The organism is Thermobacillus xylanilyticus, assembly GCF_907165215.1.
Classification (GTDB): domain Bacteria; phylum Bacillota; class Bacilli; order Paenibacillales; family Paenibacillaceae; genus Thermobacillus; species Thermobacillus xylanilyticus.
On sequence record NZ_CAJRAY010000079.1, the window covers coordinates 1 to 42,623 of the forward strand.

At 60.2% G+C, this 42,623-nt stretch carries 30 protein-coding genes; 5 read left to right on the forward strand and 25 right to left on the reverse strand.

Annotated features, from left to right (window positions below; translation table 11 throughout):
- Window positions 1–96: 96 nt before the first annotated feature.
- Window positions 97–954: an NAD-dependent epimerase/dehydratase family protein gene (locus KJQ12_RS14475; RefSeq protein WP_213485388.1), complete on the forward strand. Its 858-nt coding sequence runs from the start codon at window positions 97–99 to the stop codon at window positions 952–954.
- Window positions 955–958: 4 nt separating this feature from the next.
- Entirely contained in the window at window positions 959–2,305 is a 1,347-nt protein-coding gene (locus KJQ12_RS14480; RefSeq protein ID WP_213485390.1) for an MFS transporter, read from the forward strand.
- 40 nt (window positions 2,306–2,345) lie between these two features.
- On the opposite strand, the gene KJQ12_RS14485 is transcribed toward KJQ12_RS14480, so the two are convergent.
- From KJQ12_RS14485 to KJQ12_RS14585, 21 genes are all read right to left on the reverse strand, one after another.
- Window positions 2,346–2,594, reverse strand: a complete 249-nt coding sequence (locus KJQ12_RS14485) for a VOC family protein (RefSeq protein ID WP_015255668.1) — start codon at window positions 2,592–2,594, stop codon at window positions 2,346–2,348.
- Window positions 2,595–2,648: 54 nt separating this feature from the next.
- A complete protein-coding gene (locus KJQ12_RS14490) occupies window positions 2,649–3,575 on the reverse strand; it encodes a MerR family transcriptional regulator (protein WP_015255669.1) in 927 nt (308 codons plus the stop codon).
- Between the two features lie 95 nt (window positions 3,576–3,670).
- A complete protein-coding gene (locus KJQ12_RS14495; protein ID WP_213485392.1) occupies window positions 3,671–4,024 on the reverse strand; it encodes a c-type cytochrome in 354 nt (117 codons plus the stop codon).
- A 142-nt stretch (window positions 4,025–4,166) separates the two neighbouring features.
- Complete coding sequence (locus tag KJQ12_RS14500; protein ID WP_213485394.1) at window positions 4,167–7,661, reverse strand: family 43 glycosylhydrolase; 3,495 nt, start codon at window positions 7,659–7,661, stop codon at window positions 4,167–4,169.
- Between the two features lie 109 nt (window positions 7,662–7,770).
- On the reverse strand, window positions 7,771–9,402 hold the full coding sequence (locus tag KJQ12_RS14505) for a helix-turn-helix domain-containing protein (RefSeq protein ID WP_213485396.1): 1,632 nt from the start codon (window positions 9,400–9,402) through the stop codon (window positions 7,771–7,773).
- Window positions 9,377–11,143, reverse strand: a complete 1,767-nt coding sequence (locus KJQ12_RS14510; protein ID WP_213485398.1) for a sensor histidine kinase — start codon at window positions 11,141–11,143, stop codon at window positions 9,377–9,379. The genes KJQ12_RS14505 and KJQ12_RS14510 overlap by 26 nt, the downstream gene beginning before the upstream one ends.
- 78 nt (window positions 11,144–11,221) lie before the next feature.
- Window positions 11,222–12,871: an extracellular solute-binding protein gene (locus KJQ12_RS14515; protein WP_244860627.1), complete on the reverse strand. Its 1,650-nt coding sequence runs from the start codon at window positions 12,869–12,871 to the stop codon at window positions 11,222–11,224.
- Window positions 12,872–13,098: 227 nt separating this feature from the next.
- Window positions 13,099–14,964 (reverse strand): beta-L-arabinofuranosidase domain-containing protein, encoded by a 1,866-nt coding sequence (locus KJQ12_RS14520; RefSeq protein WP_213485399.1) that lies wholly within the window; start codon window positions 14,962–14,964, stop codon window positions 13,099–13,101.
- Between the two features lie 38 nt (window positions 14,965–15,002).
- A complete protein-coding gene (locus KJQ12_RS14525) occupies window positions 15,003–16,514 on the reverse strand; it encodes a glycoside hydrolase family 43 protein (protein ID WP_213485401.1) in 1,512 nt (503 codons plus the stop codon).
- Window positions 16,515–16,556: 42 nt separating this feature from the next.
- Window positions 16,557–17,894 (reverse strand): endo-1,4-beta-xylanase, encoded by a 1,338-nt coding sequence (locus tag KJQ12_RS14530; RefSeq protein ID WP_213485404.1) that lies wholly within the window; start codon window positions 17,892–17,894, stop codon window positions 16,557–16,559.
- A gap of 3 nt (window positions 17,895–17,897) precedes the next feature.
- Window positions 17,898–20,771, reverse strand: a complete 2,874-nt coding sequence (locus KJQ12_RS14535) for an ABC transporter permease (protein WP_213485405.1) — start codon at window positions 20,769–20,771, stop codon at window positions 17,898–17,900.
- A gap of 46 nt (window positions 20,772–20,817) precedes the next feature.
- Window positions 20,818–21,846 (reverse strand): efflux RND transporter periplasmic adaptor subunit, encoded by a 1,029-nt coding sequence (locus KJQ12_RS14540; RefSeq protein WP_015255679.1) that lies wholly within the window; start codon window positions 21,844–21,846, stop codon window positions 20,818–20,820.
- Window positions 21,847–21,865: 19 nt separating this feature from the next.
- Window positions 21,866–22,813, reverse strand: coding sequence for a carbohydrate ABC transporter permease (locus tag KJQ12_RS14545; protein ID WP_213485406.1), 948 nt, complete (start codon window positions 22,811–22,813; stop codon window positions 21,866–21,868).
- Between the two features lie 16 nt (window positions 22,814–22,829).
- Entirely contained in the window at window positions 22,830–23,744 is a 915-nt protein-coding gene (locus KJQ12_RS14550; RefSeq protein WP_015255681.1) for a carbohydrate ABC transporter permease, read from the reverse strand.
- Window positions 23,741–26,302 (reverse strand): DUF5696 domain-containing protein, encoded by a 2,562-nt coding sequence (locus KJQ12_RS14555; RefSeq protein WP_425315981.1) that lies wholly within the window; start codon window positions 26,300–26,302, stop codon window positions 23,741–23,743. The genes KJQ12_RS14550 and KJQ12_RS14555 overlap by 4 nt, the downstream gene beginning before the upstream one ends.
- 12 nt (window positions 26,303–26,314) lie before the next feature.
- Window positions 26,315–26,941 (reverse strand): YIP1 family protein, encoded by a 627-nt coding sequence (locus tag KJQ12_RS14560; protein ID WP_015255683.1) that lies wholly within the window; start codon window positions 26,939–26,941, stop codon window positions 26,315–26,317.
- Entirely contained in the window at window positions 26,934–28,397 is a 1,464-nt protein-coding gene (locus KJQ12_RS14565; protein ID WP_213485409.1) for a hypothetical protein, read from the reverse strand. Before KJQ12_RS14565 ends, KJQ12_RS14560 begins: the two co-directional genes overlap by 8 nt.
- Window positions 28,398–28,411: 14 nt before the next feature.
- Entirely contained in the window at window positions 28,412–29,287 is an 876-nt protein-coding gene (locus tag KJQ12_RS14570) for a carbohydrate ABC transporter permease (RefSeq protein ID WP_213485410.1), read from the reverse strand.
- Window position 29,288: 1 nt separating this feature from the next.
- Window positions 29,289–30,245, reverse strand: coding sequence for a carbohydrate ABC transporter permease (locus KJQ12_RS14575; protein ID WP_015255686.1), 957 nt, complete (start codon window positions 30,243–30,245; stop codon window positions 29,289–29,291).
- Window positions 30,246–30,263: 18 nt separating this feature from the next.
- Window positions 30,264–33,164, reverse strand: a complete 2,901-nt coding sequence (locus KJQ12_RS14580) for an extracellular solute-binding protein (protein WP_213485413.1) — start codon at window positions 33,162–33,164, stop codon at window positions 30,264–30,266.
- A gap of 97 nt (window positions 33,165–33,261) precedes the next feature.
- Window positions 33,262–34,653 (reverse strand): ABC transporter substrate-binding protein, encoded by a 1,392-nt coding sequence (locus tag KJQ12_RS14585; protein WP_213485415.1) that lies wholly within the window; start codon window positions 34,651–34,653, stop codon window positions 33,262–33,264.
- A 294-nt stretch (window positions 34,654–34,947) separates the two neighbouring features.
- Here KJQ12_RS14585 and KJQ12_RS14590 point away from each other — a divergent pair, with 294 nt between their 5' ends.
- Complete coding sequence (locus KJQ12_RS14590; RefSeq protein ID WP_015255689.1) at window positions 34,948–35,703, forward strand: response regulator transcription factor; 756 nt, start codon at window positions 34,948–34,950, stop codon at window positions 35,701–35,703.
- A gap of 120 nt (window positions 35,704–35,823) precedes the next feature.
- The gene (locus tag KJQ12_RS14595; protein ID WP_213485416.1) at window positions 35,824–37,230 is read left to right on the forward strand and encodes an MATE family efflux transporter; all 1,407 of its coding nucleotides are present in this window, start codon (window positions 35,824–35,826) and stop codon (window positions 37,228–37,230) included.
- 62 nt (window positions 37,231–37,292) lie between these two features.
- Here the strand turns inward: KJQ12_RS14595 and KJQ12_RS14600 are convergent, their stop codons facing one another.
- From KJQ12_RS14600 to KJQ12_RS14615, 4 genes are read right to left on the reverse strand one after another with little or no spacing between them, the layout of a single operon-like run.
- A complete protein-coding gene (locus KJQ12_RS14600; RefSeq protein ID WP_213485418.1) occupies window positions 37,293–38,465 on the reverse strand; it encodes a serine hydrolase domain-containing protein in 1,173 nt (390 codons plus the stop codon).
- A complete protein-coding gene (gene sigJ, locus KJQ12_RS14605) occupies window positions 38,462–39,400 on the reverse strand; it encodes an RNA polymerase sigma factor SigJ (protein WP_015255692.1) in 939 nt (312 codons plus the stop codon). The genes KJQ12_RS14600 and sigJ overlap by 4 nt, the downstream gene beginning before the upstream one ends.
- A 46-nt stretch (window positions 39,401–39,446) precedes the next feature.
- The gene (locus tag KJQ12_RS14610) at window positions 39,447–40,757 is read right to left on the reverse strand and encodes a phytoene desaturase family protein (protein WP_213485420.1); all 1,311 of its coding nucleotides are present in this window, start codon (window positions 40,755–40,757) and stop codon (window positions 39,447–39,449) included.
- Window positions 40,758–40,787: 30 nt separating this feature from the next.
- Window positions 40,788–41,537 (reverse strand): MerR family transcriptional regulator, encoded by a 750-nt coding sequence (locus KJQ12_RS14615; protein WP_213485422.1) that lies wholly within the window; start codon window positions 41,535–41,537, stop codon window positions 40,788–40,790.
- A 100-nt stretch (window positions 41,538–41,637) separates the two neighbouring features.
- On the opposite strand from KJQ12_RS14615, the gene KJQ12_RS14620 reads away from it, so the two are divergent.
- Complete coding sequence (locus KJQ12_RS14620) at window positions 41,638–42,549, forward strand: Hsp33 family molecular chaperone HslO (protein WP_213485424.1); 912 nt, start codon at window positions 41,638–41,640, stop codon at window positions 42,547–42,549.
- Window positions 42,550–42,623: the final 74 nt, after the last annotated feature.

Sequence of the window (42,623 nt, forward strand, 5' to 3'; positions counted from 1 at the left end):
TTGCCCAGCTACATCAAGGCTTGTTTGCCCATTTCATACTGCGAAAGTTGAGTTCAAAAGAATTTCCGCGCATATTTGTCTGAGGAGGTTGATGTCATGCGTATCTTTGTGGCGGGCGCGAGCGGCGTGATCGGACGGCGGCTGCTGCCGAAATTGGCCGCGGCCGGACACGACGTGACCGGCCTGACGCACCGCGCGGAGAACATGCCGCACATCGAAGCCGCCGGAGCGCGCGCGGTCGTGGCGGATATTTTCGATCGCGATAGCGTGATGCGCGCGCTGGAAGCGGCCCGGCCGGATGTCGTCATCCATCAGCTCACGGCGCTGAAGGAATGGAACCTCGAAGACAACGCGAACATTCGCAAGACGGGAACGCGGCATCTGGTCGACGCCGCCCTCGCCGCCGGAGCGAAGCGCATGACCGCGCAGAGCATCGCCTGGGCGTACGAGCCGGGCGAATCGCCCGCTTCGGAGACGGACGGGCTGGACCTCCGCGCGGCGCCGCCCCGCAGCACGACGATCGAAGGCGTCGCCGCGCTGGAGCAAGCCGTCCAAGAGATGCCGTCTTCTGTGATCCTGCGATACGGCATGCTGTACGGCCCGGACACCTGGTACGCTCCGGACGGGCTGATCGCGGACCGGGTGCGCCGGCGCGAGATGCCGGCCACGGACGGCGTCACCTCGTTCCTCCATGTGGAGGACGCGGCGCAGGCGGCGGTGCTGGCCCTCGATTGGCCCGACGGCATCGTGAACATCGTCGACGATGAACCGGCCGCCGGCACGGAATGGCTGCCGCATTACGCCGCCCTGCTCGGCGCTCCCGCGCCGGAGCTGAAGCCCGGCCGCGGCGGATGGGAGCGCGGCGCATCGAACGCGAAGGCGCGCCGGGAGTACGGTTGGACGCCCAAATACGGAAGCTGGAGGACCGGATTCGAACAAAGCCTTGCGAGGTGATGCCATGGAAGCAAGCGAAGCATCGAAGGGAGGCGGGCGTTCGGCAGGGAGCGGGCAGGCATCGAACGACAAGCATTCGGCCGGCGGCGGGTTCTTGACGCACGGCGGGCATACTGCTGACGGAGGGCATGCGGCGGCCGCCGGACCGGAGAAGGCCGAAGCGCCGGCGGCGGGCAGGACGTACCGGATGTCGACGAGCATCCTCGTCTGGTGCGCCCTCGCCGTGGTGTCGAGCCTGTACATCACCATCCCCCTTACGCCGCTTTTCGCCCGGCAATTCGATGCGCCCCTGCAAGCGGCAGCGTGGACGGGAAGCGCGTTCTCGCTGGCCTACGCCGTCGGCCTGCTGCTCTGGGGCACGCTGTCCGATCGTGCGGGACGCAAGCCGGTCATCGTATTCGGCCTGCTCGCCCTCGCCGTCATTTCCCCGCTGATCGGACTGGCCGGCACCCTGCCCGCGCTGATCGCGCTCCGGGCGGTTCAAGGGCTCGCGGCGGCGAGCTTCGCGCCTTCCGCGCTGGCGTATGCGGCGGAGATGTATCCCCCCGGCAGAAGCGTCACCGTCGTCGGGCTGATCACCACCGGTTTCATGTCGGCCGGGGTGGCGGGGCAGATCTACGGCAGCTCCGTGGGCGAATCCTGGGGATGGACATACGTCTTTTATTGGCTCGGCGGAATTTATCTGTTGTCGGCGGTTTGGCTCGGAGGGTGGCTTCCCGGGGGTACGAGACCGCGCAGGAACGAACGGTTGCCGGATCTTCTCCGCCAATTCGGCTCCCTGCTGAAACAAAAAAAGCTCCAGGCGTGCTACCTGATCGCGGCGACCTTCCTGCTGGCCTTCGTGGGGATGTATACGGGGCTTGAAGCGGTGCTGACCCGGCAGCCCTTCGCGCTCGGGTCCGATCAGATGCTGCTCGTCCGGGCAGCGGGCTTGCCGGGGGTGCTCCTGTCTCCGCTCGCGGGCCGGCTGGCTGCCAGATTCGGCCTGCGCAAAGTGCTGCAGGCAGGACTCGCGATGGCGGTCATCGGGCTGGCGTCCATCGCCGGCGGCTTGATGCTGCCCGCCTTCACCCTGCCGATCGTCATCCCGATGAGCCTCATGCTGGCGGCGGGCATCGCGATCGCCATCCCTGCGCTCATCGCCATCATCGGCACGCTCGGCGGAGAAGCCCGGGCCATCGCCGTAACGCTTTATACGTTCATCCTGTTCATCGGCGCGACGCTCGGCCCGCTCGCGGTCCTGTGGACGCTCCAGACGACCGGCCGGGATTACGCGGCGTTCGTCCTGCTCACGGCCCTGATGCTCGCCGGCTGGGCGGTTTCCCGGCGCCTTCCGGCTCCGGACCGCTGACGGCGGACGTGACGGCCGGTCTCTTTTTCCGCAGATTGCTTCAGGATGCGACCAGCGTCTGCGCCAGTTCGAAGCAGTGGCCGTCCGGATCCTTGAACGCCGCCAGCTTCACGAAATCGGGAATCGTCTGGATCTCGCCCGTAAAGGTTACGCCCCGGGCCGAAAGCGTCCTGACCGCCTGTTCCACATTCTCGACCTCGAATACGGTCGACGTCGTGATCGGCACGACCTCTTCGGCCTCCATGAAGCCGATGGTGCAATCCTTCGTGTTCGTCGTGATGATGGCCATCCTGTTTCTAGCAAAATGCGCGGACACCGGTTTCTTGCAAATTGCGATTTTGAGTCAGAATACCAAAGCGCCGTGGTCCTCGTACCGGATGCCCGTATCGCGCTGCAGCCGGTCCAGCGTCTCCAGATAGCTCGTGTATTCGGGGCTCAGCACGCGCATCTGCCCGATGAAAACCGTGAAAAACCCCGCGCGATCCAGACTTTCCTTGAGCTGCCGGGCGTTCTCCGCCTGCATCCGGCCGTCGGGCCACGAACGGAAAAATTCCGCTTGCTGCTTAAGCTCCTCCTTCAGCTTTTCGTACTCCGCCTCCGTCGGCGCAATGTAGCGCTGCTGCATCTCCCGGTAGGCGGCCGCGATCTCTTCGAATTCGCTGTCGTCGAGTTGATTGATCTGCCCGGCCATCGGCTCCGGGATTTCGAACGACTCCATGCTGTCAACATAGTCGACCAGCCGATCCCAGGCCGCCTCCTTGTCGGCTCCCTCAAGCGGCCCGTCCAGGAACGCGCCGAAATGCAGCGCCATGAACTTGCCCATCGCGCCGGGGAACAGCTCCAGCAGCTTGCGCCGCATGTAGTCGCCCCGGCGTTTCCGCTCCTCTTCCGCCGCGGCGACGAACCGGCCCGCCTCGTCCAGACGCGACTTGCCCCCGTCATCCGGGGACTGCTCGGCCGCCTCGATCAGAACGAGCAGCGCGCTGCGGCGCTGATTGAGCTCGGCCGCCTCCGTTTCGGTCTCCGCCAGCCGCTTGCGCAGAAGCCCGGCCGCCCGGTCCGGATGCCGGATCAGGTCCCGGATGTCCGGGATCGGCATGCCGAGGCTCCGGAGCAGCCGGATGTACCGCAGCCGTTCGACATCTTCCCGGCTGTACGTCCGGTACTGGTTGTCCGGATCGACGGCCGGCGCGATCAGTCCGGCTTCTTCGTAATAGTAGATGGCTTTGCGCGTCAGGCCCGTGAGCCGCATCACGTCCTTGATTCGCATCGTTCCATCGCCTCCCTGACCCCACGATACACGTTTCCCCGAGGGAAAAGTCAAGGGGCGGATGCGAATCCGGCCCCTGAATCGGTGAACCTGCTCTATTGCGCGTTTATCCATTCCACGAGGGCCTGGATTTCCTCGTCGGACAGACTGCCGCCGAACGCGGGCATCTGTCCGCGACCCTCCTTGATGACCGTGAACAGTTCATCCGCGCTCAAACGCTGGTCGACGTTCTTCAGTTCGGGTCCGAAGCCTCCTCCGAGGTCGGCGCCGTGACAGGACACGCAATTGGCTTTGTAGACCGCTTCCGCCTGCGCTGCCGTACTGTCCGCCGGCGCCGTATTGTCCGGCTCCCGCGTGTCCGCGCCGTCATTGCCGCCGCCGCATGCCGACACGCCGAGTCCAAGCGCGGCAAGCAAGACGGCAGCGAGCCAAACCTTTCGTTTCACCATTCGTTCAACCCCCACGAAGATGATCGGCAGCCGGCGGAAGGCCTGGCTGCCCGATTCTTATTATGGTACATCTTGCCGGTCGTTTATGACGGCACCGGGGGCTGATCCCGATGGCGATGATGCCGATGCGCGAACGGATGCCTTACGGGCTGAACCGCCAACTGTCGAACTTGAACAGCATCCGATCATCCGGCTTTCCTCTGAAGACGAAATATACATCGTGCACGCCTTCTGCGCCCGCAATGTCCGTCGTCACTTCGATCCATTGATCTTCGCCGCTTCCCGCGGGCACTTCAAGCGTCCCGATCAACTTGCCGTCCGGACGGTCCAGACGCACTTCGATCGTACCGCCGCCGCTTCCGCTCGATACCGTTGCCGCGAAAGCGGAAGCCCCGCTGCCGAAATCCACATTGGCGACCGCCGTCCAGTCTCCGTTGTGGATGTCGGTGACCGCCATGTTCGGGGAGGACGATCCGGAAGCATCCTCCAAATCCGCGGGCTCCACCGCGATGCCCGCGCTCCATGCCATCGTCTCCGCTTCCACGCGGACGAACGGGTCAAGATGCCGGACCGGCTCCACCCCTTTCAGATCGGCGATGATCTCCCGTATGGCCCCGTCATCGTCCAGGAACACCCGGTTCAGATGGGTCGAGCGATAGCCCATCGCAACCCCCATCGCCTTGGCCAATGTCTGGGCATGATAGGCGATGTACCAATCCCCGTGAAACTGGAACAGGACATGGTGGTTGTTGCCGCCGACGCCGAAGAAATGCCCGGGATTTTTCAGAATCGTCCCCTTGTATTCCCAGGGGCCCATCGGATGATCGCTGACCATGTAGGCGATCTCCCCTGGCGGCGGGCTGCCGGGAGGGCGGACGCCGCCGGCGAAGTTCGAGCAATACGTGTAGTAATACTTCCCTCCGATCTTGTTGATGCCGGAGTCTTCGAACATGTAGGGCGCGGGTATGGTGACCGCTTCCCCGACCACGCTGATCATGTCGTCGCCGAGCTGCATGACGCGCGCGGTGTTCGGCATCGCTTCCTTCCCTTCCGGGATGCCTCCGCCGAAGTAAATATAGGCTTTGCCGTCGTCATCGATCAGCACGGCGGGATCGAAGAGCCAGGTAACATCCCGGACGCCGGGCGTCGCCCTGGTAATGAGCGGCTTTCCGATCGGGTCCCGCCAAGGTCCGGTCGGACTGTCCGCGGTCAACACGCCGATTCCGCTGGCGTTGTTGGCAAAGTAGAGGAAGAATTTGTCTTCGCCGTCCACCACTTTATGCGCAATGGCAGGCGCCCACGACTGCGTCGCCCACTTCGCCGCGCCGTTCGGGCCGGCCGCGTGAATATAGCCGTGATCGGTCCAGTTCACCAGATCGTCGGATGAGATGACCGACAGCTTGTTGATGGAGCCGTAACTGTTCTCCTTCACGTTCCCGTCCGCATCGTATTCCAGCACATCGCCCGTCATATACAGATAGACGCGATCCCGGTACACCAGTGCGTACGGGTCGGCGCCGAACTTGTGAGCGACGAGCGGGTTGCCGTTCGGCGGAACTTTGCCGACCGCTTCGGCCGGCGGCGTGAAGCTTGCCTTGGCCGCGGCGCCGCTGACATCGTACGGCTCCGTCCGCTGATCGGCGCGGACAACCTCCAGGCGGCTTACGTTGATTTCCTCATTCACCCGGGTCGTCAACTCCTTTCTCAACCTCAATTGAATGGTCAGCAATGTCTTGCCGGCATCCCGGTTCATGAACGAAACGGCCGAGCCGTCGGAGTTTTCGACCAGAACCTGCAGTCCGTCTTCCGTCGATTGCCAGGCGACCTCCCCGGCCGTCAAATTGCTTCGGTTCGGCACGACTTGCACGACCTCGAACAATTCCGGAATCCGGACCGTCGCGCGAATCTGCAGAACATCCGCCCCTGCCGGAACCTCGTCCATCACCAGCCGCACGTCATAGACCGCGTCCTTGCCGCCGCTCAGCTCGATGGCATCCTCTTTCAGATAGGCCGCCGGCACGGCCGGTGTCGTCGTACCTTCCGCGTCGCTGCTGAACCGGAAATAATCAATGTCCACGTATCCTCCCGCAGTCCGGGTGGCGAAATTGAACAGGGCAAACCGATACCCCATGAAATGCGGAATCGTGTACCGCATCTTAAGTTCGCTTCCGAACTCGGTCCAATCGGCGCCGTTCAGGCTGTAGTAAAATTTCGCCCTGTCCGTCACGAAGTCGAAATCGATCTTCAGATAGACCTGTTCCTGCTCCAGTTCGGTCCGCGCTTTCTCGACGCCCTTCTCGACCATGACAATGTAGCGCCGGCCTTCATCCCGGGTGACGCCGATGAATCCGTATTCCTGCTGGAAGGCGGCCAGTCCCGCATAGTCGCCGTCCAGCATGCCGCCGGTGTCCATCGCGATCCAGCCCGAGCTTCGGGGACCGTAACTTCTTTGCGTCAGCGTATTCCGCGCCTGCAGCAGATCATCGGCAACATGCCCTGTCCTCAGCCGCAGAAATCCTCTGCGCTCGGTCAGCGACCACATCGTATGGTCGGGCAGATGATTCCATTGCCAGTGCAGCCCGAGTTTCGACCCGTTCGGGCGGTCCTCCGCATCTGACTCCTGGTCAAATTCGTCGCTCCTGGTGAGCGGCTCTGCCGGACGGCCTCGGCCCGGCTTTTCGAATTCAAGCGGAACTCTCCCTTCCTCATCGCCGTAAACGGGCCAGCCGTCTTCCCAACGGACCGGGACCAATACGGGGACGCGCCCCACGGCATCCCGATCCTGGAACAGCATGGCGTACCATCTTCCGTCGGGCGTATCCACCAGCCCGCCCTGGGCAACGCCGCTTTGCTTGTACCCCATCGTATCGCTCAGCACGAGCTTCCCTTCATAGGGGCCGTCAAGCCGATCGGACCGGTAAACATACTGCCTGCGAATCTTCCCCTGTTCCCACCAGATGAAGGTCAGGTAATACTTGCCGTTGATCTTGTAAGCATGCGCGCCTTCCATCCCCGGTTTTCCCGAAGACAGAATGACCTTGTTCAGCCCCGAGGGCCGGATCGCCTTGTAGTCCGGGGTCAACTCCTTGATCGAAATATTTTCGGCACCGTAGATGATATACGCTTTATCGTCATCATCGAAGAACAGGGCCGGGTCGTGCATATAGCCCCCGAATTCCGTCCGCTCCCAGGTTCCGGCCGGATCGTCCGTGCTGAAGAGATACGTCTTGCCCGTATCCAGCGACGCCGTCAGCACGTAGAATTTGCCTTTGTGATATTTCAGACTGTTCGCCCAGGTGCCCTTCCCGTAGGCGTTCAAACCGCCCTTCAGCTTGTAGGCGTCATTGTCTTCGATGCTTTCATACGGATAGCCGACGATCTCCCAATTCACCAGATCGGTCGACCGCATGATCGGCGATCCGGGCAGCATGTGCATGCTGGTGGTGACCATGTAATAGGTGTCCCCGACGCGGATGACGTCCGGATCGGGGAAATCGGCGTAGATCACCGGATTGGAGGCCATCTCGACCGGGCCGTCAACATGCCGGGAGTCAGAATCAAGCGACAGAAGCAAAAAAAAGAGGGCCGTCAGCACGAGAACTGCAGTGGGCCACAAGAAGAACGATTTCTTTCGCATGCATCATCCTCCCCCGTGGTCGCTTACCAGTGTATCGCCGGCAAGCGGGAGGAACAACCGGATGATCGATTCATCATCACCCGTCGAAGGCTGGGTTTTACAGGCCTTCTCAACTGGCCGACAGCGTATCCCGGTATTCCTGCGGTGTCATGCCGGTCACCTTCTTGAAGAACCGGGTGAAGGAATGCGCCGCTTCGTAGCCGACCGATGCGGCCACGTCCCGTATTTTCAGATCGCCGTCCCGAAGCAGCTCCTTGGCTCTCCGAACCCGGCATTGATCGATATATTCGGACAAATTGATGCCGCGCTCCTGTTTGAAGAAACGGGACAAATACGACGGGTTGAAATAATGGATCTCCGCCAGCCGGACCAGGGAGATGTCCTCGTCCAGATGATCCTCGATATATCGGCAGATGCGGTCGATCACCTGGGCGGCCCGGTTCCGCTCATCGAGCTGCTTGTACCGGAAGATCGCGTGCGAAATTTGCTTCAAGTACTGAAATCCCTCTTTCATGGACGCATGATCGTCCAGGCGCAGCAGCTTCCGGTAATCCCCGATTTGGCCGTGCAGCCCGAACCGGTTGATGCAGCCGTACAGCACGACCGCCACCGAATAATACGCCTGGATCGCCCGCTGCACGCCGGCTTCCGACTGCAGCGCCTCGTTCGACAGCTCCTCCAGATCTTCGAAGAACGACTCCGCCCGCCCGGCTTCAAGATGGGCTGCCAGCATTTCCGCCTTGCGCACGGGAAGGACCGCTTCCCTGCCGGAGCATGCGGCGGCCGGATCGGCGCAATCCCGAAGGATCATGAAGGTGCCGTCGCCGAACATGAGCTGCTGCAGCTCCCGCAGCCTCTCGTATTGCCGGGTGATCGCTTTCCATTCGCAGCAGCTGCCGCTGATCGCAAAACCGATCTTGAGCCCGAGGGATGAGAGGCAGGATTCCTGGACAAGCTCCAACGTTCCTTCCAGATAGCGGATCAGATGGCCGTAGAATTTCTCCCCCGCATCCCGGGACGGCTGGAGAAACCACAGAATGTCGCCGTGCCGGTCCGTGATGTCGACGCTTCGCGTCTGTTCCGCCAGATACGAATCCCAGATCGATCGGGCCGAAGCGAGAATCGCGCTCCTCTCGGTGTACGTCTTCCCTTCGGGGAACGACAGCCGGCCGAGGACGAGCACGACCGGATGCTCCGGGTCCAGGTCGATGTTCAACTTGCGGAACTCCCGGACCAGCACTTCCGTGTCCGCGCAATGCTTCTCGCTGTCCTGAAGCAAGTACCGCATATAGTCCCCTTGCGCCATGATTTCGAATGCGAGCGCTTTTTCGCGGGACTGTTCCAGCATCCGGCTTTCGATCTGGCTGCGGTGAATCTCTTGGACAATCTCCCGCACCAATTCCTGCAGCTTCGCATACCCTTCCGTTTTCAGTAAATAGCGGACATTCTTCAATTGAAATGCCCGATAGGCATAATCGAATTCACTGTGTCCCGTCAGGAAAATCACATGGCATCTCGGCCAATAAAGCTGAATCTCCCGGGCCAGGTCCAGGCCGCTCAACCCGGGCATGGCGATATCGGCCATGACAATGTCGATTCTTGTTCTCGCCATCCATTCCAGCGCCTCTTGTCCGGAATAGGCTTTGCAGACATCGAGATGCTCCGGCATGAACCGGCTGAACACTTCGTACAGTCCGTCCGTAATGATCTCCTCATCATCCACGACCAGCAGTCTGTACATGTCTGTTCTCCTCCCCGAACCGGATTCGAATCGCCACTTTCAGGCCGTTCAGTTCACTTCTGGACGGGAACAATCCGCTGCCTTCACCGTACGTCAGCACAATGCGCCGATGGATGTTCATCATGCCCGTCATTTCCTGGGAATCGTCCATGCTCGCGAGCCGGTTCTTCAGGTCTTCAATGCCGGCGTCGCTGATGCCGTTCCCGTTGTCCTCGACGATAATCTGCGCATGGCCGGAATCCATTTCGAAGGTGATGCGGAGGAAGCCTTCGTCCGGCTTCTTCTCGAGGCTGTGTTCGTACGCGTTCTCAATGATCGGTTGGACGATCAGCCGCGGAACCCGGATGTGCTCCATTTCCTTCGGCAGATCGTCGAACTGCACGTTGATGCGGCGCGAGAACCGCAGTTTCTGAATATCGGTGTACATTCTCGCGTGCCGGATTTCTTCCGACAAGCACACGTTGTCGGCGCCGTCGCGGGTGATGAACCGGAAGTATTCGCCAAGCATGTTCGTGAACAGCTCGATCCGCTCGGTATCCCCGGTCCTGGCCAGTGAATTCAGAATGAAGAAACTGTTGTACAGAAAATGGGGGTTGATCTGCGATTGCAGCTGTTTCAGCTCCGCCTTCTGCATCATCAGCTTCTGTTTGAAGTCCTGGTCGATGAGCGTCTGCAGCTTGATGAGCATCTGGTTGAACCGATTGTACAAATAGCCGAATTCGTCATTGCGCAGGTGATGAATCCGGATGTCCAGATCGCCTCCCTCGACTTTCCGGAAACTTTGCACGAGCAGGAGCAGCGGCCGGTGGACGACCCGGTACGTGGAGACGGAATAGACGATGATGGCGATGGACGACGCGAGCGCGAACAGCCACGCCCACATGGTGAACTTGCTGAGCGGCCGCTTGACCGCTTCTTCGGGCAGGAGCGCCACGACGGACAACCTCAGCTCACCGGTATGCGCTTTGTCGACGTGATATTTCCGGCCTTCCATTTCGAGCTGCAGCGAGTTTCCGGTCGCGCCTTCCGCGGCCGCCAGATAATGCTGCATAATGTGGTCCGTCCGATCGTCGCTGGCCAGCATGAACCCCGCTTCCTCATCGAGCAGGAACGAGCCGCTCTCGGGATAGACGTTGATCTGCCGCAGCGATTCCCGCAGTTTGTCGGCATCAAGTTCAATCTCGATCAGCACGGCGGGCTTCTCTCCCGTCATGCCTCCGGCCCGGTAAACGCCCAGATGAAGGGCGCCGTTCCGTTTGATCAACCGGCTTTCGCCGGCGTTCAATGCGGATCGCATGTCATCGTATCGTTCACGGTCAAAGTCGTAGACGCCGTTTTCGGCCGAAATCGTTTTGCCGATGGAACGGATGTGCACATAAATGTCCTTGATGTACGCGCTGCTGCCCTTGATGGAAGTCAGCCGATGGAGCATGTAGTTGATGCTTTCCCTGCGCTCGTTATTGTCCATCTTGTCCCATATCATGGAAATCTTGTGGAGCTGTCCTTCCTGCAGCAGATCGTACTGCTGGATTTCCAGCCATTCGATCTCACGGTTCAAATCCTGCAGATAGGAAGCGAGCTGCGCCAGCGTGTTTCTCGAGATCTCCTCGCCGGCGTTCTTGTAGCTCCAGTTGTACAAATAAATGCCGAGCAGAATGATGGGCAAGACCACGACGAGGTGCATGATCACCAGTCTGACGAAAATGGTGTTGCACCGCAAATTTGCCGGTATTCTGATCAAGTCCAATCCCCCGATGCCGCCGTTCTTCCGCAGCCGGACATCCGCTGCGCCCCGGGCTCCGCGACTTGTCCGGGTCTGTCATCTTCTCGCAGCATGCCACCGGTTCACTTCCTCGGTGATCTCCCTTCCGCCCAGGCGGTGCCATTCCTCCACGAAGCGGTCGAATTCGTCGATCGGACTGCCGAGAATGATGCTGATGAACGTATCGTTTTTCAAATTTTCCAGAATGCTCAGACGCTCGATCATCGTCTCCGTCGGGGCGCCGTAAAACCGTTCGTACAGCAGTTGGCCGTTCTTCTCGTACTGGTCAAGGATCGCGAACGCCCCGTCCGGGCCGTACGTCTTCTCCCAGCCCCAGCCCGTCTCATCGTTTTGTTGCAGATAGGCCTCGATTTTCCTGTAAATCGATCGGGCTTCGTCCTTGAGCACGGACTTGTCGCCCGTGCGCCGCGCTTCTTCCAGTTGACGATAGGCTTCCAGGTTTTTATGCGCCGGGAACGGCGTAACCGGTGAGAGCTGCCATGCGGGGTAGGGTGTGCTGTAGTAGGTTTCGTATTCGGCGGTCTCCCCCCAGTTCTTTTCCAGATGCAGGTTGAACAGCTTCACGACCGCCTCGGGATGTTCATACCCTTTCCGGACGGCCAGGAACTGATAAGTCGGGAATCGAAGCGGGACTTTCACTTCCGTTCCGGCGACCGCCACAATCGGGAACGCCCCCCATTCCGCTTCCGGGTCGTTGGTGTAGCTCGCCTGCACATCGAACGAAGCCCATTGCTGGCCGTACGTCATGCCGATCTTCCCGGCGGCAATCTGATCCCTGACTTTGATGCCGTCCTTGAATACGAATTCGCTGTCGATCTGACCATCCCGGTACATCTCCTGGAGCACTTGCAAGGCCGTCTTCACTTCCGGCTGCACCGCGCCGTACACAAGCCTGCCCGCATCGTCCTCGATCCACAGGTTCGGATAGGCGTGGAAACCGGCCATGAACCCCGTCAACCCCTTGACGGGGTCCCATAAATACTGGGTGACGGCCAAGCCGTACGTGTCGTGCTCGCCGTTTCCGTCGGGATCGTTTTCTGTAAACGCTTTCGAAATGGTCAACAAATCCTCCATCGTCCGCGGAGGTTTCAAACCGAGCCGCTTGAGCCAGTCGGTTCGTATCCACAGAAATTCGGCGCCTTCAATGGACGAGAGCGTTTCCGGAATTCCCATCAATTTGCCGTCGATCGTTGCCGCTTCGAAAGGGCCCGGCCCTTCCTGACCGAGAATCTCCTTCGTGAACGGCGTGGCGTATTGCTCATACACGTCGGTCAGTTCCTGGATCAGACCGGCTTCGCTGAGCTGCCGAAGCTGCTGGGCATCGACCTTGACGACGTCGGGAATGTCTCCCGAAGCAAGCGCAGCCCCCAGTTTCTGACGGTAGAGATCGCCCTTGGCCGTCCATTCGTACGTGATCCGGACGCCCAGCACCCGTTCATACAGCCGGGTCCACCGGTTGTCCTCCAGCGTCTCGCCCGGAAGATGGTCAAGCAATCCGTACAGATTGTCGCCGGTTTCCCGCACGAATGACAGTTCCACCGGAGGATCGTAGCGGCTCAGTCCGGGATGCGCATAGGCCGTCTCTTCGATCCCGGAAGGCGGAGGCGCTTCCCTGACGTCTCCGTCACCCCGGCATGCCGTCAGAAGCAGGACAAAGCTCGCTGCAGCCGTTGCCAGTCCGACCATTCGCTTGAACGGCATCCGCAATTCGGGCAACCTCTTTTCCCATTCGTTTTCGAAGCAAAATTGCGTGTATTTTTTATTATTTCGGCATTCCGCAGATCAGGCAACGTCCATATCTTGATTTTCTTACCCGTTTTTTACGAAATTATAGCGTATGAACGAAAAAAAGGAGCCGAAATCGTCGGGATTGCGGATTCCGGCTCCTGAAACCATGAGTCGCCCGGGCTGGGTTACGTTCTTCTTTTTATACTAAAATAAATCTGATAAGGTTCATAGCCAATATCCCGGATTCGCTTGAATGAAATGGCGGGATCCTGATTGGCCGTCTTGAAGAAATACCGCCAGCTCCCCCACTCGCGTTCATTCTCCATTACAATTTCGGAAGCGATGTCCTCACTCTCCACGTAGAGGATCCGTTCCGCGTCGCATATGCCCGCCAACACTTCGGGGCCGTAACGAAAAGCGCCCGTATTTTCGTCATCGGGGAGCGGAACGAAACGAATGCCGATCGGCAGCAACACGCTGATCTTGTCGCCGTCCCGCCAGACCCGCCGAATCGGGTAGAATCGGGTGCTGTCCGACGTTTTTCCGTGAAACTCATCGTTCACATACAGGACAGCGTCCGACATGATCCATTCCGGAATTCGAAAATGGATTGCGAACGGCTGCTGCACGGATGTGCGGATCACGAAATCGTACTTTCGGTATGGCGGCAGGTTTTCATGAATTGCCGCAACTTCGTTGATCGACTGATAACCCGCAGTGTTGGAAGAAGTCATGCTGTTTCCGTTCATAGGATCCTGGGTCTGAATGATCCGGAGTTCCCCTCCGTTGATTTCCGTTGTCATCTCGGAATTGAAATATTGGCAAATGTAAATGTCGTCCCGGTCTTGATAATAAATGCCCCTGTTCCAGGCGGCATTCGCCTGAACCATGGTTCCGTGGCAGCAGAAGAAACTGCTCGTTTCCGTGCTCCAGTCCTTGCGCAATCCGGCCTTCATCGGAAGAAAGTACGTGAGCAGCCCGGTGCCGGGATGGTCGTGCGGATTGCCATTCAATGCATACTCCCGGTAATAGGTCTGCGCCATTACCCCGTTATAAAGATTGTATTCCCTGTATTGCGCATAGCCGGGGTCACCGGTATGCCTGAACAGAAATTCCGCCAACCGCATCATGTTGTACACCGTGCAATGCTCCTGATTCTTGTCCCCGAGGCGGGCTTTCATCTTCATCTTCGGCATCCAGACTTCCCCGGAAGTCTGGCCGCCCGTGGCAAGGAAACCTCTTTCCGTCACCGCACAATTCCAGTAAGCTTTGACAACGTCCATCCAACGGCTGTCGCCGGTTACTTCATACGCTCTGGCACAACCGAGCACTTCCGGGATCGTCGTGTTGGCATGCATGTTCGTGAGCGGATCTTTTCCTTCCAGCAAGGGCTGAAAAAGCCTGCCGCGGTAATAGCGTTCAAGCAGCGTCTTGTACTTCCCGTTGCCGGTAATGTGCAGGAGATCGGCCCATACCTCCAGCATGCCGCCCGTCTCGACATCCAGAATGTCATCGAATTGGTCGCGGGTAAACCGGCCGCTCCATTCCACGAACCAGTCCGCGAAACGGTCCGCGATGTCCAGCGCCTTCTGATTCCCCGCGTACTGAAACGAATCCACCAGGCCCATGAAGAGCTTGTGAAGATTGTACTGCGGCGCCCAGATCGCTTTACCGGCAGCGATCCAGTGCAAATATTTCTCGGGAATCGGACCCGCCCATTGTCCGCCGTTGTCCTTCTGGCATTCGGCCAGTTCATCGATGATGCCATCCGCCTTGGCTTTCAGTTCCGCATCTCCGGTCGCATGATAATGAATCGCCGCCGCCGACAGCCAATGTCCCAGGAAATGGCCCCGAAGCTGACAGACCGGCGACTCCCAGCCTCCGTGCGCCCACGGCGGAATCTCTCTGCCCGAATACCGGCCGGCCTCCAACCGATAATTGAACAGCAGGCTGTCGCTGTTCAGCTTCATCAAGTACGCCCGGTTGGCTTGTTCCCGGCGCCGCAATTCGTGGTCGCGAATGATGACGTTTTTTCCTCTCAATTCATACATGAAAGGCCCTCCATTCATGAATGCTCATCGCCGGAACGTCAGCCTCGCTTCTCGTAACGGAAATAATCGAAGTCGACATAGCCGCCGGTTTCCCGGGTGGCGTAATGGAACAATCCGAACCTGCAGCCCATGAAGTGATCCAATGTATATTTCAATTGCAGCGGACGGCCGACGGCATGCCACTCGCCGCCGTCCGCAGAGTAGAAGAAACGGGCAAGATCCGCGCTGTCACGGAAGTCGAAGTCGATTTTCAAATGAATGCTGTCGCCGTCGTACCGGATTTTCTCGACCACCTCTTCCCCGCCGTCTTCCCCTCTGACGCACATGGCAACATAACGCGCACCGTCTTCCGCAACGTGAATGCCGACGGTGCCGTAGAAATGCTGCAAGGCGACCAGGCCGGCGCGGTCTCCCGGTTTCATATGTGCAAACTCCATCAACGTCATGCCGCTGCACGCCGGGCCTTCCGTCCGCTGCGTCAGCGTATTGCGGGCATATTCCACGCTGCGTGCCGGACTTCCGGTTGCCAGCCTGAGCCAGCCCGGCCGCTCCGTCACGGACCACAGGCTGTTATCCGGATTGTGATTCCATTGCCAGTTCAGCGCCAGCCGGTTTTCGCTGTAGTCGAACTCATCGCTGATGACGAGCGGCCCCGCCGCCGCGTCCGGCAGCTGCAGCTCAAAAGATTGCGGCACCTTGCCATCCGTACCGAACACGGGCCAGCCGTCTTCCCATCGAACCGGAACGACGCAGGGCACCCGGCCGACGGCATCGTGGTCCTGGAACAGCACAGCCGCCCATTCGCCCGCGGGCGTATCGACAATGCCGCCCTGCGCAACGCCGTGGTTGCGGTAGCCCATGTCGTCATCGAGCACCACCCGCCTCTCGAAGGGCCCGAGCAGGTTGCGCGACCGGTAACAGATCTGTCTGCGGCGCTTGTTGCCGACCTTCGGCCATTCGATGAAGAACAAATAATAGTAGCCGTTCAACCGATAGGCATGGCAGCCTTCGCACCTCAGCCCGATGCCTTCCCGTTCCCCGACGAGCAGCAGTCCGTTGATGCCGCCCGGCTTGACGGCCGTCAAGTCTTCCGTCAGCTCCGTAATCCGGATGTCGCCGTTGCCGTGGATGACATAGACGCGGCCTTCGTCGAACAGCAGGCTCGGATCATGATAGACGCCGTCGATGACGGAACGTTCCCACGGCCCGTTCTCGATGTCCTTCGTCCGGTAGATATAGAACCGCTTCATGTCCAGACTCGAGAAGCACACGTAGAACGTGCCGTCATGACAGCGAAGATTGGGGGCCCATGAACCTTTGCCGTAGATCCCCTTGCCGTCCGACAACTTGTGGGCGTCATGATCCTCGAGCGTCTCGAACACATAGTTCACGATTTCCCAGTTCTTCAGGTTCACGGACTTCATGATCGGGCATCCCGGCATCGAATGCATGCTCGTGCTGACCATATAGAAAACGGATCCGACCCGAATGACGCTCGGATCGGGAACATCGGCCCAGATGACCGGATTGGTGATAAGCGTGCCGCCCACTGTGATCGCTCCTTCCGATTGGCGTGTGGCTGCTTGCCGGCATCATGCGTCTTGCGGCTCCTGCCCGGCGGAATCGATGACCGCCCAGAACGCCGGTTTCGCATGCAGCTGCCGGTCGAACAGCAGCGGCGCATCCGTGCGGTTCTGCACGGGGAAGTTGTTCAGCCACGTATGATCGTCCGCAATTCCCCAGAACACGACGCCGCCGATAATGTCCTTGTTCTCCCTGAACGCTTCGAACAGCTCGCGGTACCGGTCGGCCTGCTTCCGGAGAATGTCCTCCGGAATATCGCTTCCGTAAGCTCGCCGGTCGTTCCAGGCATAGAGGCTCATGTCCAGCTCGGTGACCAGGTTATCCAGGCCGAGTTCGCTGAATTTCTTCATCGATTCGATGATCTGGCTGACGGAAGGCCCGTGGATGCTGATATGCGTCTGATGTCCGACGCCGTCGATCGGCACGCCCTTGTCCAGCAGTTCCTTCACCAGCTCATAGATCCGGTCGCGCTTGGCGGGACTGTCCGTACCGTAGTCGTTGATGTACAGCTTGATGTCCGGTCCGCCCGCTTCGCGCGCGGCGCGAAAAGCCGTCTCGATGTAATCGATGCCCGCGATCCGGTACCACGGGCTTGCCCGCATGCCGTCCGGATCGCCGGGTTCGACGACCTCGTTCACCACATCCCACGACCGGATATCGTCTTTATACCGCTCCACGACCGTGCGGACATGCCGCTCCAGACGTTCCAGCAGCAGCTTCTTGTTCGCTTCGCGTTTCTCCGGGTCGGTCTCGTCGACCATCGGTTTGCCTTCGGGATCCAGGAAGAACCAGTCCCCAACCTGATTATGCCAGACCAGCGTGTGGAAACGAAGCTCCATGCCGTTCGCTTTGGCAAATTCGACAATCCGGTCCGCCGGCTCCCAGTTGAACCGCCCTTCGGCCGGCTGGAGCGAAGCCGGTTTCATCGCATTCTCCGCAACGATCATGTTCACATGCTTCTTGAGCAGCTCTGCCCGGAGTCCCGATGTATGGGCCGGCTCAATGGCCGCGCCGATCGGGAACAGACCGGCATACGCCTCGGCCAGCGACGGAATGTCCGGTTCCACGGAAGGCGCTGGCGCCGCTGCGGCGGGTTCGGGCTCCGCCGGTGACGGATCGGTTTCCCCGCCGGCCGCTCCGTCGCCGGCTGACTCGGCCGAATCGTCCGTTATCCCGGAATCGCTTGTATCCGGATCTTCCATGACCGCCGCCGCCTCGTTCACCTCGTTTGCATCCTGACTGCCGTCCTTGCCGCTCAGCACCAGCCAGGCCGCAATGCCCGCAATGGCGATCAACACCACAATGAGACCAACCTTCAAGATCTGCGTTCCCCCGAAATCCATCATGTTTTACTCCTCTCCCAGCTTCAGCGCCTGCGCAATGCGGATTCGCGTCAAGCGAACCGCGAGGATGAGCAGGCCGACGGCCAGCGTAAATCCGACGATGGCGTAAAGCTGCACGTAATCGCTCAACTGCCGAACGATTTCGAACGGCGGCACCTGCTCCGCGGCGGCGAAGGACATCTCGAACAGCGGAACGAACAGATCGCTGGTCAGATTGCCGATCCAGACGCCGATGACGACGGCCGCGGCGGAGGTGAGCGCCTGCTCGCTGACGAGCATGCCGATCATCTGCGGATACGGAATACCCATGGCCCTCAGCACCCCATACTGGAGCGTCCTTCCGGACAACGTCAGCATCCAGAAGATCAGAAAGCCGAAGAAGCTGATCAGCATGGAAATGACGAAGCCCAGCGTCATGACGCCGTTGATCGCCAGCCGGAACGGCTCGTTCCGGGAAAGGATCAGCTCCTGCTTCGCATCGCGGAGGCTGACGATCTTGATCGATTTCTGCATCAACTGGTCATAGATCTGCTGGCTGGAAACGCCGTCCGCAAGCTTCAGCCACACTTCGTACGGTTCGAGCGCCAGCCGCTTCTGGATGGTGCCGAGATGGCCCACGATCAGCTGCGGTTTGGCGAGCCGCTCGTCTCCGGTGCCTTCGCGCTGCGGCAGCGGGTTCCAGGTCGGCCAGTAATCGATGATGCCGTAGACGGTGAACTGGACCTGGCTGACGCCTTCCCAATAGATGCGGATCGGATCGCCCGGCTTGAGTCCGGCCGCGTCGGCGATCGACCGGGAAATCAGCACCGCCCGCGGATTGGGCGCGATCAGATTCAGATAACGGTTGATGGGGTGATCGAGCAGCCCGTCCTTCATCCAGGCGGTCTCGCCGAATGCCTTCGTGTCGATGCCGAGCAGCGTAATCTTTCCGGTCTCGCCGCCCTTGCTGACAAACATGGCGCCCTCTTTCCGGAACACCTTCGCGACCGACTCCACGCCCTCCAGTTCCCTGAACGGTTCAAAAGGCGGCTCGGCATATTGGATGCGTCTCGGACCGGCAAGTCCGGCCCCGGACTGTCCCTGCTGAGGAACCATCTGACCGGAAAACGCCGGCGCGTCGTTCTCCCAGCGCGTCATGAGGACCATGTCAGCCCCGATGGCATAGCGGATTTTGCTTTCCATGTTGTCATTGATCGTCCGGGCCGCATTGGCGCTGAACAGGCCGGTCGCCACACTCATGACCAGAAACATTTTGATCGTCAGGTACTGTCCGGATGAGCGGCTGATCTGGACGAGCGAGTAGTAGAGCGCCGGCGGCCACCATCTGCGGCCTGCCATGTAGACGAGGCGGATGACCCACGGGTAGATCCGCAGCACGAGCAGCCCGGCGCCCAATGCGAACACCGCCGGCATCAGGAACAGAAGCGGATCGATCTGCAGATCAGCCGCATCGAGCGCCAGCCGCTTCACATCTTCCTGCCGCCGGGTGAAGTTGTACAGCAGGTAGACGGCTGCGCCGACGAGCATGAAATCAAGACCGGTCTTGTGCCAGAAAGGCATCTTCGTCATCCGGGCCATTTCCTGCTTGCGGCCCACGATGCTGACTCTTGTCGCCAGCAATGCGGGAATGAGAATCAGCAGAACCGCTCCGCCCGTTGCGAGCGCCGCAACCTTGTACGTGCCGACGTCCAGCGCAACCTCCAGCGCGGAGCGCTGCACGAAGGACAGAAAGACGTTCGTCGCTCCGAGTATTTTCGTGAACAGGACGCCGAGGGGCGGTCCAGCAGCCAGCGCGCCGAGTCCGAGCAGGAGGCTTTCGAACGCATAGATGCCCGTGATCTGCAGCCGGCTGGCCCCGCGGCTGCGCAGCACGGCGATTTCCGTCTTCTGCCGCTCGATGATGAGATCGGCAACCATATACAGATAGAACACGAGCATGATCATGACGGGCGCGTAAAGCGCCAGCATCATGATGTCCAGCTTCGACTGCTTGCCTTGATAGGCTGCTGCCGTCGCGGTCGCCGGGATGTTGACCTCGGCCACGCCGAACCTGCCTTTGAAGTAGCGGCGGATGTCCCGGTCGGCCGCAACGAACGCATCGATCTTGTCGACGGAGAGCTGTTCGATATCCAGGGCGTAGCGCCATTCGAGCGCGGAAATGGCCAGCTTGCCGCCCTTCGTGAACTCGCGTTCGAACTGTTCAAACGGAATCAGAAAGCCGTCGGAAATCTCGTCGGTCAAATACGGCAGATAAGGATCGGCTTCCGGCGCCGTCTCCATGATGCCGACCGGGATGACGCGGAAGCGGATCCGTTCGTCCTGCATCGATTGCGCGATCAGCTCTTCCCCGAGATCGCGCTTCACCGCAAGCAGGAACTTCTGCGTCACCAGCGCTTCGAAGACGCCGTCCGTACGGTCCGCCGGCATCCGTCCGTCGATCAGCCGCACGCGCTTCTCCATGTCCGACAGCGCCTTGAAGCCGCCGGCCGTGTTCTGCGCCCGGATCTCCTGTTCCGACGCGTCCGCCCCGTAAACCTTCAGCCTCTGCGTGAACCTCTGCTGGTAGAAGGACAGCGCCTCAAGTCCCGTCCGTTCCGGAATCGATCGGACGAAGCGGTCGGCCTGGGCGATGCGTTTCGCCGTCTCTTCGTCCGCCTTCGCCGAAGCGACGGTCGTACTGATCCGGATGAAGCCGGGATAGACGGATTCCCTGCTCTGCAAGAGCTGAAGTTCTTTGTACAGCGTTCTTTGCAGAATGGCGTGGGAGTACAGCGGCATGGAGCTGAACAGCGCGACGCACACCGTAAGACCGAACCACAGGTTCAGCTGCAGCCATTTGTTCTTGGCCATCTTGCGGAGAATCATCATCAACAAGGCCATACGCACACCCATCCCGCGCCCGGCGGTCCGGGCACTTGTTGTTCGGTCAGTTGTTCAGCACAACCATCTGGCCTTCTTCGAGCCCTTTGACAATCTCGACTTCGGTCGGCGTCGTCAATCCCGTCTCGACGTCCACCTCTTTGATCCGTTCGCCCTCCACAACCTGCACATAATTGCGGCCCATGTATGAGCGGATCGCCGAGCGCGGCAGGACGATGACGTTCTCCCGTTTCTGGAGCGGGATCGTCAAGTCGGCGCTGTGGCCGATCTGTACGTCTCCCGGCGGGTCGTCGATGCCGACAACGATCGTCACCCCGTTGCGCTCCGCCCCCGCGGGATCGGCAGTCAACGGAGCGCTGGAAGGCGTCTGCAGCACCTTGCCCGTGTACTCCACGCCTTTGTACTTCAGAAAGGCGGGCATCCCGACTTCCAGTCCGAACAGTTCGCGCGATTCCGCCGCCACATAAGTCAGCTGCACGCTGTCCGGGTCCGCGATGGTCACGATCGGCTGGTATGCGCTCACCGTGTCGCCCTCTTTCATCGACGCGACGAAGATGACCGTACCCGAGATCGGCGCGTGCAGCCGCGCCTTGCCGAGCCGCGTCTCCATCGCCTCGAGCATCTTCTGCTCCCGTTCCAGATCGATTTCCCGCAAGCGAAGGTCGACGCCGCTTGCACCGGAAGTGCGCGCTTCTTTGTAAAGCAGCCGGGCGCGCTCCACGTTCAGCCGCTGCAGCTCCGCCTGGAGCTCCAGATCTCCCACTTCCAGTTCCGCCACCGGCTCGCCGGCCTCCACATGGTCGCCGAGCGCAACATTGATGGATTTCAGACGTCCGCCCGATTCCTTGAACGAGAGCGTCTCCACACGGGACGAAACGAAATGCGCCGTGCCCCTCAGGTACGTCTCGATCGTCCCCCTGGACACCACCGTGTAATCGAGCGGTTCCCTGGCGGGTTCGACGAGCGGCGGCTGAAGCGCCTCGTCCTCGACGGGGAGAAACGAGCATCCGGAGAGAACAAGCGATGCGGCCGTAAGTACGGCCAACACCGCAGCCAGCCCTCTTGCGCGGAACATCCGGTTACGCCCCCTCTTCTTACCCGACAAGTCCGGTCCGTTCGATGCTTTCCACGAAGTAACGCTGCACGAACAGATAAATGATGATCAGCGGCAGGATGGCCAGCAGAATGCCCGTGTCCTGAACCATGCTCTGGTAGAACGGATCCTTGTTGGTCGCGACGCCGCCTTCAAGGAAGATCGACAGATTGTACGGCAATGACGCGAGCTGCGTTGACATGACTTTGCTCGACGTCAGATAGGTGGTCGTGAAGAAGCTGTCGTTCCATTGCCAGACGAACGAGAAGAGCAGCACGGTGACGATGGCCGGCACCGCGTTCGGCAGCATGATGCGCGCGAACGTCGCGCCGACGCCGGCGCCGTCGATGTAGGCGGCCTCCTCGATCTCCCTGGGAATGCCCCGGAAAAATTGCCTGAAGATAAAAATGAACAGCCCCGCCTTGAGCGAGTTCGCCGTTACGGAAGTCAGGATGAACGGCCAGTACGTATTCAGCAGATTGACGGTTTTTCCGGTCAGCAGCGGAATGAGTCCCATCAGACTGAAATCCTTCAGGTTCATGTAAATCGGAATGAGTATCGTCGTGGGCGGGACGAGAATCGTCAGCACGACCCCCGCAAAAAGCAGATTGCTGCCTCTGAACTTCAGCCGGGCGAACGCGTATCCCGCGACCGCGCTGGAAGCGGCGGTCAGCAGCGTGGTCGTCCCGGCCAGCGCGAACGTGTTCACAAGCGTCTCCCAATAATCCATGATCGAGATGGCCTGCCTGAAATTGTCCATGGTGAAATGTTCGGGTATCCAGACCACGATCGGCGAATAGAGATCCGTCTTGTCCTTGATCGCCGTCGATATTTTCCGCAGAATCGGGTACAGGATGACATACGACAATCCCGTGATCAGCACGAGCCGGATCAGCGACCACAGCCATCGCTTCCAGCTCTCCGGCGACAACAAGCGCGCGATCGTCAACTTGAGCGCCCCCCCTCTATTCCTGATAGAAAACTCTTTTGGATACGAAATACGTGGTAATCAGCAAGATCAACATTACGACCGCGAAATAGATCCAGGCCATCGCCGAACTGAGTCCGAAATCGAAGTTGTCGAATCCGGTCGAGATGATCAGATCCGTCATCGCATTCCGGGAGAACGAGTCGATGATCGTATAGACGACGTTGACCAGGATGAGCGGGCTGACCATCGGGAACGTGATCTTCCAGAACGCCTCGTATCCGGTCGCTCCTTCGATCTTGGACGCTTCATAGAGCTGGGGGGAGATCGTCTGGATGCCGGCCAGGAAAATGAGAATCTGCACGCCCGACTCGCTGATGATTTGATAGATGCGGTCGACGGCCCCGGTCAGATACAGGACGATCGTCTCGCTCACGCCGACTTCCAGCATCATCCGCTCCAGTTCGAAGGATCGCAGCACATTGATCGGGCCGCCGGAAGCCGCGTTCTGATTCATGATGGTCTGCACGAGGCTGGAGGACTCCAGATTCGCGATGATGCCGGAAGCGAGAATGACCGGCAGGAAGAAGATCGCCCGGGCCAACGCTCTGCCGACGAATTTCTGGTTGAGCAGAACGGCGAGAAACAGACTGAAAATGATGATGAGCGGCACGTTCACCACCATGTTGACGACCGACTCGGTGAGCGTGCGGTTGAAATTCGGATTGACCGTCAAGGCTTCCACGTAGTTCGCCATGCCGACGAACCGGATCGTCATCCCCTTCGAATCGGCATCGATCGCGCTGAGGCTGTACCGCAGGGACAGGATGAGCGGTACGGCGAAGAAGAAGACGAACCCGAGCAGCCATGGCAGGACGTACAGGAATCCCCAGATTGCTTTCTGCTGCGCATAGGTCAACGGTTTGCCGCCGAATCGCATGAACCGTTTCATGACCGCTCGCCTCCCGTCACATAGCTCTCGGCTTCAATCGTCCGGCCTTCCGCCGTCACCGGGTGTCCGTTGTAGTTCACGATGACCGACATGCCGCTTTCGTAGACCGTCTTGAATACGCCTTCGTCCAGTTTCTCATGGGCAACGATCCGCTCGTGCCGGACGTCTTTCAGCACCTCGTTCACTTCCCGGTAGATGTCGGCCGCCTTATCCATCCACAGCGCATAATGGACGGCATACAAATCATGGTGATCCGTATCTTTCACCTTGTAGTTCGGCTCATGGATCCAGGTGAAGGATACGCCGGATCCGTACTCCAGACAGCGGAGCACATATTGCCGCTCGTTCGAATAGTGCGAGAGATTGAACGGCGCTCCCGTATAGTCGATGTATCCGCGGATCACCATCTGGTAGAACGGAATCGTCTCGTCTTCGATCTTGAATCCGCTGCTCGCCAGCGGGGCGTTCGTAATGTCCGTCACATAAGGCAGCGCGTACGCGTTGCCCCCCTCGGCCATGATGTTCAGATCCGCCTCGTGAATGCGCTGCAGCGCGCGGACGGATATGCTCTCAGACTCGGCGCGGTCGATCGTCCGGCGTTTCCGGTAATCGCTGTTCAGACGGTCGGCGAGATCCCGCAGCGAGATGCCGCCCGTCTCGTACGCGGCTATGCCGTCGAGCATGCCCTCGACGTAGGAACCGACCAGCCTCGGGGATACGACATAGGACGGCGATCTGCCGACATCCCGCCGGCCCAGCGCCGGATCCAGCGGATAGATCGCGGCGGGCACGCCCCGCAGCGTCCGGGCGGCATCCTTGGATTCCCTGAAACTTTTGCCCGAATGGGCCATCACGACGGCGACATCCGGGAAGAACGAAATCCCCTGCTCCCGGACGAACGCCGTGAATTCCCGCAATCCCCGGCTCCCGCCGACCGCCCGGTCAACCGCGATGCGTTCGGGAACGCTGTGATCGAGTCCGCCGTTGAACCAGCCGGCGTACTTCAGGTTGATCCGATGGACGCCGCGTTCCTGCAGCCGGCGGATGATGGTCTTCGCCTGCTCGAACGTCGTCAACGGTTCGAGCGCACGGTACGGAATGCCGACGACATGCTTCTTCTTGTCGATGCTTCCGATCAGCTGCAGATAGAACGGCATGTCCGTTTCCCCATCCGTCTCCCGGTCCGTCTGCCGCCGGGGCAGTCCGCCCGTGCGCTCCAGATATTGCTGATAATATTGGGCCATTCCCGCATACGACGCCTCCCGGCCGCTCAGGAACGCGTAGCGGATCGTAAAATCCGTCCGCACCGGACGCTCCTGAAACTTCGGCAGCGTGCGGTGCTGATCGTCCGCCTGCAGCGTCACTTCATCCTTGTTGATCATCTGAAAGCTCGGGTACACATAGTTGTAGCTGTTCAGCCGGCCGGCGACGTCGGCGTTGATGGACGCGACGGAAGCTCCCTGCTCGATGATCGCGAGGAAGGCGCTTTCTCCCTCCCGGATGATGCCGAACACCGGCAGCCTGACCGCCTGCTCCCGGATCGCATCCTCGGTCCTTTCCATCGTCAGATCGGTTCCGTACACCGTTTGCCGGTAGGCCGGAACCATCGTTTTCCCGTTGTTGAAATGAATGAGCGCGCCGGAACCGTCCGGAACGAAGATCGAGCCTCTGTCATCCTGTCCTCCCGCCCCGAAGAAGCTGAGGACGGAAACCTCGCCTACGGGAAAGCCTTCGGGATACCGGATATCGGCGACCGGAACGTTGACCAAGAGATTGTCGCCGTCCAGGGTGTATTCGATCGCCGCCAGGAAGATCCGCGCCTCGGGTTTCTCCTGCGTGAACCCGAGCTCCTCCATGTCCTGCTGCAGGTCTTCTTCCGTATAGCCGGCGTCTTCGAACGCTTTGAACGTGCGGGCAAGCTGCAGTCCGCTCAGCGCGCTGTCGTTCCGCACATAGACCGGTTTGTCGGGGTCTTTCTTGTATGCAATGGTCAACGCGCGCTGCCCCGTCCGGTCCAGCTTGCCCGACAGTTCCTTGAAGCGGGCTTCGCTCAGCATCAGCGGCAGATCGGCGGCCGTCCGTTCGGCGGTGCCGAATTGCCAGGTCACCCGGACACCGTCCGGGATCGGTTCGAACGCGATCTGCTTGTGGGCGACGCTGTCCGTATAGGTATTGATCGATTGAAGCTGTCCGAATCGGTTGTAATAGTCCAGTTTCAGCTGCGCCGACAGCAAGTCTTTGTTGACTCCGGAAGCGATCGGATCCTGATCGCGGTCGGGCGGGTTGCTGTGCCAGATGTCCCCGCTCCGCTTGTCGCGGACGGCGATGGCGCCCGTCTGGTCGTCCACGAACAATTGCAGATATTCGTTCTCGGCGATGCCTTTCATCCCGGACAGCTGCGCATCCGTAAAGGAAGCGGCAAGCGGCGCTCCCGGCGTGAACGCATCCGATGTCCCCGCGGTTTCGTCCGCCGCTCCCGGATGGGAACCTGAGCAGCCCGCCAGACCGATCATGGCCGCGAGGCACGCGATCAGCAGCGGTTTTCTCACCATGCGCATTCCGCCCCCTCTTCAATACCGTAAGGAAATCTCCTGATAAATGACGGTGACGAACGAGACGATCTGCTGAAGCAGGCTGAAGAAGAGCAGACAGATAAACGCCAGGAAGCCGATTGCCACCACGGTCAGCAGCATCGTCCCGACCGTCTTGGCGGGCGTATATTGATGCACCGTCATATTTCCGACGAACAGCAGATACAGCGACCAGAGGACGGCGACGCTTTCCGAGAAATAATAGAAAGCCGCTTCCTGCAGCGTGATCGCGTTGCTCAGCCAAATCCAGGGAAAACGGATGATGATCATCGGGATGAGCGCGAAACAGGTGGACGCAAAGATCTCGACGAACTTCCCTTCACCATCCATCAGCGTCGTGAGCGACCAGTTGGCCACGCACCAGAACAGGACGGGCACGGCCACATAGACGATCTCCATCAGGCTGTTCATGTCGTCCGGGTTGTACAGATGAACGACAAAGCCGCTGTACTGGCTGCTCAGGATGTTGGTGGCGGCCATCAGGACCAGAATGGCAAACGAAACGATCAGATTGGCTTTCCTGCTTTGTTCGTACTTGAGTTCCCAGTAACCCGCGAACGGATGGAAAATGAGATAGAACGGGAACCGGACAAGCGCTTTACTCAAGGGTTGCGGCCCCCTTCCTTCTCAGCATCTTCCTCAGTTTCTTCAGCAGCAGCAGACCGGCGGTCACCGCCATGGCCGCCGACAAGACCGCGGGCAGATACTCCCGGAGCACTTCCTTGCGGCGGAGCTGGAACGCCTTCGAATAGTTGCGCTGATCCATGCTCAGCTTGAAATACTGCATCGCTTCGGCATATTTGCCCTGGCGCAGCAGCGCCTTCCCGATGCCGGAGTAGGCGAATTCCAGGTTCGCGTTCATGTCGACCGCCTTGCGGAACAGTTCGACGGCCCGCTCCTCGTCCCCGCGGTAGTAGCTTCTGACCGCTTCATTGAGCGTGCTGCCGTATTCCGTCACCTGGAACAGCGTAATTTCGCCGAGCGCCTTGTCCAGAACAAGGAAGTCGTCCCCCAGCCGTTCAATGGCGACCGGCGTGTTGAATTCGCCCCGTTTGTTCCCCAGCCCGCCGAAAACGTACATCAGATGTCCGTCGCCGTTGTACGTGAAGATGCGGCCCCGCTTGGCATCGAGCACGGAGTAGATCTCGCTGTCCGCCACGTCGATGTCCACCAGCCGGGAAGGGCCGGCGCTTGCCGTGTAGCGAATGTCTCCCCGCGGGCTGAAATAGCCTTCCCTGCGCAAAATGTCGTTTCCGTGCGCGTTCAGCTTTTTGATCGTTTCCCCCCATTGATCGCCGTTCGTCGCGTAGATGAATCCTTCTTCATTCATGTCCAGGCTCGTAAATTCCGTCGGCACGAACAGCACCATCCGGCTTCGCTGCTCGCGCGTCGAGATCCGTTTCCAGAACAGTTCGACCGGATCGACCCGGACGCGATTGGCGCCGATGAAGGAGGTGAACGTTCCGTCGGCGTTAAATTCCATGAAGCCGTCAAACACCCCGACCGCCAGCACGTACAGCCGCTGCGCCTTGTCGGCGGCAATCCTGACGGGCTGGAATACGAAGTTGGCCGGAAGCAGTTCGGATTCGGGCGACTCGATCACCTTCACCAGATGGAGCTGACGGTCCAGATGGACGATGCGCCTGTTCCCGGTATCGGCGATCAGCACTTCCTTGTCATCCGTCACGAAGATCCCCTGGGGGTTCGCGAACGTATCCTCATGTCCGTCCCGGACGAAGGAATCAATGACCGACGCCGGCTGCAGCTGCCGGTCCAATACGACAATCCGGTTGTTGCCGGAATCCAGCACATAGATGTCACCGTCCGCCGTAACGAACAGATCGTTCGGTTCCTTGAACGGCCCGACGCCGAGATCCCGGCCGTTCAGCAGCGCGGCCGGCAAATACGGCGCGGGCGAACTGACCGTATCCCCCCAGAAGGAGTAGTTGTAGGCCACGGGGACGCCGTCGGCCCGGGCGGCCGCTGTGCCCATGCCCGCGCCGAGCAGACCGGCCATCGCCAGGAGGACGACGACGTGTTTGATCCGCATGCTCATCCGCATCCTGCGCCCCCTTCCTAATCTTTCATCCCGGATGAGGCCATCGTCTGAATGACGTTGCTCTGGGAGATGACGAAGAGCGTGATCGGCACGATCATCAGAATGAGCGCGACCGCCGCCCCGACGCCCGCCCGGGCGATGCCGCCGAGCGAAATTTGCCCCAGCGCGTAATGAAGCGTCTTCAGGTTTTCGCTGTAAATGAAGCTGCCGCCGTCGCTTCCCCACAGCATCGGGAACTGCAGAATCATCAGCGTCAGCCACGCCGGTTTTACGTTCGGCATGACGATGCTCCAGTAAATCCGGTATTCGCTCGCGCCGTCGATCTTGGCCGCTTCCAGCAGGGCGTCCGGAATCTGCTCCATGAACTGCTTCATCAGGAAGAGGCCGAGCGAGAAGGCGAGCGACGGCACGATGATCGACGCGTGCGTGTTGATCCATCCGAGCCAGGACATGACCATGTAGTTGGGAATGGCGGTGACATGACCCGAGAACATGAGCGACAGCACCACAATCGAGAACAGCGTCCGGGAACCCGGAAAACGGTACTTCGCCAGCGGGTAGGCCGCCATGGAGGCCAGCAGAATATGTCCGGCCGTCCCGATGATCGTAATGAGCAGTGTGTTGGCGATGTACCGCGACAGCGGCACCCAGGAGTTCCCCATCAGGGCCACCAGGTCGTAGAAGTTGTCCAACGTCGGATTGCGCACGAAAATCCGCGGCGGAAAAATAAACAGTTCGTCCAGCGGCTTGAACGCGTTGTTCACCGCGTAGATGAGCGGGATGGCCGAGAAACAGCCGAATACGCCGAGAAACGCGAACAGAATGAAACTGACGGTGAACGAGCGGTTCAACCTTCTGCGGATGCGAAAGGCCGACCACAGTTTGTAGGTCATGTCATTCCCCCACCTTCCGCAGCAGCTTCTGCGTCATCAGGTTCGTCCCGATCATGATGAGGAACAGAACCGTCGCAATGGCGGACGCATAGCCCATCTCGAAGCGGATCGTGCCGTAGTCCATGAGATGGGTGACCACGGTGTGCGCCGCATAGTTGACGCTCGGGAACCCCGCCAGCGCGATCGAGATATCGGCGACGGCGAAGGAGGCGGTGATCTGCATGACAGCGCCGAACATGAGTTGCGGCCGCATGGACGGCAGCGTGATGTACCACAGTTCCTGCCAGCGGTTCTTGATGCCGTCCACCGCTCCCGCTTCGATCAGCGTCTTGTCGATCGTCTGAAATCCGGCGATGAAGGCGAGGAAGCTGGTGCCGAGGCTGAGCCACAGCTGGACGATGATGACGATGGACAGGATATACTTCTCGTTCGTCAGCCATTGGATCGGCTCCAGAATGAAACCGTACCGCATCAGAAAGCCGTTCAGATAACCGTAGCTGTCGCCCGAGAACAGGATCAGCCAGATGAAGAACACGTTCCCGGAGATGGACGGCGCGTAGAACACCAGCGTCATGAAGGCCCGGATCTTGGGCGACAGCTCGTTGATGATCCAGGCGAACAGGAAGCAGGCGAGATAGCTGACCGGACCGGTAATGAGCGCGAAAATGAACGTATTCTTCAAGGCGATGATGAAGATGTCGTCATCCAGAAAGAGCCGCGTATAATTCTGCCACCCCACGAATCGGGGAAATTCGAGCATGTTGAAATAGAAGAAACTGAGCCCCATCGAGACCACGACCGGTATGACCGTGAAGGTAAAGAAAATGAGCATGTACGGGCCGATCAGGATGTAGTAGTGCCTGTTTCGCTTCAACTCTCGCACCAGACCGGCCAATCGCGACTGCTTCTTCGCACGGGAAAGGCCGGGCACGGTGTGTCGGGCCGTTTCGGCTTGCATGGGCTCACCCCCGGCTGCTTAAGGCAAATTGAACTCTTTGCGCTTGAGCGCGATTTCGTCGTTGATGTACAGGACATAATCCGACAAGGCTTCGCGGGGATTCTCGTTCGCATTGACCACCCGGCGGAAGGCGTTGTCCAGATGTCTGCCGGTGAAGTATCCGCCCGGCACTTGCGGAATGCCTTTGACCCATTTCCATTGTTCTTCCAATTTCTTGTAGTCTTTGACCGGCCACGGCAGTTCCGCGAGCGCCTCGACATTCGCCGTCGGGTAGCGCGCCGCCTCGCCCATGAGCGCCTCCATCTCGCGGCCGTACATCATCTGCGTGTCCTTGTCCGTCCACCACTTCAGGAACGTCCAGGCCGCGTCCTTGTCTTTCACCTGCCGGAGCATCACGGCGGCGGTGGTGTGGCTGGCCACATCATGGCGCACGGTTCCGTCCTCCCGCACCGTGCCGGGGACGAGGGTGAATTCCCACAACCCCTTGATTTCCGGCGCGAATACCGAGAGCATGTTGTACATCGTATAGTCCGCTATGCCGATCGGCATCTCGCCCGTCCGGAACCGGTTCGGGAAATCGGCGGTCAGCGGAAACTTGTAGCTGGTGTAGAACTGCGTCCACCGTTTGAACACGTCCATGGACGTATCCGAGTCCAGCGCGCTGCGCTTCTGGTCGTCCGTGTAGAACTCGCCGCCGTTCTGATAGAGCAGCATGGCGAACGCCGCGTTCGGCACCAGGTTCGCGTTGTTCAGCGTGTTCTCGAGCGGCAGGTAGAACTCCATGTTTTTCTTCTGCAGCACGGAGATCATGTGATAGACCTCCTCCCACGTCTCGGGAGGCGTCAGGCCGAGCTCCTCCAGAATGTCCTTGCGGTAGAACATTACCGGGAACATCTGCTGCTCCGGCAGCGCATACACGCCTCCGCCGTACCGGTAAGGCGTCAAGGCGCTTTCGCGGAACCGTTCCGCCACTTCCGCAAAATCGGGGAACGTAGACAAGTCGATCGCCGCGCTTCTCATGGCGTAGTTCACCGGCACTTCCTCGCCGACTTGCAGGGCGACGTCCGGCCCTTCGCCTGCCAAAGTGGCCGGGAGCAGAATCTCCGCCGGCACGAGTCTGAGCTTCACGGCAATGTTCGTCTCGGGCGTAAAATAGTCGTCGATCAGCCCTTTGAGCACCTGCGCCTGATCCCGCCCCGTCGTAATCCAGACCGTGATCGACCGGTCCCCGCCGCCGATGTTGCCGATGCTGTCGTAATCCTCGGTGTACGAGGCGACGAGGGAGCCGAGTTCGTGCTTGATCCTCTCCAGCAGCGTCGCTTCCGCGCGCGGAGGTTTCCGGTCGGGAGAGTAGATGACCAGATAATCCAGCGTCAGCGGCTGCTCCCGCACGGTCAGCAGCCAGGTGCCGAGGGCGCCGACATTGATCTTGAAGGAATTCAGGCGTCTGGCGACGGTCTCCGGATGCGCCGCCATTTCCTCCAGCTGGTGGACCATCGTATGGAGAACGGCGACTTTGTCGCTCCGTTCGCCCGTCGTCTGTTCCAGATAATCCGCCACGCTGCGGATCGTGTCGGCCTGCTTCCCGAGGACGTCCAGCATGTCCGGAATCCGCTTCTCCAATTGATAGTCGCGGTAGGGATCCGGCGTGTTGGACGTGATCATGACGATTTTCCGATACAGCTCGTTAAGCTGAAGCACGCTCGACTCGATCGTCCGGATGAGCGGCGCGATCTCGCCGAGGGTCACCTGCATGCGGATCCGGTGCTTGCCTTTGGTCAAATAAAAGAAATAAGGCTCCTCCTCGCCCAGGACGTCCGTTCTCCATTTCATGTCGAAGTCAAACCGGACCCGCTTCATTTCCCGGAACGGATATTGTCCGTCGATCATGATGCTGCGGGTGGCGAACAGGCCGCGCAGCTGGTCCTGTTTGCGCTTCAGCGCGATATGATACAAGCCGTCCTCTTCCACTTCGAACTCCCATTCGATCCACTGACCGGGAAGCTTCCAGTTCAGTCCGCCGATGGTGTTGATCCGGATCTTGGAGACGTGGTACGGCTCGACCGACGAACTCGACCGGTCGGCCAGCGGATACAGGGTCGGCGACGACTTGAGCACCGCATCCTCCGCCTGGAGGATCACAAGTTGATTGCTGGCCGGCTTCAGCCCATCCGCTTCATAACCTTTCCTGACCTCTTCGTACGACTTAATTTCCGGCTCCTGGTACAGTTCGATGTAATCGATGGCCATCGGCTCCCGCAGCGCCGTCAGGGTGATGCGCTGCACGCCCCTGTCGAAATGGAACGCGTACGGCTCGTCGACATCCCCTTCGCTGTCCGTGAACGAAGCGATCCGCCAGGCCGGTTTCTCGACCTGGGTCGGCCGCAGGTCGTTCCCCCGGTCGTCCCGGCGGATTTCATCGTGCCGATTGCCCCATGTCCGGTCGAACAGCAGCAGTTCCGCCCCTTTGAAAGGGATTTCGCCGTTGATGCTGAACGACCGCTCGACAGCCGAACTTTTGCCCTGAACCGGATAATAATGAATGCGGATGTTGTACAGCCCCGGGCGGCTCACCGGAACATCCCAGCTGATCGAACCCGTCTCCGGCGTCAGGACGGCTGTCCCGTCGAGCCCTTCATAACGGTCCACAACCGCGAAGCCGTCTCCGACGGTCTCGACAAAGTCCTCTCCCTCGATGCGGATCACGTCGTCCGGCCGTTCCGCGCCGGCATGGCCGGCCAGGTAACGGTCATACCCGTTGCCCAAGCTTTCGTCCGTCACGGCAACGAAATCGGCCATCGCCCGGACGCGCCCGCCGCTGCCGGAGCCATCCGAACGGTTAAACATCCAGACAGACAAAAAAAGAACGGCAAGCACGAGTGCAAGGTACGCGTACCTCTTCTTGCGGATGTTCACCATTCTCCTCTCCTGCGACACAAGATCGAAATTGGACGACAGTCCCCGGATAGAAGCGTTCTATGCGGGGACTGTCGGTCACCGTTCCGTTTGCGCGTGTCTACGATCCGTACACTTCGTCGATGGCCGCCTGGAATACCGGCTTGTATTTTTCAACGACGGTGGAAACCGACACGCCGCTGTTCAGCTCGCCTTCAAAATCGTAGTAGCCGAGGTTCGGGAAGGTATGGTGATCCAGCACGAGCATGTTGGGCGCGACCATTCTCGCGTTGTTGATGTCGTCTTCATTCGTGAACAGCGTCTCGTACCAGCCTTGGTCCGGGTAATCGTAGACCGAATCGATATCGTTGATTTTCTCCCAGATATACATGAGCTGTTCGGGATTCGGAATGGCCTTCGGGATCGTGAGCGCCTGGTACAGCGCCTCGAAGGAATGGTACTCCGTCGCGCTCGGCCCCTTCGGGAACGGCACGAAGCCGATGTCGGCGTCCGGCATATCCGTCTTGATGCCGCTGAGCTCCCACAGCGCGCCCGCGTACATCAGCGTGTTGCCCTGGCGGAAGAACTGGCCGGGCTCCGTCAAGTCGCCGCCCTCCGTCGGCCTGCTCACCTGTTCGGTCACCAGACGGGAGACGAAGTTGAGCGATTCGAGCGTCTTCGGATCATCGAGATTTTGCTTGTCATCCTTCGTGAGCGACGTATTGTTGGAAGCGAGCGCGAATTCGAGCAGCCCCCGGTTGGCGAGGCCCCAGGTATCCAGCTTGCCGTCGTTGTTCGTATCCCGGTTGGCGTCCTTGGCCACCTGGATGAACGTGTCCCAATTCCAGTTGTCTTCGTTGACATATTCCTGCAGCGGTTTGATGCCGAGCTGATTCATCAGCGTGCGGTTGTAGAAAATGCCCTGGACCAGGTTGGCGTGGTTTTCGGAAAATCCGTAGCCTCTGCCCTGGTAGGTGTAGTATTCATTCGTCACTTTCTGGTTGAACGCGTTGGCGTTCTTCGTGTACTCGTCGATCGGCCAGAGCAGATCCTGCTTGACCAGCGCCGGCACGGTGTACGTCTTGCCCAGCCGGACGATCTCGCCGATCGGTTCGCCGGCGAGCAGCGACGCCGTCACTTTCTGCTGATATTCGCCGTAATCGATCGCAATATATTCCACCTTGAAGTTGTGCTTGGCCATCAACTCTTCCAGGTTTTGTTTCCGCTGGATGTTGTCCGGATTGTCTTCCGGAATGGTCATGTCCCACCACGACACGATCCGGATCGTCTTGCCGCCCAGATCGAAATCCATCTCCGGCGTCCGGTACACGTCATCCTCCATGTCCTCCGTTTCGTCGACCGGCTCGCCCCCGGTCTCCGTGTCGACGGTTGTCTCGTTTCCGGACGAACCGGTGCTGTCATTGTTGCCGTTATTGCTCGAGCCGCCTCCGCTGCATGCGGCCAGCAGCAGGAGCAATGCGCACAGCAGCATGGCCATGGTGCGAATCCGCATTTCGAATCCCCCTCGTTCGGTTGACTTCGCCAAAGAGTTTAGCGCTTACAAACGAGAGGCAACAACCGGACGGACACCAGATCTTTCACCCGGCAAACGATAGGATCAAAACCGGCAGACCCGCCTTGCGCCGGACTTCGGAGCCGAACTTCGGAGCAACAAGTAAACAACGGCGAGCAATGCAAAGAAAAGCACATTGTCGGTGTTCCGTGCGGTTTCCATAATGAAAACTGACAGCGTCGTCATTCCTCGAGACGACGGGCTCCGAATAATGATGGGCAGGGGGCGAACATCATGCATCCGGTGCTGCTGGTTGATCCGAATGATCATTCGAGGGAAAAAATCAAGAAGATGATCGAGCGGAACCGCTGGGGATTTGCCGTGGAAGGATGGGCCGAGACGTCTGCGGACGCCATGTCTTTGATGTCCCGGCGCCTGTTCTCGCTTGTGCTGATCAACATTCGGCGCGAGTACACCCGCGGCATGCAGTTGTGCGACCAGATCCGTCAGAAAAGCCGCATCCCGATCATTCTCGTCGGCGGAAGGAAAAGTTTCCATCTGGCCCGGAAAGCGATGCGTTACAAGGTCAGCGACTATTTGCCCGACCCGGTATCGTCCGACGAGCTGCTGCGAAGCCTGCAAACCGTCAAAAGCGAAATCGAAACCGCTTCCGCTTATCCGTCCGGCCTGTCCGGCGAAAATACGCAAGCGCTTTCTTCTCCATCCGGCATCATCGATCAGGTGAAAACGTACGTTCGGGATTCGCTGCACGAGAACATTACCCTGAAAGAGATTGCCCGCATCCTGCACTTCAACTGTTCTTATCTGGGGCAGAAATTCAAAGAACACGAGAACATGACGTTCAACGAGTATCTGCTGCGGCAGCGCATGGAAAAGGCCAAATCGCTGCTTGCGCATACGCACCTGAAAGTGTATGAGATCGCAAGCGAAGTCGGCTATTCGGACCTTGACTGGTTCTACAAGAAATTCAAAGCGTACACCGGCGTCAGCGCCAATCAATACCGGAAAATGTTCTCCGGCACCGCATGAGCCGGCCGGAACGCTCCAGATGCGGTCCCGGCTGCATTTCCATTTCTCCCCTCGCCGGGTGTATAATAGCTGGAGAATAAGGGCGTTTGTCCCGAGGGGAAAGAGGAGACCGCACATACCATGCCAACGTCACGGTCCAAGGCGGCCGCGCCCAGCCTGACGGAAGGGCCGATCGCCAAAACGCTGTTCGTCTTTTCGCTGCCGATCTTGCTCGGCAATGTGCTGCAGACGCTGAACGGTTCCATCAACTCAATCTGGGTCGGCCGCCTGCTCGGCGAGACAGCCCTGGCGGCAACGTCCAACGCGAACTTTCTGATGTTCTTCCTGATCAGCGCCATCTTCGGCATCTCGATGGCGTCGGTCATCCTGCTGGGGCAGAATCTGGGAGCGCAGCGGATTCAAGAAGCGAAAAAAGTCGTCGGCACCAGCACCAGCTTTTTCTTCATCCTGTCCATCATCACCGGCGCGCTCGGCATCCTGTTCTCGCCGCTCATCCTCGAGCTGCTGAACACGCCGGAGGAAGCCATGGACATGGCGGTGATCTACACGCGCATCATGTTCGCGGGCACGCCGTTCATGTTCGGCTTCAACCTGATCATGGCCGTCATGCGCGGCGCCGGCGATTCGAAGACGCCGTTCTATTTCCTGCTGCTGTCCACCGTGCTGGACATCGGACTCAATCCGCTGCTGATCCGGGGATACGGCCCGTTCCCCGAGATGGGCATCGCCGGTTCCGCGACGGCCGCGCTGATCGCCCAGTTCGTCAGCCTGATTCTGCTTCTGGCGTATCTGTACGGCAAGCAATACTTCCTGCGGATAACGCGGGACGAACTGCACCTGCTGCGCATGAACTGGCGGATCGTCAAGCTGACGATCCAGAAAGGCATCCCGATGGGCCTCAACATGGTGATCGTGTCGCTGAGCAACCTGCTGCTCATCCATATCGTGAACGGCTACGGCACCGAGGCGACGGCCGCGTTCGGCATCGCGAACCAGATCTCGAGCTATGTCCAGATGCCCGCACTGGCCATCGGCGGCGCGGCCACCTCGATGGCGGCGCAGAACATCGGCGCGCGCCGTTGGGATCGGGTGGGCCGCATTACCGGCGTCGGCATCGGTTTCAACGTGCTGCTGACCGGCGCGCTTGTGCTCATCCTGCTGCTGTTCAACCGCGAGACGGTCAGTTTGTTCCTGTCGGGGGACGCCGGCGCAATTGAAATCGGCATGCATATCAACAACTTGACGCTCTGGTCGTTTATCATTTTCGGCATCTTCAACGTGATGGCCGGCGTCGTCCGCTCGGCGGGGGCCGTCATGGTGCCGATGATCATCTCGTTCATCGCCCTTATGATCATCCGCATCCCGCTCGCTTCGGTACTCGTGAATTATTACGGCCTCGATGCAGTCTGGTGGAGCTTCCCGGCCAGCTTCGCGATGGCCGCGCTGCTCAACGCCCTGTACTACAAGTTCGGGGGCTGGCGGAAAGCGAAGCTGCTCGAGCAAGCGAGCGGCGCGTCGCCGGCGTAAGGCGCATGAGGAACGAAGCAGCCCGCATCCGGCAATCGGATGCGGGCTGCAATTGCTTGGGATCAATCGATGCACGCGTACGCCGCGTTGCGCACGCGGTGATGGACATACTCGTCGTAGATCGAAGGATACATCTGTTGCATGAAGACGATCGACACGCCTTCGGCCGGATCGATGGACGTCCAGGTGCCGGCGGCTCCGCTCCACCCGAATTCACCGATGGAGCTGTTGGCGCCCGCCGCGGCCGGATCGACAAGCGTCCGCACGCCGAGCCCGTAGCCGTAGCCGGCATGATGCCCGTTGGCGAAGTCGTTCATCTGCTGCTCGTTCAGGTGGTTCCGCCGCATCAGCTCGATCGTCTTCCGCCCGATGATGCGCTCGCCGTTGTACACGCCGCCGCAGGCGAGCATCTGCGTGAAGACCGCATAATCCCGGGCCGTGGAATAGAGGCCGACGCCGCCTCCCTCGTACTTCGCCTCCGGATGATGGAGAATATCGATCGGTCCGGGCACTTCGACAAGCTTGCCGTCTTCCGACTTCTGATACACGGACGCCATCCGTTCCACAATATCGCCCTTGAAGCGGTAGCCGGTGTCCTTCATTCCCAGCGGATCGAAAATTTCCTCCTGCAGAAACCGTCCGAGCGTCTTCCCGGAGATGACTTCGATCAGCGCGCCGAGCACATCATGGCTGTAGCCGTACAGCCAGCGGGTTCCGGGTTCGAAGGCGAGCGGCACCTGCGCCTTCGCCATCGCCCGCACTTCCGTCTGCAGATCGTAGTTGCCGTGCGTCTCCCGCAGCTCGTCGAGCACCCGGCGGATTTTCCGCTCCGGTTCGGAGTCGCCGAAGTGGTAAGGCATTCCGGACGTCATGGTGAACAGGTGCTTGATGCGAATCGGATTCCCGGCGGGCTCATAGTCGATCCCGCCGTCCGGCAGCTTCCGGACCACCGACGGTCCCTCGTATTCCGGAATGTACGCGGCGAGCGGATCGTCCAGCAGAAAATGCCCGCGCTCATACAGCATCAGCGCCGCCGTGCATACGACCACCTTCGTCATCGAGAACAGGCGGTACACCGTATCGGGCGTGATCGGCTTTCCCTGCTCCAGGTTGGCCGAACCGGCATAGCCTTCATACAGCACCTTCCCGTGCCGCGACACGACGCACGCGCAGCCCGGCAGTTTGTCCTCCGTAAGTCGGTTCAGCAGTTCGTCGAGCATGCGAAATCTGCTCATGAATGTCCCCCCTGCATCAGCGCCACATGGCGCAGCTTATCCGGATTGACGACGATGTAGATCGCCGCGATGCGGCCGCCCGCGTAGTCGAAGGAAGCGACGCCGATCGTCTGCCCCTGCGACTGCACGACGACGCCGGGCAGGCCGTTGACTTCGGCCAGATGAAAAGCCGCGTCCGGCGGCAGCACGTCGGGCATCGTCGCCATGAAGACGGCGATCCGCTTGCTGCCGACGACCGTGCGCGGCAGCGCGGTCACCTTGCCGCCGCCGTCCATCGTCAGCGCGGTGTCCGCCGACAGCAAATGCATCAGCCGGTCGACGTCGGCATTCGCCAGGGCGTGCACGAACTGCTCGACCAGCCGGGCCGGAGCGGCCGCGGCCGAATCCGCCGGAGGAACCTCTCCCCGCGCTTCGGACGCGCGGCTGCCGAGGCTGCGCTTCGCGCGATGGTAAATCTGCCGGCAGTTGACGCTGCTCTTGCCGACGATGTCGGCGATCTCGTCGTAGTCGTACTGCAGCACCTCGCGCAGCAGGAACACGGCCCGCTCCACGTAGGACAACTGCTGCAGGAGCAGCATGTAGGCCGTAGCGAGCGATTCCTTGTGCACGTAGGACTGCAGCGGATCGTCCGCCTCCGGAGTCCGGCCGGGCTCGCCGATGAGCGGTTCGGGCAGCCACGGGCCCTGATACAGTTCCCGCTTCTTCGCGGACGACTGCAGAAGATTGAGGCATCGGTTGGTCACCGTCTTGCACAGATAGGCGCGGACGTTGGCGATATGGTCCGACCCCGTCCGTTCCAGCGCCATGAACGATTCCTGCACGACATCTTCGGCGTCCATGACGCTCCCGAGCATCCGATAAGCCAGCGAGAACAGCAGCGGCTTCAGCGACTTGTACACCGATTCCTGATACGCGTCATCGCCCGGCACGGCCATCGCCACACTTTCCTGTAATATCCAATTTCTATTTCTCCGCGGACGCTCATCTTCCTGCCGAGGCGACATGAAGGCGCGAAACATTCTCCGTCCGGAGGTCGTCCAGCAGCTTCAGCGCCGCCCGTCTTCCGCTCGCCGCCGCCGCGTCGACCAGCAGCTCCCCGTGGCCGGCCCAGTCGCCCGCGACGTAGAGTCCGCGCACTTGCGGCACGGCCGGCCCCGGCTTGCGGTCCAGCCGGTCAATGTGGCTGTAATCGTACACGGCCGTCAAATTCGGATAGTACTGGCGCGCGATGACTTCCTTCCGCCAACCCGGCTGAATGGCGTCCATCGCCCGCTCCAGCATCGCCTCGTCCTTGCGCGGATCATGTTCCCCGATGCCGTGATATTTGACCGCGTGCACCACATAGCCTTCCTTCGCCAGCGAAGGCGTCGGTCCGGAATGGTTGGAGAAAAACACCGGTTCGTCAATGCCGAACACGACCCGGTTGCGCGGAGCCGGCAGCCGTCTGAGGCACAGATCCAGGCAGGCGACCGTCGCCGGTATCGCCTGATCTTTCCAGATCCGCAGCGCAGTCCGCTCCGCATCCCGCACGAGGCGGAACGTTTCGGACGGCGGCACGGCGGCGATGACATGCCCGGCTTCGATCTGCGAACCGTCGGTCAGGCGCAGCCCGCGGACCTGCCCGTCATGCTCGATGGCGGCGACGCCGGCCGAAGGGACCAGTTCCGCTCCCGCCCGGACCGCGGCTTCCCGCAATTGATCGACGATCGACTGCCATCCGCCTTCCACGTAGAGCACCGAATTGGGACGGAGCGATCGGCGGACCTGCCCGAGCGCCGTTCCGGCGCATTGCCGGTCGGGCGCGTTGGTGAAGGTGCCGGTGCGGACCAGCGAGTAGAGGAGATTCCGACCCATCGGCTCGCGGAAATGTTCTTCGATCCACGTGCGGAGATTGATGTTCATGACATCGTCGGCAGACGGATCGAGGCGCATGATTTTCGCAAGCGCCCGCGTCAGTTCGACCCTGGCGGACCAGGTGAAGCGGCCGTTGAACAGGAACCGGGTCAGCGGCATCACGTTTCCGTTCCAGAGGACGGACACATTGAGCGTGGGGCTGCCGCCTCTCAGCGCAAGCCCGAATTCCCGGAATATCCGGTCCGCCGCCCCGCCGCGGTACAACGCGTGGCCGCCGAGGTTGAACAAGGCGCCGTTCTTCTGAATGGTCATCGCCCGTCCCCCGAATTTCTCGGCTTTCTCCAGCACGACGACCGGCTTCCCCGCCCTGGCGAGATCGCAGGCCGCTACCAGCCCGGCAATGCCGCTGCCGATGATAACGATTTTCGATTGTGTCACAGCAATCACCCTCCGTCTTTCGTCTTACCCCTATGACAGGCCGGAGGACGAATCTGTGACAACTCGCGACAAAGATTTTTTAATAAACAAATACAGCTCCCGGTCCAGGCCGTAAATCAGCCCATCCTCGGGGTTCTCCTTGTAATACCGCTCCGCGGACCGGACAAGCCCGGGGCTTGCCAGGTCGAGCGCGTCCATGACCTCCTTCCAGCGCCGCGCCAACGCCAGCACGCCGGGATCATCCGGCGTCTTCCCCGTATCGCGGCAGCTTCGGAATTCGTCCAGCATCCGCCGGATCTCGGCCTGCTTGTCCTCATCATGCCCCGCAGCCAAGTACCGTTCGCTCAGATCATGGATCTGCCCGGCCGTAAAATGCGGACTTCGCGCCATGTTCATCATGCGCATGACCGTCAGGAACTGCTCGCCGGCCGCCGTCTTCCCCGCGCGGAAATGCCCGCGCAGCGCGCGCAGCTTATCCCGCAGTCCGACCAACGTCCGAATCTGTTCGTCCAGACGGGAAAGCTGCAACTCAAGCATTTCCGCCGGGTCATATCCGGGATCGTCCAGAATGGCTTTGATCTCTTTCAGGCGAAACCCCAGCTCCTTGAGCGACACAATCTGCTGGAGCTTCACCAGATCGTCCAGGGAATACAGCCGGTGTCCCCCCTCGGTATATTGCGAAGGGGTCAGCAGGCCGATCCGGTCATAATGATGCAGCGCGCGGACGGTGAGCCCGGCCCGCTTCGCCAGCTTGCCGATCGTCCAGCCTCGCTCGGACACAATCGTTCCCTCCCCGCAGGCATAATTGGATCTTGAACCTGACGCTGCGTCAGGATTTATAATCGGCTCCGACCGATCATGTCCTCAAGGGGGCGGAATCATGGCAGCGGAGAATCTGTTGATCAAAACATTGGCCTGTCGCCGGCAAGCCCGCATCTTTTTCGTGAACAATGCGGACCTGCTGAACACCATCTGCCGCCGGCCCGCCGTCAGAAGTAGACGGGTGCGTCATGCGTTCGCCCTGACCGTCTCGGCCGCGAGCCTGCTCTCGGGAACGCTCAAAGATCATCAGCGCCTCAGCCTGAAAGTGAAGGCGAGCCGCCCGGGATGCGCCTGGTATGCCGATGTCGACGCCCTGGGCAACGTGCGCGGGCATCTGGGCGAAGGATGGCTGAACGCGGCTCCCGAAGATCTGGACAGGCTGTCCGTCCCGCAGCTCATCGGCGACAGAGGGTTCATCCAGATGGTCAAGGATGTGGGCATGAACCGGAACGTGACGGGCATTACGGACATGCCCCGCCGGAACATCGTCGATGACCTGACGCATTATTTCAACCAGAGCGAGCAGACGCCGACCCACTTCGCGATTCATATCGACTATGATGACGACGGCGGCGTCCGGACGGGTGTCGGCGTTCTGGCGCAGCTGCTTCCCGGCGCGCCGGAAGGATTGATGGACCGCATCCGGGAAGCGGCGCGGCGACTGCCGCATATTTCGCTTTCAAATGCGGAAGGCGGTGCGTTCCGGAAGCTGCCGTTCCTTCTGTTTGACGACATTGACGTTTTGGATGAAGTCCGGGTGCAAGCGTACTGCGGCTGCTCCAAAGCGATGATGCTTCCCATGCTGCATGCGTTGGGAACCGGCGAGCTGGCCGCGGCCTGCGAACGAAACGAACCCGTTGAAATTCTGTGCCGCATCTGCGGGCAGTCCTACAGGTTCATGCCGGAAGAGATCCGGAGGCTTCTGTCCCGCGATGCGCCGTCTCCGGGTTCCGTGCCGCCATCGCCGTGACGCACAGATTCCCGCTGAATCGAGTAGGAGGGGGCGGCTAGCCCCCGACCTCTCACACCACCGTACATGCGGGT

Bases quoted from the DNA above. Each gene is read 5' to 3' on its own strand.
- KJQ12_RS14475 (WP_213485388.1), top strand. From the start codon at position 97: ATGCGTATCTTTGTGGCGGGCGCGAGCGGCGTGATCGGACGGCGGCTG.
- KJQ12_RS14480 (WP_213485390.1), top strand. From the start codon at position 959: ATGGAAGCAAGCGAAGCATCGAAGGGAGGCGGGCGTTCGGCAGGGAGC.
- KJQ12_RS14485 (WP_015255668.1), bottom strand. From the start codon at position 2,594: ATGGCCATCATCACGACGAACACGAAGGATTGCACCATCGGCTTCATG.
- KJQ12_RS14490 (WP_015255669.1), bottom strand. From the start codon at position 3,575: ATGCGAATCAAGGACGTGATGCGGCTCACGGGCCTGACGCGCAAAGCC.
- KJQ12_RS14495 (WP_213485392.1), bottom strand. From the start codon at position 4,024: ATGGTGAAACGAAAGGTTTGGCTCGCTGCCGTCTTGCTTGCCGCGCTT.
- KJQ12_RS14500 (WP_213485394.1), bottom strand. From the start codon at position 7,661: ATGCGAAAGAAATCGTTCTTCTTGTGGCCCACTGCAGTTCTCGTGCTG.
- KJQ12_RS14505 (WP_213485396.1), bottom strand. From the start codon at position 9,402: ATGTACAGACTGCTGGTCGTGGATGATGAGGAGATCATTACGGACGGA.
- KJQ12_RS14515 (WP_244860627.1), bottom strand. From the start codon at position 12,871: ATGGTCGGACTGGCAACGGCTGCAGCGAGCTTTGTCCTGCTTCTGACG.
- KJQ12_RS14520 (WP_213485399.1), bottom strand. From the start codon at position 14,964: ATGTATGAATTGAGAGGAAAAAACGTCATCATTCGCGACCACGAATTG.
- KJQ12_RS14530 (WP_213485404.1), bottom strand. From the start codon at position 17,894: ATGATGGATTTCGGGGGAACGCAGATCTTGAAGGTTGGTCTCATTGTG.
- KJQ12_RS14535 (WP_213485405.1), bottom strand. From the start codon at position 20,771: ATGGCCTTGTTGATGATGATTCTCCGCAAGATGGCCAAGAACAAATGG.
- KJQ12_RS14540 (WP_015255679.1), bottom strand. From the start codon at position 21,846: ATGTTCCGCGCAAGAGGGCTGGCTGCGGTGTTGGCCGTACTTACGGCC.
- KJQ12_RS14550 (WP_015255681.1), bottom strand. From the start codon at position 23,744: ATGAAACGGTTCATGCGATTCGGCGGCAAACCGTTGACCTATGCGCAG.
- KJQ12_RS14555 (WP_425315981.1), bottom strand. From the start codon at position 26,302: ATGCGCATGGTGAGAAAACCGCTGCTGATCGCGTGCCTCGCGGCCATG.
- KJQ12_RS14565 (WP_213485409.1), bottom strand. From the start codon at position 28,397: ATGCGGATGAGCATGCGGATCAAACACGTCGTCGTCCTCCTGGCGATG.
- KJQ12_RS14570 (WP_213485410.1), bottom strand. From the start codon at position 29,287: ATGACCTACAAACTGTGGTCGGCCTTTCGCATCCGCAGAAGGTTGAAC.
- KJQ12_RS14575 (WP_015255686.1), bottom strand. From the start codon at position 30,245: ATGCAAGCCGAAACGGCCCGACACACCGTGCCCGGCCTTTCCCGTGCG.
- KJQ12_RS14580 (WP_213485413.1), bottom strand. From the start codon at position 33,164: ATGGTGAACATCCGCAAGAAGAGGTACGCGTACCTTGCACTCGTGCTT.
- KJQ12_RS14585 (WP_213485415.1), bottom strand. From the start codon at position 34,653: ATGCGGATTCGCACCATGGCCATGCTGCTGTGCGCATTGCTCCTGCTG.
- KJQ12_RS14590 (WP_015255689.1), top strand. From the start codon at position 34,948: ATGCATCCGGTGCTGCTGGTTGATCCGAATGATCATTCGAGGGAAAAA.
- KJQ12_RS14595 (WP_213485416.1), top strand. From the start codon at position 35,824: ATGCCAACGTCACGGTCCAAGGCGGCCGCGCCCAGCCTGACGGAAGGG.
- KJQ12_RS14600 (WP_213485418.1), bottom strand. From the start codon at position 38,465: ATGAGCAGATTTCGCATGCTCGACGAACTGCTGAACCGACTTACGGAG.
- sigJ (WP_015255692.1), bottom strand. From the start codon at position 39,400: ATGGCCGTGCCGGGCGATGACGCGTATCAGGAATCGGTGTACAAGTCG.
- KJQ12_RS14620 (WP_213485424.1), top strand. From the start codon at position 41,638: ATGGCAGCGGAGAATCTGTTGATCAAAACATTGGCCTGTCGCCGGCAA.